Consider the following 56,863-nt stretch of genomic DNA (forward strand, 5'->3'; position numbering starts at 1 on the left):
GTGAGCACCACCACGGACGGACGAAGCGCGCGCTGGGCGGAGCACCGCGAGGAGCGTCGCCGTCAGCTGGTCGAGTCCACGATCCGCACCATCCGGGAACGCGGGGCAGCCGTGGGCATGGATGAGTTCGCCGCTGCCGCAGGCACCTCCAAGACGGTCTTCTACCGGCACTTCACCGACCGGGCAGGCCTGTACCGTGCAGTCGCCGCCCATGTCGACGACCTCATCCTGCGCGACATCCGTGGGGTGCTCGGGGGCCGTACCTCGGAGGAGACCAAGGGCCGCCTCTCTGCCCTGGACGCCGACCCGCGCTCGGTCGTGCGCGCGGCCATCGACGCCTACCTGCGCCTCGTCGAGCGCGACCCGGAGGTCTACCGCTTCGTCATCGCCGCCCCCATCGTCGGCTCGGGGCGCGGCGCCAACGCCGCCGAGGTCGCCGCCTCGGCGACCGGCCACATCGCCACCCAGATCAGCGGCCTCGTCGCCGGCGCCCTCGTCGGCCAGGGCAACGACCCCGCACCGGCCCGGCTGTGGGGGCAGTCCCTCGTCGGCCTCGTGCGCGCCGGCGCCGACGCCTGGCTCGCCGGCCTCACCGGGGAGAACACCCGCGAGGAGGTCACCGAGCACCTCACCGACATGGCGTGGTCCGGGCTGGCCATCGCCTGGACGCGGCAGGCCGACTGACCCCTTCGTCGGGCCTCACGAAGGTCCGCACGTGCTTAGGCTCGGTCCATGAGCGAACCCGCCGACCCGGTCCACGTCCTGCAGCGACTCCTGCGGCTGCCCACCGTCGCCGGGGACGGGGCGGACCCGGCCCCCTTCGTCGAGCTCGCCGACGTGCTGCGCGAGGCCTTCCCCCTCACGCACGCCGCCGGCGAGGTCATCGACGTACCCCCGCACGGGGTGCTCATCCGGGTGCCGGCCGACTCCGACTCCCCCGACGCCGGTGCCGACCCCGTCGTCCTCATGGCGCACATGGACGTCGTCCCGGTCGGGGACGAGAGCCGGTGGACCCACCCGCCGCTCGGCGGGCACGTCGTCGACGGCGTCATCTGGGGGCGAGGGACCCTCGATGACAAGGGGCAGCTCGTCGCGGTGATCGCGGCCGTCGAGTCCCTGCTCGCAGACGGACGCTCCCCGGCCCGGGATGTCTGGCTCTCCTTCGGCAGCGACGAGGAGGTCATGGGCACCGGTGCCCTCGCCGCCGTCGAGGTGCTGCAGGAGCGCGGGATCCACCCGTGGTTCGTGCTGGACGAAGGGGGCGCCGTCGCCGCCGACGCCTTCCCCGGCATCACCCGCCCGCTCGGGGTCGTCGGTGTCTCCGAGAAGGGCGTGCTCTCCCTCCGCCTGACCGCCGCCGGCCGCGGTGGCCACGCGTCCCGCCCGGCGAAGGGTGGCCCCGCCGCGCGCATCGCGGCCGCCATCACCCGTCTGGAGCGCCACCCCTTCCCCGCGCACCTCTCCCCCGCGACGCTGGAGATGTTCCGCCGGCTCGCGCCGCACCTGCCGCGGCCGCTGCGCCCGGTGGTGGAGCGCGCCGACCGGGCGCCGTCCCTGCTGGCGCGCCTGCTCGTCGCCGCCGGGCCGGAGCCGGCCGCCCTCGCCCGCACCACCGTGGCGGTCACGACTCTCACGGGGAGTCCGGCGATCAACGTCAGCCCGACCTCCGTGGAGGCTGGTCTGAACCTGCGCGTCGCCGTCGGGGAGACCACCACCGCGGCCACCGAACGGGTCCGGCACGTCGTGGGGCGCCACGTCGAGGTCCACGTCGACGACGCGCACGAGCCGAGCCCGACCTCGCCGATCGAGGACCCGGCCTTCGCGCTGCTGGAGCAGACGGTGGCGGCCGTCTTCCCGGAGGCGGTGGCCGTCCCCTACGTCATGTACGCCGCAACCGACTCGCGCCACTTCACGGCGATCTGCGAACGGGTCTACCGCTTCGCGCCGTTCCGGATGAGCTCGGAGCAGCGGGAGGCCATCCACAGCTACGACGAGCGGCTCGGAGTCTCCGACTTCCGCGACGGGATCCGTTGGTACCGCACGCTGCTCGACTCCCTCGGGGGCCAGGGAACGCAGGCCGGCCGGTGAGTCCGGCGATCTGGCGGCTCGTCGGCTTCCTCGCGGCCGTCGAGATCGCCTCGGGCGTCCTGCAGGGCTACTACACGCCCGTCTACAGCGACATCGCCGACCACCTCGTCATCGCCGACGGGGACGTCAACTGGTTCGAGGCGGCTCAGCTCATCGTCGCAGCCCTCGCCGTGCCGGTCCTCTCGCGCCTCGGCGACCTGCACGGGCACCGGCGGGTGCTGGTCCTCGCGACGGTGGTCACGGCGGTCGGCGGCTGGGTCGTCGCCTTCGCGCCGGGCTTCTGGACCTTCCTGGTCGGCTGGGCACTGCAGGGTGCCTACACCGTGTGGTTGCCGATGGAGATCGCCATCCTCCACGAGCGTGCCCGCGACCGGCCCGACCCCGATGCCCTGGTGCGAAGAGGGGCGGCACTGCTCGTCATGGCCCTCGAGGTCGGCGTCATCATCGGCGCCCTCGGTGCCGGCGCGCTGGCGCCGATCATCGGCATGACCGCCCTGCTCGCGGTGCCGGCGGCCGCGACGACCCTCGCCCTCGTCGCCGTCCTCGTGGGCGTGCGCGACGTCTCGGCCAGGGCCCCGGGGGGTCTCGACCTGCCCGGGACCGGCCTGCTGGCGCTCGGTCTGCTGCTCGTGCTCGGTGGTCTCGTCCTCGTGCGGCTGCAGGGCGTGGGCAGCGCCCCGGCCTGGCTGCTCATCGTCCTCGGCGGCCTCGTCCTGTGGGTCTTCGTCCGGGTGGAGCGGGACCACCGTTCGCCGCTCATCGACGTCCGGGCACTGGCGGCTCCGGGGATGTGGCCGGTCCAGCTGGCCTCGGGGCTCTTCGGGATGAGCGTGCTCGGCGCGCAGATCCCGCTGTCGACCTTCGCCCGCACCGATCCCGCCCAGGTGGGGTACGGACTCGGGGTCGGGCCCGGCGCGATCTCGGTGCTCATCGGGCTCTACGTCATCTGCATGGCGATCGGCGCGCTGCTCTCACCGGTCGCGGCGCGGCGGTTCGGCGTGCGGTGGATGCTCGTGCTCTCCGCCGCGGTCGTCGCGCTCGGGTACGCGATCTTCATCCCGCTGCACAGCGAGCTGCTGCACGCGATGACCGCCATGGGGGTCGCCGGCATCGGGTCCGGGGCGCTCGTCGCATCCCTGCCTGCCGCGGCGGCGTCCGTCGCCTCCCACGGCGGCACCGCCGAGGCAGCCGGCCTGACGAACGCGACGAAGACCGTCGGGGGGTGCGTCGCATCCGCGGTCTTCGCGGTCGCGCTCGCCTCGACGGGCAGCATCTCGGACCCGACGGCCGGTCACGCGCCGCTCGAGGGGTACCTCGTCGTCTGGGGTGTCTGCTCGGGATCGGCCCTGCTCGCCGCGCTCGCCCTCTGGCGGCTGCCGGTGGTCCCCGTCCCGCGCCGGGTCCGGGGGTAGGGCCTCACCCCGGTCGGTGGGCCGGGTCGCACCGGACGAGGTCGAGGGCGAAGTCGACGTACCACCGGGCGACCTGCTCCGGTGTCGAGGCGCCCCCGTGCCGGTACCACTGGGGGATCGCCGTGCACATCGTCACCACCGCCCGGGCCGCCTCGTGCGGTCGCGGGGTGCCGAATGCCCCCGCCCCGCAGGCCGCGAGCACCTCGAGGTCGATGCGCTCCTGTTCCTCGCGGCGCACCCGGGCGATCCGGTCCCGGGCCGGGCGGGCGAGGCTGCGCATCTCGGTGGCGCCGATGAATCCCAGCTCGCGGCGGTGGCTGTGGAAGAGCGCCTGGCACTCGACGAGCAGCGCGAACCGGCCCCAGGGGTCCACTCCCTCGGCGCTCGCGGCGGTCGTGCGCCCCTGCAGCTCGGACATCGTGTGCTCGAGCAACGTCACGAGCAGCTGCTGCTTGCTCGCGTAGTAGTGGTAGAGACCGGCGACGGAGAGGTCGGCACGCTCGGCGATGCCCCTCATCGTCGAGCCGTGGTAACCGAACTCGAGGAAGCTGGCCAGCGCTCCGCGCAGGGCGGGGTCGAGGTCGAGCGGGGCGTAGTGGCGCCAGTCCCCGACCCCGGGTGCCCCCCGGGTCCCGGCCGCGTCCGCCCACCGCACGTCGCGGATCGGCTCGGCGACCCCGTGCATGAGCAGCCCCGGCCCCACACCGAGGGCGTCCGCGAGGTGGACGACCCGCTCCGAGGACACCCCGACGAGGGCGTTCTCGATCGCACTCACCGTCCCGATGCTCACCCCGAGCTGCCCGGCCAGGGCGCGCACGGTCATGCCGCGGTGCTCCCGGAGTCGACGGACGGTCCGCCCCAGCTCCACCCGGTGCAGGGAGGGCTGCCCAGGGGTGCTCACGCCGGCCCACCTCCCGTCGTCGGATGTTCGGAGTCACTGAACATGATTTTCGTTGACAACGTTACGCCCCCGTACCACGGTGGGGTTCTCACCTCGGCTACCGAGTGATTGTTCTGGTTGACAGTGCTCAAGGAGGAGCCATGACCGACACCGCACCCGACCTGACCGACCTGCTGCGCGATGCCCCGAGCAACTGGGGCAAGTGGGGCCCTGACGACGAGGTGGGCAGCCTGAACTACCTCGGCCCGGAGCAGGTGATCGCCGCCGCAGGGCTGATCCGCAAGGGCTCGGTCTTCCCCATCCAGCGGCTCATCGGCGACCCGAAGGGCGATCCGGTCTGGCCCAGTCGCGAGCCGGCCGTGCGCACCCAGATCTTCGACGAGTCCTCGTGGGACGGTGACGACGCACCGGCCTTCCCCGGTGGCCTGCACTACGCCGACGACAAGATCCTCGCCTTCCTCCAGGGCTCGACGCAGTACGACGCCCTCGGCCACGTCTGGTACGACGGCAAGCTGTGGAACGGCTTCGACGCCCGGACCACCGTCGGCGGCATGAAGAAGGCCAGCGTGCAGCCGATCGCCGATCGTGGTGTCGTCGGGCGTGCCGTGCTGCTGGACATGGCCCGCCACCGCGGCAAGGACAGCCTGGACTCGGCCGAGACCTACACCCACGAGGACCTCGTGGCGTGCGCGAAGCAGCAGGGCGTCGAGCTGCGCAAACGGGACATCATCCTCATCCGCACCAACTACCTCGCCCGCTTCCACGAGCTCGGTGACGCCTTCTACGACGACTTCTGCGAACCGGGCCTGATCTACAGCCCGGAGCTCGTGCAGTGGTTCGCCGACATGGAGATCCCGAACCTCGTCACGGACACGATCGCCAACGAGGTCACCACCGACCCCGAGACCGGTGTCGCGCTCACCCTGCACAACGCCCTCATGCGCAACCTCGGCATCGCCTTCACCGAGATCGTCGACCTCGAGGAGCTCGCCGCCGACTGCGCCGAGGACGGGACCTACGAGGTCTTCTACGCCGCCGCCCCGCTCAAGGTCGCGGAGGGCAGCGGTGCCCCGGTGAACCCGATCGTCATCAAGTGATCCGGCGATGAGCGTCTACGACGACAAGCCGTGGCTGGGCCTCTACGGGGACCAGCCGGCGGAGATCGAACCCGAGTTCGTCTCCGCGCTGGAGATGTTCCGGGCGGGGGTGGATGCCGATCCCGACGGCGACGCCATCCGCTACTTCGACGGGACCCTCACCCGGCGCGAGCTCGACGAGCTCAGCGATGCCCTCGCCGTGGGGCTGCTGGCCGAGGGCTTCGTCGCCGGGGACCGGCTCGCGGTCTACCTGCAGAACGTCCCGCAGTTCGTCATCGCGATGCTCGGCGCGTGGAAGGCCGGCGGGATGCTCGTCTCGATCAACCCGATGAGCCGGGAGCGGGAGCTGCGCTACCTCCTCGAGGACTCCGGCGCCAGCGTCCTGCTGTCCCAGGAGGGTCTGCACGAGGAGGTCGCCCGTCACGTCCTGCCCGACTCGGACGTGCGCCTGGTCCTCACCACGAGCGAGCTGGAGTACCAGAGCCGGATGGACGAGCGCCTCTTCGCCGGGACCGAACGGTCCCGGCGCGAGGGCACGACCGACATGGCCGAGCTCATGGGCCGTCACCGGGGCCAGACCCCGCCACCGGTCTCCCCCGGGGCCGAGGACATCGCCTTCCTCACCTACACCTCGGGCACCACCGGTCAGCCGAAGGGGGCGATGAACACCCACGGGAACGTCGTCTTCACCGCGATGGTCTACCGCGACTGCGCCCGCTTCGGGCCCGGTGGGTCGGTTCTGGCCATCGCGCCGCTCTTCCACATCACCGGGCTCATCGGGCACATCGCCGTGAGCATGCTCGACCCGATCCCGATGGTGCTCGCCTACCGCTTCGAGCCCGGGGTCGTGCTCGATGCGCTGACCGAGCACCGACCGACGTGCACCATCGGGGCGATCACCGCCTTCAACGCGCTGCTGGACCACCCCGACGCCACCCCGGAGCACTTCTCCTCCCTGGAGGCCGTCTACTCCGGCGGGGCACCGATCTCTCCCACCGCCGAACGACGATTCAAGGAGATCACCGGTCGGCAGGTGCACAACGCCTACGGGCTGACCGAGACCACGAGTCCGATGACGCTGACCCCCTTCGGCACCGACTCGCCGGTCGACCCGGACTCCGGGGCGCTGTCCGTGGGTGCCCCGGCGCCCTCGACCATCGTGCGGATCCGGGACGACGACGGGCAGGACCTGCCCCTCGGGGAGGTCGGTGAGATCGTCGCCGAGGGCCCGCAGGTCGTGGCCGGGTACTGGCGCAAGCCCGAGGAGACCGAGGCCTCGCTGCCCGCTGGGGCGCTGCACAGCGGCGACGTCGGTTTCATGAACGACCAGGGCTGGATCTTCATCGTCGACCGCAAGAAGGACATGATCAACGCCTCCGGCTACAAGGTGTGGCCGAGGGAGGTCGAGGACGTCCTGGCCGAGCACCCGGCGGTCCGCGAGGCCGCGGTCGTCGGCGTCCCGGACGAGAAGCGTGGCGAGACCGTCAAGGCCTTCGTCAGCCTGCGCGCCGACCGGACCGCCACCGCGGAGCAGATCATCGACTTCTGCCGGGAACGGATGTCGGCGTACAAGTACCCCCGACAGGTCGAGGTCATCGACGAGCTGCCCAAGACGGTGACGGGCAAGATCCTGCGCCGCCAGCTGCGGGAGTGAGCCGGTGCCGGATCCTGCCGAGGAGGATCTGCCCGGCCTCCCCCTTCGCCGGCTGCACCCGTACCTGGCCGAGCAGGTGCCCGAGATCGGCGACGCCCCGCTCCGGGCGTCGCTGATCTCGGGGGGCCGCTCCAACCTCACCTATCTCCTGACCGACGGCGCCCGCCGCTGGGTGCTGCGCCGCCCGCCGCTCGGGGGCGTGCTCTCGACCGCCCACGACATGGGCCGGGAGTACCGGATGCTCGAGGCGCTGCACCCCGGCGCGGTTCCCGTCCCCCGGCCGATCCACCTGGCGGACGGCGAGGGCGAGGACCTGCTCGGCGCGCCCTTCTTCCTCATGGGCTTCGCCGATGGATCGGTCCTGCGCGAGCCGGAGGAGCTCGCCGCGGTCACCGACCCGGAGGCACTCGGCCGGCGCCTCATGGAGCCGCTGGCCGCGCTGCACGGCACGCCACCCGAGGAGGTCGGGCTCGCCGAGCTCGGGCGTCCCGAGGGGTACCTCGAGCGCCAGCTCGACCGGTGGCTGCGCCAGGTGGCCGCCGTGGACTCCCCGCTGCTCCCCCGCTTCCAGCAGGTCGCCGCCGCACTGGGCGCCGACCGACCGGTGACCCAGCGCGCCTGCCTCGTCCACGGTGACTACCGCCTGGACAACGTGGTCGTGGGGCCGGGACAGGAGATCGTGGCCGTCCTCGACTGGGAGATGGCCACCCGGGGGGACCCGCTCGCCGATGTCGCCTCCACACTCGTGTGGTGGGACGGCATGCGCGGTCTGGACTCCCCCGTCGCCGCCCACCCCGGCGATGTGCCCGGCTACCCCGCGGGTTCGGTGCTCCTCGAGACCTACGCGGCGGGCAGTGACCTCGACCTGGACCAGATCGACTGGTACCTGGGCTTCGCGCTGTACAAGATCGCCGCCATCTTCGAGGGCATCCGGGCCCGTCACGACGCGGGCAAGACCGTCGGCGAGGGCTTCGAGCGACTCGGCCCCCTCGTCCCCCAGCTGCTCGACTCCGCCCGGGCAGCCCACTCCGGACACCCACAGTGAGGAATCGATGAGCACCACCGAACCACTCTCCGCACCCTCCGCCCGAGCCGAGGAGCTGCGCCTCGCGATGCGCGACTTCATGCGCGAGGAGGTCCTGCCCGCGGAGGAGACGTATGCCCGGCAGCGTGCGGAGGGCGGCCGGCACGACCCGCCCCCGGTGATCGAGGAGCTCAAGGAGAGCGCCCGGGCGCGCGGGCTGTGGAACCTCTTCCTCCCGGCGGAGTCCGGTCTGACCCAGCTGGAGTATGCCCACATCGCCGAGCTGTCCGGATGGAGCCTCGAGCTCGGGCCCGAGGCGACGAACTGCGCCGCGCCCGACACCGGGAACATGGAGCTGCTCCACCTCGTCGGCACGCAGGAGCAGCAGGACCGGTGGCTCCGACCGCTCCTGGAGGGGCGGATCCGCTCCGCCTTCGCGATGACCGAGCCGGCCGTGGCCAGCAGCGACGCGACCAACATCCGGACCCGCATCGAGCGCGACGGGGACGGCTACGTCATCAACGGACGCAAGTGGTGGACCAGCGGCGCGATGGATCCGCGCTGCGAGCTGCTCGTCCTCATGGGCCGCACCGACCCCGAGGCGCCGACCCACCGGCAGCAGTCGATGATCCTCGTCCCCGTCGACACCCCCGGCGTACGGGTGGTGCGCGATCTGCCGGTGATGGGCCACCACGACCAGCACGGGCACGCCGTCGTCGAGCTCACCGACGTGCGGGTCCCGGCGGAGAACCTCCTCGGGGACGAAGGGGGTGGCTTCGCCGCGGCGCAGATGCGCCTCGGGCCCGGCCGCATCCACCACTGCATGCGCGCCCTGGGCGCCTCCGAGCGGGCGTTGGCCCTCATGGTCGCCCGCGCCAAGGAACGGGTCGCCTTCGGCGGGCCGCTCAGCGACCAGGGCGTGGTCCAGCAGCAGATCGCCGAGTCCAGGATGGAGATCACCCAGGCACGGCTGATCTGCCACCAGGCCTGCCAGCTGATCGACACCGAGGGGAACCGTGCGGCGAGGCACCTCGTGGCCATGGCCAAGGTCGCCGTGCCCCGGGCAGCCACGCGGGTGATCGACCGCGCGATCCAGGTCCACGGGGGCGCAGGCATCACCGACGTGACCCCCCTGGCCGCGATGTACGCGTGGCACCGCGCCATGCGCCTCTTCGACGGTCCCGACGAGGTCCACCTGCGCTCCTTGGCCCGAGCCGAGCTGGGTGCCGACCCCGAACTGCCGCCGGGGTCTGCCACGATGCCTGTATGAGCGACTCTCCCCGCACCACCGACCCGAGCGCCGAGCAGATCAGGACCGTCCTGGACGGCAGGTGGGGTGAGGTCCGCCAGCAGATGCGGGCCGATCCGGACTTCCCGGTGGCCGTCCCGAACCTCGAGCTCGGGCTGGAGGAGCACCGGGCCCGGACCCTCGAGCTCTGCCGCACCCTGGCCCACGGTGACTTCGTCCTCGGGGCGGTGCCACCCGAGCAGGGCGGCACCGGTGAGCTCGGCCGGGCCATCACCGGTCTGGAGATGCTCGGCCACGGTGATCTCTCGGTGATGGTCAAGGCCGGCGTCCAGTTCGGACTCTTCGGCGGCGCCCTCTCCAACCTCGGCACCACGCGCCACCACGAGACGTACCTGCACGACGCGCTGCGACTCGAGCTGCCCGGCGCCTACGCCATGACCGAGACCGGCCACGGCTCGGACGTGCAGACCCTCCTCACGACGGCGACCTACGACCCGGAGACCGACGAGCTCGTCGTCCACTCCCCCTCCCCGGCCGCCCGCAAGGACTACATCGGAGGGGCCGCCCGGGACGCGCGGATGGCTGCCGTCTTCGCCCAGCTCGTCGTCGGCGACGAGCACCACGGGGTGCACTGCGTGCTCGTGCCGCTGCGCGACGACGGCGGCGACGCGCTCCCCGGGGTGACCATCACCGACTGCGGCCCGAAGATGGGCCTGCGCGGCGTGGACAACGGGCGGCTGCTCTTCGACCACGTCCGGGTGCCGCGGGAGAACCTGCTCGACCGTTTCGGGAGCATCGACGACGCCGGCCACTACTCCTCGTCCATCGAGAGCGTGAACCGTCGCTTCTTCACCATGGTCGGGACCCTCGTCCGCGGCCGCATCACGGTCGGCGCCGCTGCCGGCGCGGCCGCCCGCAACGCCTTGACCATCGCGGTCCGCTACGGGCTCGCGCGCACCCAGTTCCACTACCCCGACGGCGTGCACGAGGTCGCGATCTTGGACTACCGCGGCCACCAGCGCAAGCTCCTCCCCCGCCTGGCGCGCTCCTACGCCCTCGCGCTGGCGCAGAACGCCCTCACCGCACGGCTGCACGACATCACCGTGGGCGAGGAGACCGGGGAGAACGCCCAGCGCGAGCTCGAGGCCCGCGCCGCCGGGCTGAAGGCCGTGACGACCTGGCACGCGACCGACACCATCCAGGCGGCGCGCGAGGCCTGTGGCGGCGCCGGCTACATGAGCGCCAACCGGTTCACCGACCTCAAGGCCGACACCGACGTCTTCGCCACCTTCGAGGGCGACAACACGGTCCTCCTGCAGCTGGTGGCCAAGGGCATGCTCACCGACTACAAGCAGGACTTCGCCGACCTGGACACCACCGGCGCGATCATGTTCGGCGCGCGGCAGCTGACCACCTCGGTCATCGAGCACACGATCGGCGGGTCGATCATCCAGCGCCTGCTCTCCGGTGCCCCGGGACGTGACGGTGACGAGGCGCTGCGGGACCGCGGCGGTCAGCTGGCCCTCTTCGAGGACCGGGAGGCCCACCTGACCGAGTCCCTCGCGATGCGGCTGCGTCGGGCCGGCGATGACGAGACCGACTCCTTCACGGTCTTCAACGACGCCCAGGACCACCTGCTCGAGGCCGCCCGGGCACACATGGACCGGGTGGTCCTCGAGGCCTTCGTCACCGCTGTCGACGAGGCCGCCCAGGGGCCGGGCCGGGACCTGCTGGAGAAGGTCTGCGACCTCTACGTCCTCAGCACCGTCGAGGAGAACCGGGCCTGGTACCTCGAGCACGGCCGCCTGAGCGCCGGCCAGGCGAAGGGCGTCATCGCGCGGGTGGGCGAGCTGTGCGACGAGCTCCGCCCGCACGCGGCCACGCTCGTGGACGCCTTCGCGATCCCGCACGAGTGGCTCACCACCGAGATGATGGCGGACCTGGCCGAGTTCTAAGCGGCGCCGGCCCGCTCACCTGGCGCGGGCCACGCGCCCTTCGTCCCAGACCGGCTCCTCGCTCTCCCGGACCCGGCCGTCCTCGCCGAAGACGAGGAAGCGCTCGAAGCCGCGGGCGAACCACCGGTCATGGGTCACGGCGAGCACCGTGCCGGCAAAGGCCGCGAGTCCTTCCTCGAGCGCCTCGGCCGACTCCACGTCGAGGTTGTCCGTCGGCTCGTCGAGCAGCAGCAGCGTGGCGCCGGAGAGCTCGAGCAGCAGGATCTGGAAGCGGGCCTGCTGGCCGCCGGAGAGCGACTCGAAGGACTGCTCGCCGGAGTGGGCCAGCTCGTAACGGTCGAGCGCCCGACTCGCCGCCTCCCGGCCCATGCCGTCACGGTGGTCGTCCCCGCGATGGAGGACCTGCAGCAGGGTGCGCCCGGTGAGCTCGGGGTGGTCGTGGGTCTGGACGAACCAGCCGGGCCGCACGCGAGCACCGAGCCTGGCCCGACCCGTGTGCTGCACGGGCTCGATGACGGCCTCCCCGACGGGACGGTTCTCCGGCTCCGGGTCGCTGCCGCCACCCGCGAGCAGCCGCAGGAAGTGGGACTTCCCCGAACCATTCGACCCCAGGACCGCGATGCGCTCTCCGTACCAGACCTCCAGGTCGAAGGAGCGCATGAGACCGGTCAGCTCCAGCCGCTCGCAGACGACGGCCCGCTTGCCGGTACGGGCACCACGCAGTCGCATCGTGACCCGCTGCTCGCGCGGCTGCTCGGTCGGCGGGCCCTCCGCCTCGAAGCGCTCCAGCCGGGTGCGGGCCGCCTGGTAGCGGGTGGACATGTCCGAGTTGTAGGCCGCCTTCTGCTTGTACATGAGCATGAGCGAGCGCAGCTTGGCGTGCTCCTCGTCCCACCGCCGGCGCAGCTCCTCGAACCGGGCGAAACGCTCCCTTCGTGCCTCGTGGTAGCTCGCGAAGCCACCCGGGTGGGTCCACACGCGGTTCCCGGCCCGTCCGAGCTCGACGGTGACCACCCGGGTCGCGGTGTTGGCGAGCAGCTCGCGGTCGTGGCTGACGAAGAGGACCGTCTTCTCCGAGGCCCGCAGCGACTCCTCCATCCAGATCTTGCCCGGCACGTCGAGATAGTTGTCCGGCTCGTCCAGGAGGAGCACCTCGTCGGGGCCACGGAGGAGGTACTCCAGGACGAGGCGCTTCTGCTCGCCGCCGGAGAGCGTACTGATCTGCCGGTACCTGCACCGCTCGAAGGGGACACCGAGGGCCGCGGTCGTGCACACGTCCCAGAGGACCTCCTGGTCGTAACCGCCGGCATCGGCGTAGTCGGCCAGGGCGCTCGCGTAGCGCATCTGGGTCCGCTCGTCATCGCTCTCCATCAGGCGCAGCTCGAGGGCGTCGATCTCCCTCGCGGTGGCCCGCACCGCCTCCGGCGTCACGGACAGGAGCAGGTCGGTGACCGTGGGGTCCGCGCCGAGGCCGGCCGCGACGTGCTGTCGCATGACGCCGAGTCCACCGGAGCACACGATGGTGCCCGAGTGGGGTGTCAGCTCCCCGGTCACGAGGCGCAGCAGCGTGGTCTTGCCCGCACCGTTGGCACCGACGAGGGCGACCTTGGCGCCGTCCCCGACCCGGAAGGCCACCTCGTCGAGGAGCACCCGGCCGTCGGAGAGCTCGTACCGCACGCCTGCCACGTCCACATGTCCCACGAATCGGGATGCTCCCAGATCCGCATGTCCGGGGCCACGAATTATCAAGGGAATACCCCTCTGGGGTATAGCATTGACGTGGGGTGAGGCCAGACGCACGGACGCTACCGAGAAGGATGCCGATGACGACCCACCACGACCACGACGACCACGGTGGACACGCGGGGCACGACGACCACGTCGCGATGTTCCGCCGGCTCTTCTGGATCATGCTCGTCCTCGCCGTCCCCGTCGTCGGCTTCTCGCCCGGTTTCGGCATGCTCCTCGGCTACGAGCCGCCGACCTGGGGTGTCTGGGTCGCCGCTGTCCTCGGCACGGTCATGTACCTCTGGGGCGGCAAGCCCTTCCTCACCGGCGGCACCGACGAGATCCGCGACCGAGCCCCGGGCATGATGCTCCTCATCGGGCTGGCGATCACCGTCGCCTTCCTCGCCTCCTGGGGTTCCACCACCGGGCTGCTCGACGAACAGCTGGAGTTCTGGTGGGAGCTGGCCCTGCTGGTGGTCATCATGCTGCTCGGGCACTGGATCGAGATGCGCTCCCTCGCCCGGACCACCTCCGCCCTGGACTCCCTCGCCGAGCTGCTCCCGGACGAGGCCGAGCGGGTCGTCGGCGAGGACGTGGAGATCGTCTCCCCGATGGCGCTGGCCGTCGACGACGTCGTCATCGTCCGCCCCGGTGGGCGCGTCCCGGCCGATGGCGTCGTGGTCGTCGGGGCAGCGAGCGTCGACGAGTCGATGATCACCGGTGAGTCCGCCGCGGTCCGGCGCGAGGAGGGCGACCGGGTCGTGGCAGGCACGATTGCCACCGATTCCGGTCTGCGCGTGGCGATCACGGCCGTGGGTGACGACACCGCCCTGGCCGGCATCAGCCGGCTCGTCGAGGACGCCCAGGCCTCATCCTCGCGGGCGCAGCGCCTCGCGGACCGTGCTGCGGGGTGGCTCTTCTGGTTCGCACTCGGGGCAGCGGTGCTCACCGCGCTGGTGTGGGGACTGCTCGGGCTGCCCGACTCCGCGGTCGTGCGCACGATCACCGTGCTCGTCATCGCCTGCCCGCACGCGCTCGGCCTGGCGATCCCGCTCGTCGTCTCGATCGCGACCGAGCGCGCCGCCCGGGGTGGCGTCCTCATCAAGGACCGGCTGGCGCTGGAGAGCATGCGCACCGTGGACACGGTGCTCTTCGACAAGACCGGCACCCTGACGAAGGGCTCCCCCGCCGTGACCGCGGCCGCACCCGTCGCCGACGTCGCGGAGGACGAGCTCATCGCCCTGGCCGCTGCGGCAGAGTCGGATTCGGAGCACCCGCTGGCTCGCGCGATCGTCGCCGCGGCGGAGCAGCGCGGCCTGTCCGTGCCGGCGGCGCACGACTTCGCCTCCTCCCCCGCCGTCGGGGTCACCGCGACCGTCTCCGGAAGCACCGTGCGCGTCGGCGGTCCCTACCTGCTCGAGGAGGAGGGCGCCGAGGCCGTGGGCGTGGCCGAGGAGTGGGGCCACCAGGGGGCCACCGTCCTGCACGTCCTGGTCGACGGGCAGGTGCGCGGCGCCCTGCGCGTGGCCGACGAGATCCGCCCGGAGTCCCGGGCGACCATCGATGCGCTCCACGCGAAGGGGGTCCAGGTCGCCATGATCACCGGCGACGCCGAGCCGGTGGCCGCCTCCGTCGCGGCGGAGCTGGGGATCGACCGCTACTTCTCCCAGGTCCGTCCGGAGGACAAGGCGGCCAAGGTCGCCGAGCTGCAGTCCGAGGGACGCACGGTCGCCATGGTCGGGGACGGCGTCAACGACGCCCCCGCGCTGGCCGGGGCGGACGTCGGCATCGCGATCGGTGCGGGCACCGACGTGGCCATCGGCTCCGCCGGCGTCGTCCTGGCCTCCGACGACCCGCGGGCCGTGCTCTCGGTTCGGGAGCTCTCCCGGGCCGGGTACGCGAAGATGCAGCAGAACCTGTGGTGGGCCGCCGGCTACAACATCATCGCGGTCCCGCTGGCCGCCGGTGTCCTGGCGCCCATCGGCTTCGTCATGCCGATGTCGGTCGGCGCGATCCTGATGTCGCTCTCCGCGATCATCGTCGCGCTCAACGCCCAGCTCCTGCGGGGGCTCGACCTGCGGCCGGAGGTTATGGTGGCAGGCGGAGCCCGGCCGTAGGGCTCGCGGACGAGGGAGCAGTACCCGCACCACGACAAGACTGACTCACGAAGGAGTCGTCATGGCGTGGTTCGTGCTCGTCGTCTCGGGGATGATGGAGGCGGTCTGGGCCGTCGCCCTGGCCCGGTCCGAGGGCTTCCACCGGGTGGTCCCCAGCGTGCTCTTCGTGGTCTTCCTCGCCGGCAGCCTCGGTGGTCTCGCATGGGCGATGACCTCGCTGCCGACGGGGACGGCGTACGCGGTGTGGACCGGCATCGGCGCGACCCTGACGGCCGTCTGGTCGATGGCCAGCGGCGCCGAGCGTGCCACCACCGCCCGGGTGGGCCTGCTCGTCCTCCTCGTCGGCTGCGTCGTCGGCCTGAAGGCGGTGGCCTGAGATGCCCTGGGTCGTCCTGCTCCTCAGCGCGGTCCTCGAAGCCGTCTGGGCCACCGCGCTCGGGCACTCCGAGGGCTTCTCCCGGCCGGTGGCGACGGTGGTCTTCCTCATCGCCCTGGCGCTCAGTCAGACCGGGCTCGGCTGGGCGGTGAAGACCATCCCCATCGGTACCGGCTACGCCGTCTGGGTGGGCGTGGGAGCGGCCCTGACGGTCGCCTGGGCCATGGCCACGGGTGAGGAGAGCGCCTCGCCGGCGAAGGTGGTCTTCCTCGCCGGGATCATCGCCTCCGTCGTGGGCCTGCGGCTGGTCCCCTCCGGGCCCTCGGAGCGCTGACGAAGGGGGTCAGCGCACCGAGACGATCCGGTGCTCCTTGATGGACATCACGAGCGCGATGATCCACCCGATCACCGTCCAGCCGAGGAGCAGGTTCACCCAGAAGACCGACCAGGCGTTGGCGTTGCCGCGCACGGCCGCGATCGCCCACGGCAGCATGTAGCCGGCGGTGAGGATCGCGACGAGGATGGCGACCGGCGCGCTGACGACGCGTGTCTTCTGGTCCGTGACGATTCTTGCCATGCCCCCAGCCTAGGCTGATGCGGCGACCCGCCAGCACTTCGCACGGCAGTTCGGCCATGGCCCCGGCGGGCGCGCCCGGAATGCCGCGGCTGCGGAGCGCCGAGGGAGGCGAACTGCCGTGCGACATGCCGTGCCCCTCGTCCCGCTAGTCGCTCGGCGGGTCGAGTGAGGGGAAGCGGCGCGGCACCAGGGCCAGTGAGAGCAGGACCGCGACGCCGGCGATGAGCAGCCCGACGAACACCGCATGGGTCGAGGAGTGCAGCGCGGAGCGCATGAACTCCGCCGCCGCTGCCGAGGGACTGCCCAGGAGCGCACCGGTGATGCCGTCGACCGTCTCCGGGACGCTGCCGCGCAGACGGGCCGGCGCGTGATCGAGCTCGCGCAGCAGCACGTGGTTCGTCACCGCGCCGAAGATCGCCGCACCCAGGCTCTGCCCGAGGTACCGGGCGAACATCGCTCCCCCGGTCACCACGCCGCGCTCGGACCAGGTCACCGTCGACTGTAGGCCGACGATCAGGGGGGTCGTGATCAGGCCCATGCCGGCCCCGAGCAAGAGACTGCCCAGCACCGCGACCGCGGTCGTGGTGGTCTCGTCCAGGCTGACGAAGACACCTCCGGCCACGATGAGGAAGAGGGCCCCCACCGCCGCGGTGTCACGAAAGCCGATGCGCAGGTAGAGCCTGCTGGAAAGCGAGGAGGCCACTGGCCACCCGATCGACATGACGGCCAGCACGAAGCCTGCGCCGACCGGGCTGAGACCGCCGACGAACTGGGCCCAGGTGGGAAGGAAGGTGGACAGGCCGATCATCGCCATCCCGGACAGCGCGGTGGCCAGGTACGAACCCGCGGTCAGCCCTCGGGTCCACAGCCAGGGCGGCATGATCGGGTCGCTCGCCCGGTGCTCGACGAGCACCGCGGCCACGGCGCACACGAGGGTCAGGGCGAAGATGGTCACGCTCGGCGTGGACAGCCAGGGCCAGGCCGTCCCGCCCTGGAGCAGGCCGAGGACCCCGAGACCCCCGGTTGCGAAGAGCAGCGCCGCCCCGAGCCAGTCGATGCGGTGCTCGTGCCGTTCGACGTCCTCGTGCAGACGCACGATGATCGTGGCCACGGCCGCGACACCGATCGGGATGTTGACGAAGAAGATCCACCGCCAGCTGGCGTACTGCGCGAAGAGGCCACCCAGCGCCGGCGCCACGACCGCGGAGATGCCCCACACGCTGGACAGGTATCCCTGGATCCGGCCGCGCTCGGCGACGGTGTACATGTCCCCGGCCAGGGTCTGCACGGTGGCGCCGATCGCACCGGCCCCCAGTCCCTGCAGGCCGCGGAAGGCGATGAGACTGATCATGTCCCAGGCAGCGCCGGACAGGACCGACCCGAGCAGGAAGACGATCGCCCCGACGACGAGGACCGGCTTGCGTCCGTAGATGTCGGCGAACTTGCCGTAGACCGGGATGGTGACGGTCTGGGCGAGCAGGTAGATCGAGAAGACCCACCCGACGAGGGCGAACCCGCCCAGGTCACCGACGACCTGCGGGACGGCCGTCGCGACGATCGTCGTGTCCATCGCGATCAGGGCCATCGCGAGGACGAGTGCGACCAGGACCGGTGTCCGTGGGTCGCTCAGGCGGGATGTCACCAGAGGATCGCCGCAGACGCCGACGTGCGCTCCTCCGGCGACGTCGATGGTGGACGTGAAGGGACTCGAACCCCTGACCTCTCGCGTGTGAAGCGAACGCTCTAACCAGCTGAGCTACACGTCCGTGGTGCTCCCCGCACCGGCGTCCCGGTCGGGCAACGGGATGAGAGTACCCGGTCCCCTCCCCCGGGGACGAATCGCCCCCGGGCGCGGTGGGTGCCGGGCTTCACGCGCGGTGCAGGCCAGGCACCATGAGCAGCAGGTCCTCGACCTGGTCGGGCGTCCAGCCGGGCACGCCGGTGAGCAGGAGTGCGACGTAGAAGCACAACCATCCGAAGGCCGCCGAGAGCATGAGCATCGGCGCCTTCGCCTTCCACGGCAGCGCCATCGCGTACTGCTCGAAGGCCTTCACCTCGGCCTTGACGAACTGGGTCACCCGGCGGGCCCAGATGAACTCCGTGCTCCACAGGAAGAGCCCGACGAAGATGGTCGCCCAGCCGGGACCGACGAGCGGCACCATCGGGATGCCGACGATGATCAGCGCCAGGCCGAGCAGACCGATGACGACCCGGTAGAGCGGAGCCGCGACGGGATGGCATCGCACGGCGCGGCGCCACCGGACGGGGTCCTCGCTCGCGTCGATGCGCCCGTCGTCACCGAACCGCTCGCGCAGCTCGGCACGCACGATCGCGTGGTGGTCCCGCCGCACGTCGCGGTAGGGCCGCCGGTTCCCCTCGCCGTCCCGGCCGCGGCCTGACCACGGTGGGGGCCCGCCCCCTTCGTCCACGTCCACCTGCTCGCCCACGACCATCCCCTCGTGGTTCACGGATTCATGTCCTGGACGGATCGCCGGGCGAAGGCCGCACGCACCCGCTCCGTCACCGGCCCGGGCGCGGCGAGCTCCCGGTCGTCGATGCGGTGGATCGGGTGCACGTCGCGGGTGGTGCCGGTGAGGAAGGCCTCGTCGGCGCTCTCGAGAACGCCCATCGGCAACGCCTCCTCGCGGACCTCGAGCCCGGCCTCCCTGGCCCACTCGATGGTCAGCTCACGAGTGATCCCCGCCAGGGGCCCGCTCTCCAGCGGTGGGGTCAGGACGATCCCGTCGACGACGACGAAGATGTTGCTCCCGGTCGCCTCGCACAGCTCGTCCCGGGTGTTGCCGAAGATGGCCTCGGTGGCCCCCTTCGCCTTGGCGGCGGCGAGCGCGATGACGTTGTCGGCGTAGGAGGTCGTCTTCAGACCGGCCGTCGCGGCGCGCTCGTTGCGCGTCCACGGGACGGTGGCCACCGCGACCGTCTCCGGGGGCGGGGGCACCTCCGTCGCGGCGACGATGTAGGTGAGCCCCTCCTGCAGCCGGTCCGACCCGAGCGGACCCGCCCCGCCGGTGACCGTGTAGCGCAGCCGACCGAAGGCGATCGTCTCCCCCGCCGCCAGGACGGCCTTGACACCCTCCTCGATACGGGCGTGGTCCGCCGGCTGCAGGCCGAGGCCGGCGAGGGTGCGGTCCAGCCGGGCGAGGTGGCGGTCCGCGGCGAAGACCTCGCCGCCGACGATCTTGCAGGTCTCGAAGGCCCCGTCACCGACCGTGATCCCGTGGTCGAGTGCCGCCAGCGCCGGTTCGTCCCCCGCGACGAGCCGCCCGTCGACCCATACCCGCACGTCCTCGCTCATGTCCCCACTCTTCCAGATCCCCGCCGTCTGCCGAAGTGGTACCCCTCGAGCGGCAATCCTCCGGCAACCTGCCAGCGCAGTCTGGCCCAGTTGACAGCCCGCCATTTATCGTGAGGGCGCTATCGCTCCGGGGGAAGGATGGTGAAGGGCCGTTCCTCGGCAGGGAACGGCCCTTCACCGCACGATCAGGTGCGGTAGCACGTGTCAGGACCCCTCGTGGGGCATCGTGGAGGTATGAGCAAGTCATCGCGGGGGGCAGCGGTGCTCAGGGCTGCCCGTGCCGACGCGAAGCTCACCCAGGCCGAGCTCGGCCACCGCTCAGGGGTGAGCGTCCGCACGATCCGTGGTCTCGAGCGCGGGGAGATCCTGCGGCCCCAGATCGCCACGCTGCAGCAGCTCGCCCTGGGCCTCGACCTGGGTCCGCGGGCACAGACGGAGTTCATGCACGGCTGGGCCACCGAGGGACCGGCCAGCTTCGACGGGCTGCTCGTCGACCCGAGCATGAGCGAGATGGAGCAGATCGACTCCCTCACTCGCGCCGGTCTCGGGAACTACCGCGTCATCAGCCAGATCTGGCGGACCCATGTCTCCGCGGACCGGCGGCTGAGCCGCACCGCGTGCCACTCCAGCATCTGCGCCGTGGAAGACGGCCTGGACCGCGTCTTCAACGTGCAGGTCGGCGACCAGTCCTCCTCCGCGAAGGACCTGGAATTCACGCCCCTCCTCGGCTGCCATCTCATCAGCCGCCGGTTCTTCCCCGAGAGCGACGTCGTCGTCTTCGAGGTGGGGCTGCCCGAGGCGCTGCCGAAGGGGGCGAACCACGCCTATGCCTACGAGGTGTGCGACACCGGCCACGGTCGCCGGGGGCCCGGCTCCGACGGCTTCGTCTGGGGGCCGACGCACACCGCGCGCTCCATCGTCGTCTCGGTGGAGTTCGAGGTGTGCCCCGGCCGGATCACCCACGTGGAGAAGGCGCCCGGCGAGGACTTCCGCTTCCTCGAGGAGGCCCGCCTCGATGCCGAGAACCGCACCACACTCGTCCTCGAGGACGTCGGCCCGGGGGCGTTCGGTTTCAGCTGGGAGTGGTGATCAGCGCCGCCGCGGCTCCATGGGCGGGAACTCGCCGTCGTCGCTGCCGTCGTCGCCGCCGAAGAGCAGGTTCTGCAGCATCACCTGCACCTCCTCCACGTGCGGCACGTCGTACAGCTCCATCCCCGCCTTCTCGGTGGCATCGGAGACCACGAGGGTGCCGCAGCCGAGGATCCGGTCCAGGACCCCCTTCTCCATCGCCACGTCGTTGATCCGGTAGAGGGGGATGTCGCGGCCCTTCTTCGTCAGGAGTCCGTACCGGTGGCTGATCCGACGGTTGGTGAAGACGTAGTGGGTCGAGCTCCAGCGCCACACCGGAAGAACGGTCGCGAGCCAGACGAGGACCACGGCGAGGACGGCGACGACGAGCAGCGCCCACCGGCCCCACGAGGTGCCCTCACCGAAGGCCGCGACGCCGATGAGGGCCACCACGGCGACGACGAGCACGATGATCGGGCCGACGAGGGCCTTCCAGTGCGTGCGCAGGTCGGCCTGGATCTCCTCGCCGTCGGCGAGCTGACTGGGCTTCATGGCCTCATCCCACCACGACGCGCAGGAGGCTGGCCACCGCTGGGGTGGAGAAGGCCGACCGCCGTCACTCGCCGCCTCTGCCGCGCGCGAGGTTCCGGCGAGCCGCGTCGAGCGAGCACGCGTGGCCGGCGATGCCCTGCCACGGGTCCGCCTTCTGCGACAGGCGCCGGAGGACGGACGTCATGTCGTACCCGTCAGGCGCGACCTGCCCGACCTCGGACCAGTCGACGGGCGTCGCCACGGGGGCTCCCGGACGGGCCCGGACCCCGTAGGCCGGGATCGCGTTCTGGCCGTATGCGTTGCGCAGGTAGTCCAGGAACACCCGGTCGCCACGCTCGTCCTTGCGCTGCTTCGTCGTCATGAGATCCGGGTCCTCATCGGCCAGTGTCTCCGCAAGCGATCTCGCGAACTCCCGGACGGTGTCGAAGTCCTCGCCACGGTCGAGTTGGACGTGTACGTGGTAGCCCCGTGACCCCGTGGTCTTGACGAAGGGGGTCAGGCCCAGGTTCTCGAGCCGGTTCCCCACCGCCCGGGTCGCAGCACGCAGTCGCCGCAGGTCCTCCACCGACGGGTCCAGGTCGATGATCAGCTGGTCCGGATGGTCGAGGTCGTCCTCCCGCGAGAGCCAGACGTGCGGTTCCACGCACGCCTGGTCGGCGAGGTAGGCCAGCGTCGCCTCCTCGTTGCACACGACGTGTCGTTGGCTCCCCTCCCGCGTCTGCACCTGCACCCGATCGATCCAGTCCGGGAAGTGTTCCGGGGCCTTCTTCTCGAAGAAGCCCCCTTCGCCGATCCCGTCGGGGAAGCGCCGCATGGCCACCGGTCTGCCCCGGACGTGCGGGAGCATCGTCTCGCCGACGGCGATGGAGTAGTCGACCAGATCCGCCTTGGTCAGGCCGTCCGCGGGGAAGAGGACCTTCTCCGGCCTCGAGACCTCGACGGTGCGCCCGCCCACCCGGCGTCCGAGACGGCTGCTCATGTCTGCTCCCGCACGACGTCACGTGCGTCCTTGTCCCGTCGCAGCCCCTGGTAGCGCGGATGGCGCAGGCGGCCTGCCTCGGTCCACTCGGTGAACCCGATCTGGGCGACGGTCCGGGGCCGGACCCAGTGCACGCCGCGACGCGGCACGTCCTGGGCATCGGTGAACGGGGAGGCGTCGGTGGAGATACGGCTCAACTCGTCGTGCAGCTGTGCGAGCACCTTCGCGGTGAACCCGGTTCCCACCTTGCAGGCATAGCGCAGGCCGCCGTGGTCGTGGTACCCGACGAGCAGCGCGCCCAGACCGTGCCGGCTCCCCTGCGGCTCCGTGTATCCACCGATCACCAGCTCCTGGTCGCGTACGCACTTGAACTTCAGCCAGTCCGTCGAACGGCCGTGGTGATAGGAGCCGTCACCACGCTTGGCGATGGCTCCCTCCCAGCCCTTGCGACAGGCCTCCCGGTACATCGCCTCCCCGTGCTCGACCCGGTGGACCGAGAATCGGAGCGGGTCGGTGAAGCGAAGGGTGTGCCGCAACACGTTCTTTCGGGTGCGCAGGCCCAGACCGGTGAGGTCGTACCCGTCACGGTGCAGCAGGTCGAACACGTAGTAGAAGACCTCGATCCCGCTGGCTCGGGCCCGTTTCGGGTCGCTGAGCTGGAGTCGGCCCTGCAGCCGGGCGAAACTGGTCTGCCGCCCCTCGAAGGCGACCACCTCGCCGTCGAGGACGACGTCCGCCACGTCCTGAGCCGCCAGCGCGTCCACGAGCTCCGGATACGTGTCCGAGACGTCCTTGCGGTTGCGGGTCAGGAAGCGGACCGAGTCGCCGTCGCGGAAGGCAAGGCAGCGCTCGCCGTCGAGCTTGCGCTCGTAGAGCCACGCGGGGTCGGAGAAGTGGTCATGGGTCAGCGTGGCGAGAGTGGGCTGGACCCAACTCGGGTGGGACCGGGGGCGCACGTGCTCGAGGTCCTCGGTCGACAGCAGCTCCGACAGGTCCGTCATGCTTGGCCTTCCCGCGCCACCTCGTCGAGGCCACGTCCGGACGTCACCGACAGCTGCTCGGTGCTGACGGGATTGCGGCGCGCGTCCGCCTCGTGATCACGCTGCTTGACCAGCAGCCACCGCTCGCCCCGGCCGACCCTGGTGAGGGCATACCCGCCGGTGAGCTTCTCGCCCTCCAGCCACACGGTCACGTGGCCCTGCTCCACCGCGTCCGCCACCGGGACCTCGTGTCCGTCCTTCTCGGTGAGGTTCCGGTAGCTGCCCGTGTCCCACACGATCACGCTGCCGGCCCCGTACTCACCCTGCGGGATGGTGCCCTCGAAGTCGCCGTAGTCCAAGGGGTGGTCCTCGGTCGGCACCGCACGACGAACACGGGTGCCCTGCCGGGTCGACCGGTCGTCTCCCGTGGTTCCGGTGTCTCCCGGAAGTCACGCTTGCGCCGGTACTCCCGCAGCGGACGCTCTTCGCTCATCAGCTCACGCCTCAGCTTCCAGTTGGCTTCTCCGGTCTCCTCTCGTCGGTACCCGTCCGTCGGCACTTCAACCGGCACCCGTCCGCACCTGCAGCAGGCGTCGACGGCGCATGACCGCAGGGGCGGCGGGTACCACGGCAGCGCGTTGCGGGAGGTGGCGCACGAAACCATGGGAGGTGCTCTGGTGCGACCCACGAAGGGGGGACGGCGGACCCTGGTCCTCAACGCCGGGTCGTCGAGCCTGAAGGTCTCGCTCGTCGACCCCGACGACACCATCGTCCAGGCGGAGACGATCGAGGACTGGGACGGCGACTACGCGGGCCTGGACCTGCCGGACTGGGACCACGACGTCATCGGTCACCGGGTCGTCCACGGGGGCTCCCGCTTCACCGGCCCGGCGTGGATCGACGACCGCGTCCGGGCCGACCTGGCCGAGCTGGCGCCCTTCGCCCCGCTGCACCAGCCCCGCTCGTGCGCCGGTATCGACGCAGCGGCCAGGGCCTACCCCGACAGCCCCGCCTTCGCGGCATTCGACACCTCCTTCCACGCCGGCCTCCCGGCGGTCAGCAGGATCTATGCGGTGCCGCAGGAGTGGCCGGTGCGACGGTACGGCGCGCACGGGCTCTCGCACGCGTACACGGCCCGCCGTGCCGCCGAGTTGCTCGACCGCGACCCCAGGGGCCTCCGGGTGGTCACCTGCCATCTGGGATCCGGCGCCTCGCTGTGCTCGGTCGACGGAGGGCGCAGCATCGACACGACGATGGGCCTGACCCCACTGGAGGGGCTGGTCATGTCCTCCCGGTCCGGGACGGTGGACCCGGGCATGATCCTCTGGTTGCAGCGCCACCACGGCATGGGGGCCGCGGAGGTCCAGGAGGCGTTGGAGCAGGAGTCCGGCCTGCTGGCACTGGCCGGCACCGGAGACATGGAGACGGTGGTCCGCGCCGCCGAGGCCGCCGACGAGCAGGCCACGTTCGCCCTGGATGTCTACGTCCACCGTCTCGCCAAGGAGGCCGTCGGCATGATGGCCGCGACGCGTGGAACCGACGCGATCGTGTTCACCGGCGGGGTCGGTGAGCACTCGCCGCTGGTGCGTTCACGGGTCGCACGGGCCCTCTCGTGGGTGGGGGTCCACATCGACGAGGACCGCAACGACCGGTGCAGGGGCGATGGGGTGCTCAGCGCCCACCCGGGTGACGTCGGGGCCCTCGTCGTCAGCACGCACGAGGACGTCGAGGTGGCCCGGCACGGCCGTGCCCTCGAGGGGACGAGCCGTGAAGGCGGCGGGGCGGCCCGATGATCCACGACGGGGTGGGCGGGCTCTCCGCCGACGAAGGCGAGCCGTGCAGCCGCCTCGACGACGGCTGCTTCCCCGGCGGGACGGACGACCTGCAGGCGCGCCTGGTGCGGGAGCACGCGCCGGTCCGGCTGCTCCGACTGCTCTCCCACCTGCCCCACGACGGCCGCTACGACGACCTGGAGTCACTCATCACGGCACTGCACGACGATCGGCGGCGGTGAGGCCTGCGTGCGCCACCGCCGCCGATCGTGCCCGGCCGTTCAGCCTCGGGGGCTCCCGCTGCCCGCGGTCGCGTCCTCGCCCTCGATCCTCGTGCGCAGGCGCGCGTACACCGAGGTCAGGATCCGCGAGACCTGCATCTGGCTGACCCCGATCCGCTCACCGATCTCGCGCTGGGTGAGGTCCTTGACGAAGCGCAGACGCAGCACCCGCTGCTCCCGGGTGTCCAGCGTTCCCATCGCCTCCCGCAGCGAGACCAGCGTGACGGTCTTGTCATTCGGGTCCTCTTCCTCCGCGGCGATCGTCTCGATCAGCGGCTGCTCGGAGGACTCCCGGGCAGGGGTGTCGAGGGAGCTGGAGCGGTACTGGTCCCCGACGAGCCCGGCAGTACGCACCTGCTCGACCGAGAGGTCCATCTCTGCTGCCACCTCGGCCTCGGTGGGCTTCCGTTGGTTTTCCTGCTCCATCCGGGCCGCCGTGTCGCGCACGTCGTGGTGCAGCTCCTGCAGGCCACGGGGCGGGCGGACGGCCCACCCGTGGTCACGGAAGTACCGCTTCAGCTCGCCGATGATGGTGGGCGCGGCGAAGGCACTGAAGCCGTGCCCTCGATCGGGACGGTACCGTCGGGCCGCCTGGACGAGCCCGAGCATCGCCACCTGGACGAGGTCGTCGCGCTCGATGCCTCGTCCCCCGAAGCGCCTCGCGAGTCCGATCGCGAGCCCGCGGTTGGCGATCACGACCTCCTCGCGGATGCGCGCCGCGCGGGTGGGGTCGGTCTCTTGGCAGGCCCGCCCGAGCTCGAGCGCGGCGTGACGATCGCGCTCACGGTGGTCGCTGGTCTGATCACGGACGACACTGGTCATGGATACTCCTCGTACGAGGTTCCAATATCAGCCGCGGTCTCGAGCCGACGTCGTGGTGACCACCGAACCACCTCTCACGCTCCCTCGCAACCATCGGTGATCGTTCAACGTGATCCGTGCCTCGGGCGCACGCACGATTCCGGGACCACGCTCCCGGGTAACTGTCCAGTAATGTCTGGAACTCTTCCGCCACACGATGCATCAACACCCGCTCTGGGAGGTAGATGCGCAATGAGCACTCGCGAGGGTGAGACGTGCCCGGGTGCCGACACGGACGGAGTGAGGGACGTGCGAGGTGACCGGACCGCACCCGAGACGTGGTTGGCCTGCCGCGTGCTCTGCCGCGACGACCGCGTGGTCGGCACTGTCGACGACGTCCTGCTCGACTCCGACAGCGCCACCGCCGAGTGGGTGGTCGTGCGGCTTCGAGGTCCGCACCTGCGCCACCACCGAGCCGTTCCCGTCGCCATGCTGCGTGACCTCGGCGACGACCTGCGTGTGGCGACGTCCAGGCCCCACCTCGTGGCATCCCCCCGCGTGCGACCGAGGCAGCCCATGACGTCGGCGGACGAGCTGGCCCTCTACCGGTACTGGCACGGCTGACCGGGGTGTGAGTTCGCCGGCGCCGGGGAAGAGAAGAGGCATGACTGCCACCACTCCCCTGTCCGAGCGCGAGGCCGGCGACCTCGACGCGTGGTTCCGGGCGGCCAACTACCTCTCGGCCGGCCAGATCTACCTGCTGGACAACCCGCTGCTGCGCCGTGACCTGACGCCCGAGGACGTCAAGCCCCGGCTGCTGGGGCACTGGGGCACCGCGCCCGGCCTGAACCTCGTGCACACCCACCTCAACCGGCTCATCCGCGAGCGGGACGTGGATGCGATCATGCTCGCCGGCCCGGGCCACGGAGGACCGGCCGAAGTGGCGGAGGCCTACCTCGACGGCCGGTGGTCCGAGGTGTACCCGCAGATGGGTCAGGACGAGGACGGACTGCGTGAGCTCATGCGCCAGTTCTCCTTCCCCGGCGGCATCCCGAGTCACGCGGCCGCCGACGTGCCGGGGTCGATGCACGAAGGGGGAGAGCTCGGCTACGTCCTGTCCCACGCCCACGGCGCGGCGATGGACAACCCGGACCTGCTCGTGGTCGCCGTCGTCGGCGACGGCGAGTTCGAGACCGGCCCGCTGGCCGGCTCCTGGCAGTCGACCGCGTTCGTCGACCCCGTCCACGACGGAGCCGTCCTGCCGGTGCTGCACCTGAACGGCTACAAGATCGCGGGCCCCACGGTCCCGGGGCGCATGCCCAGGGAGAGTCTGGTCGCGCTGCTGCGCGCGCACGGGCACCACGTGCTCACCGTCCAGGGCGAGGACCCGGCGGAGGTGCACCAGCAGATGGCCGCCGCCATGGACGAGGCGCACACCCGTATCCGGGAGATCCAGGAGGCCGCACGAGGTGGCGCCGGGGCCGGGGAGCGCCCGTCGTGGCCCCTGGTGCTCCTGGCGACCCCGAAGGGGTGGACCGGTCCGGAGTCCGCCCACGGTCTGCCCGTGGAGGGCACGTGGCGGGCGCACCAGGTGCCGCTGACCGGCGTCCGGGACGATCCCGAGCAGCTGGCCCTGCTCCAGGACTGGTTGTCCTCCTACGACCCGGGCTCCCTCTTCAACGAGCACGGACGGGTCGTCGAGCGGATCCGCGCCCTCGCCCCGAGGGGGGACCGTCGCACCAGCGCCAACCCCCACGCCAACGGTGGGCTGCTCCGCCGCCCGTTGCAGGTGCCGGACCCGCGTCGCTTCTCGGTCGACGTCCCGACGCCGGGTGCCTCCGCCCACGAGGCGACGAAGGTGCTGGGCGACCTGCTGACAGAGGTGATCCGTGCCAACCCGGACGACTTCCGGCTCTTCGGCCCCGACGAGACCGCTTCCAACCGGCTGGACGGCGTCTACGAGGTGACCGACAAGGTCTTCGCCGAGCAGATCCTGCCGGTCGACGAGCACCTGGCCCCACAGGGCCGGGTCATGGAGGTCCTCTCCGAGCACCTGTGCCAGGGCTGGCTGGAGGGCTACCTGCTCAGCGGCCGGCACGGGCTCTTCTCCTGCTACGAGGCCTTCGCGCACATCGTGGACTCGATGGTCAACCAGTACGCCAAGTGGTTGAAGGTCTCCGCCCAGCTGGACTGGCGCCCGCCCCTCTCCTCGCTGAACTACCTGCTGACCTCGCACGTGTGGCGCCAGGACCACAACGGCTTCTCCCACCAGGACCCGGGCTTCATCGACCACGTCGTCAACAAGAAGCCCGAGTTCGTCCGGGTGTACCTGCCTCCGGACACCAACACCCTGCTGGCGACGATGGCCCACTGCCTCTCCAGCCGACACCACGTCAACGTCGTCGTGGCCGGCAAACAACCGCAGTTCGACTGGCTCGATGCCGACCGGGCCGCGCTGCACTGCACTCGCGGCCTGGGTATCTGGGAGTGGGCCTCGACCGACGACGGCGACCCGGACGTCGTGCTCGCCTGCGCCGGCGACGTGCCCACGCTCGAGGCACTCGCGGCGGCCGACCTGCTGCGTCGCCACCTGCCCGAGCTGGCCGTGCGCTTCGTCAACGTCGTGGACCTGATGCGGCTGATGGACGAGGACCAGCACCCCCACGGGCTGAACGCACGGGACTTCGACGCGGTCTTCACGCGGGACCGGCCGGTGGTCTTCGCCTACCACGGCTACCCGTCCCTGATCCACCGTCTGACGTACCGCCGGGCCAACCACGCGAACCTGCACGTGCACGGGTTCCGCGAGGAGGGGACGACGACGACCCCCTTCGACATGGTGATGATGAACGAGCTCGACCGTTACCAGCTGGTCATCGACGTCATCGACCGGGTGCCCGGACTCGGCCCGCGGGCTGCCCTCGTGCGGCAGGACATGCTGGACGCCAGGAGCGAGGCGCGCGCCTGGACACGGGTGCACGGCGACGACATCCCGGCGGTTCGCGACTGGGCCTGGAGCAGCGACCAGCGGACCCGACCCGGGGAGTAGCCCCGGCCCCTGCAGAACGACGGGTGGAAGGAGCTCTCCGGGGTACCTCCCCGTCATCATGAAGATCGCCGTGATCGCGGAGCACGCGAACCCCTTCGCCGGACCGGCGCGCGTCGAGGCCGACGGGCAGAACGTGCACGTGGAGGCGCTGGCACGAGGACTGGCCCGCCGAGGACACACCGTCGAGGTCCTCACCCGGCGGGACGGCGCTCGGGACGCCCCGGTCGAGCCCGTACCGGGCGTCACCGTGGTCCACGTCCCGGTGGGAGGGCCCGGGCCGGTCGCGAACGGCGACCTGCCGGGCCTCATGGACGACTTCGGCGACCGGGTGGAGGAGCGCTGGCGCCGCCGGGGCGACCCGGACGTGGTCCACGCCCACTTCTGGACGTCCGGGCTGGCGGCACTGCGTGCCGGTCGTCGACGGCGGGTCCCGGTGGCACAGACCTTCCACGCGCTCGGGAGCGTGCAGCGTCGACTGCGGGGAACGGCCGACACCAGCCCTCCCGGGCGACAGCGGCTCGAACACGCGGTGGCACAGGAGGTCGACCTCATCATCGCCACGTGCAGGAACGAGGTGGAGGAGTTGCGGCACATGGGTGTCGACGGCACCCGCATGACCATCGTCCCCGGCGGCGTCGACATCGCTCGCTTCACCCCGGGACCTCGCCCACGGTCGCCGCGCCGACGGGTGCTGCTCGTCGGGCACGGGCTGGTGGGCTGCGGCATCCCGATCCGGGCGCTCGCGCAGCTGCCGGAGGACGTCGAGCTGGTCATCGCCGGTGGCCCGGTCGGGTCCGTCCTCGCCGAGGAGCTGGGGGTCGGCTCTCGGGTGCGCCTGGTCGGGTCCCTACCGCACGAGGACATGCCGGGCCTCTACCGCTCCGCGGACGTCGTGCTGCCCCTCCCGGGGCCCGAGACCTTCGAGACCGCACCGCTCGAGGCCGCGGCTTGCGGACGACCAGTGGTCGGTGCCGCCGTGGACGGCCTGCTGGACTCGGTCGTCGACGGGGTGACCGGCCGGTTGGTCCCGCCCGGGGACGTGCCTGCGCTCACCGGGGCACTTCGGGACCTGCTGGACCAGCCGCGGATCGGGCGCCGTATGGGGCACGCAGGCCGCGTCCGGGCCGTCGCACACCACGACTGGCGGGTCGTCACCCGATCCACGGAGCAGGCTCTCGAGGAGATCAGGTCTCCCCGACCGGTGTCGGCACGCCTCCCTTCGCCCCCTTCGCGCCCCGGTGGTGGGCACGCCGAGGCGCATGCGCCTCCGACGCCCGGGTAGGCCCGGCGAGAGCCCGTTCCGCACCATCGGAGGAGAACCATGACGACGGCGACGCTCCGGTTCATCGGCACGGAAACGTCGCGGGTCCGGCTGGCCGGCGTGGGGCACGGGTCATCCGCCCCGCACGTCCGCGGGCTCCGGGCCGGCGGAGTCACTCATCGGGGCGCCCGTCCCCGAACCGGGCCCACGCCCGGTGGGTCTCCAGCAGGTCGATGAGCTCCCGGGCGAGCGCCACCGGATCCTCACCGCGGGTGACGCCCACGGCTCCGGCCGAGCCGGTCACCTCCAGGACCTCGACGCCGTGTCCGCTCGCTGCCAGCGCCTTGCCGTGCCGGAAGGCCTCCTGCACGAGCAGCTGCAGGCGCGGGTCGACCGCCGCGCCGGACGAGGCTGCCGTCGGGTCCATCGCCCGGGCGTCCGTCCCGGCCAGGGGGTCGGCACTGCCCCGTGGTGCGCCGAGGACGAGCAGCGCGTCGACCTCGACCGAGCGGGCCGTCAGCAGGGTCCGCTGGACGGGGATCGGCGTGCCGTCGTCCGGCCTGAGCACCCCACCGGTCGGGGCGATGACGAGCGGGACCATGTCCGCCTCGTCGGTGGCCCGGCGGACCCGCTCCACCTGCGCCAGATCGGCCTCCTCGTCGACGACGATCCCGAGGACCCGGCCGTCCACCGGCCAGTGCCCACCGACCTGGGAGAGCGCGGGGCTGGTGTCGAAGGGGGTCTCGACCTCCTCCCCGACGGGGGCCGGAAGCCCCAGCCCCTCGGCGACGCGGGTGGCCAGGGTGGTGTCGATCCGGGCGAGCACCTCCAGCTGCCGCTCGCGGATGGCCTGCTCGTAGCAGCGCCCCAGCTCGAAGGTGTACGCGGCGACGACGTGATCCTGCTCCACGGCGCTCAGGCTCCGCCAGAAGAGGCGTGGTTGACTGAAGTGGTCGTCGAAGGACGCCGCGGCCTCGCGGGTCTTGGGCCCGGCGACGGCCTGCGGGACGTCGATGAGCGCGGACACGTCCCCTCCCGCCGTGAAGGGGCACCCACCGTCGAGGGAGTTGGGACGGTAGGGAGCGACACCGGCGTGGTCGGCGCTCTGGTGCGCGCCGTCGCGCAGCATGTCGTTGACCGGTGCGTGCGGACGGTTGATCGGGATCTGAGGGAAGTTCGGCCCGCCCAGCCGGGAGATCTGGGTGTCCAGGTAGGAGAAGAGCCGTCCCTGGAGCAGCGGGTCGTCGGTCACGTCGATCCCGGGCACGAGGTGGCCCGGGTGGAAGGCCACCTGCTCGGTCTCGTCGAAGTAGTTGGCAGGGTTGGCCTCGAGACGCATCCGGCCGATCGGCTGCACCGGGACGATCTCCTCGGGGACGATCTTCGTCGGGTCCAGCAGGTCGATCCCCTCGAAGGTCTGGTCCTCACTGTCGGGCATCACCTGGATCCCGAGCTCCCACTCCGGGTAGGCCCCCGCCTCGATCGCATCGGCCAGGTCGCGGCGGTGGAAGTCGGGGTCCGCACCGTTGATGAGCTGCGCCTCGTCCCAGACCACCGAGTGCACCCCCAGCCTCGGCTTCCAGTGGAACTTCACCAGGCTGGTCTCGCCCGCCTCGTTGACGAGCCGGAAGGTGTGCACCCCGAAGCCCTCCATCATCCGGAACGAGCGCGGGATCGCCCGGTCCGACATCTGCCAGATCGTGTGGTGCTGTGCCTCGGTGTGCAGGGACACGAAGTCCCAGAAGGTGTCGTGCGCGCTCTGTGCCTGCGGGATCTCGCGGTCCGGGTGCGGCTTGGCCGCGTGGACGACGTCGGGGAACTTGATCGCGTCCTGGATGAAGAACACCGGGAAGTTGTTGCCCACCAGATCGAAGACACCCTCACTGGTGTAGAACTTCGTCGCGAAGCCGCGGGTGTCGCGCACCACGTCCGCGGAGCCCCGCGACCCGACGACGGTGGAGAAGCGGACGAAGACCGGCGTCTGCTCCCCTTCGCCCAGGAAGGCGGCCCGGCACACCCCTGCGGCCGTGCCGTACGCGGTGAAGGTGCCGTGTGCGCCCGCACCGCGGGCGTGGACGACACGCTCCGGGATCCGCTCGTGGTCGAAGTGCATCACCTTCTCCCGCAGATGGTGGTCCTGGAGCAGCACCGGCCCCCGCTCCCCCGCCTTGAGCGAGTGGTCGGTGTCCCGCACCCGCGCGCCCTGGGCGGTCGTCAGCCACGCCCCGCTCTGGTGACGGTCCTCCTCTTCGCCGCTGGGCCGCCCGGTGGGCGAGACGGCCGCTGCCGGCTGCTCGTCCGGTGCCGGCGGGACCGGATCGACCGGGTGGGTCGGCTCCTCCCGGGACGGGGACACCCGGCTGGGCGCGCCGGGGATCGTGATCTCGTCATGGGGCGACTGCTCGTCAGCGCTCATCGCTGCCTCCTCGATGGGGTGGGCCCATGTGTGGCTACCCCCGTGCCGGACACACATGCACCCACCGGGCATGGGCAGCGAGTCCGCGGGTACGGGGCGGGAAGAGCGATCCGTACCCGACCGAGGGAGAGCAGGCAATGGCCGACTACCGCACCGAGAACCCGACGACCGGCACGATCGAGCGCACCTTCGACGAGATCGACGAAGGGGGCGTGACCGCCGCCATCGACCGCGCCGACGAGGCGTTCCGGTCCTGGCGGACCACATCCGCGCAGGACCGCGCGGCGGTGCTGCGCCGGACCGCCGACATCTACGACGAGCGCGCCGCCGAGCTCGCCCGGGCGATCGCGGTCGAGATGGGCAAACCGATCAAGCAGGCGAAGGAGGAGGTGGGCCTCGCCGGGGCCATCTACCGCTGGTACGCCGACAACGGTCCGGACCTCCTCGAGGAGGAGCACCTCGACGCCCAGGGGGCACGCCGCAGCGTCGTGCGCAAGGACCCCGTGGGTGTCCTGCTGGGGATCATGCCGTGGAACTACCCCTACTACCAGGTGGCCCGCTTCGTCGCGCCGAACCTGATGCTGGGCAACACGATCCTGCTCAAGCACGCGAGCATCTGCGCCGGGTCCGCGGCGCTGATGGAGGAGGCGCTCCGCGACGCCGGGCTCCCCGACGGCGCCTACACCAACCTCTACGTCTCGAGCCGCCTCGCGCCCGACATCATCGCCGATCCGCGCGTGCAGGGGGTCTCCCTCACCGGTAGCGAGGGGGCCGGGGCGTCGGTCGCCGAGGCGGCCGGGCGGAACCTGACCAAGTCGGTCCTGGAGCTCGGTGGCTCGGACCCGATGCTCGTCCTCGACACCCAGGACGTGGACGGCATGGCGAAGATCGCCGCCAGGGCCCGGCTCTCCAACGCCGGGCAGGCGTGCAACTCCCCCAAGCGGATGTACGTCGCCGACGCGATCCACGACGAGTTCGTCGAGGCGCTGACCCGAGAGGTGGAGGCGGCCACCGTGGGCGACCCGACCGATGAGTCGACCACGGTGGGTCCGATGTCCTCCGCCCAGGCCCGTGACGACATCGACGAGCAGGTGCGGGACGCGATCGACAAGGGCGCGAAGGTCCACACCGGCGGTGAGCCCCTGGACGGCGACGGGTACTTCTACGCCCCGACGGTCCTGACCGGCATCACCGCGGACATGCGCGCCTGGTCCGAGGAGCTCTTCGGTCCGGTGGCGATGGTCCACCGGATGCGTGACGTGGATGAGGCCGTGCAGGCGGCCAACGACTCCGGATTCGGCCTGTCGGGCTCGGTCTGGAGCGACGACCCGGAGCAGGCAGCCGCCGTGGCCACCCGACTCGAGGTGGGGATGGCCTACGTCAACGAGCACGGGACCACCCTGCCGGGGCTGCCCTTCGGCGGGGTGAAGCGTTCCGGCTACGGACGTGAGCTCGCCGAGGACGGGATGAACGAGTTCGTCAACCGCAAGCTGGTGCGGGTCGCCGCACAGAAGGGATGAGGACGTGAAGCTGCAGAGCATCCGTGCGACATACGACGCCGAGGGGCCCCTGGCGACGGTCTACCTCGAGGCGCGCTCCCCCGGCGAGGACGCGGAGAAGCAGGTGCGCCTGCGCTGGGACGCGCTTCGCCGGGGGCTCGACGGGGCCGGCGCCGACGAGGGCCTCCTCACGGCCCTCGACGAGGCCGTGCTCGTCGAGGACATCGGCGAGGTCCAAGCCGACGGCCGGGTCCTCGTGGCCGCCCGCGACGGCGTGCTGCTCGACGAGCCGTGGGACGCGGCCGTCGGCGCCGGTGACGCTGCCCACCTCGCAGGTCAGCCACGGCTGGGGCCCTACGTCAGGGAGCGGGCCCGGTCGGTCCGCCTCCTCGTGGCGATCGTCGACCAGGAGGGAGCCGTGGTCCGCCGCGAGATCGCGGTCGAGGACCGTGAACACCCCGTGGGCCCCGACGAGACCGTGGACCCCGACACGGTGGAGTCGGTGCACAAGCCGCGCGGACAGTCCCTCTCCCACAAGCAGATCCAGCGTCGGGCCGCTGACACCGTCCAGCAGAACGCACGCGGCGTGGCGGAGCACCTGGAGTCCGTCGCCAAGCAGTGGCAGCCGGACGCCCTCGTCCTGGCGGGCGAGGTCCAGGGCCGGACCGCGGTACGTGACGAGCTGCCCAGCGCGCTGGCCGACATCTGCCACGAGACCGAGAGTGGCGGGACCGGTGACGACCGTGCCGAGGAGGTGCTCACCGGGAGCCTGCGCGACATCGCCAGCGGGGTCGCCGACGACCGGGACAGACGGCACCGGGACAGGTTCGAGGAGGCCAGGGCCCGGGACCGCGTCGCCGAGGGCCCGCGAGCGGTCGGGCACGCCGCGAACCTCGGCGCGGTCGACACCGTCTTCTTCGGCACCGGGCCGGCCCCGGAGAACGAGTCCGTGATCCTCGCGGCCTGTGCCCGGATCGACGCCGACGCCGAGACCCTCGCCGGTCCGGTCTCCGACGGGGTGGCCGCCGTGCTGCGCTTCGAGGCGCCGGACGAGACGGCCCGGGGCGGCTGATCAGTCTCGTACCCGGCACCTGACAACGGCCCCTGACCTTGCGTTTGCGCAGGTCAGGGCCCCCTTCGTGCTTGGGCTTCCCGCCCATGGGGGCGGCCCCCGGCTCACCCCAAGGCGATGTAGTTCTCCACCGCCAGGTGCCGGGCGCTCTGCCGTGGGGGCACCCGGTCGTTGGTCCACTTGCTCAGCAGGTACTCGACCTTGCCCTGCATGTGCTCCCGGAGCCGGGAGAACGAGTCGTCGGCGTCGGCGCCGACGGAGCCTTGCAGGACCCACCACGTCCACGCGGCGGCTCCTGCGTTGGCGATGAAGTCGGGGATCACCGGGATGCTGCGAGCAGCCAGCCGCTCCTCGGCCTCGGGCGTGGTCGGGGAGTTCGATCACGGCGTGAGCAGTGATCTGCGCCGCGATCTCCTCTGTGATGGCGTAGGAATACGCCGCCGGGATGAGGAGGTCGACACCCAGAGTCAGGACCCGCTCGGAGGGCAGCTGCTCGACATGGTCCGGTACTCGGGACCGGTCGATCTCGTCGTGGGAGTCACGCAACGCCAGCAGGGCCGGGACATCGAGGCCATCAGGGTCGTACACCGTGCCGGACGCATCAGCCAGCGCCACGACCGAGATTCCGGCCTGGTGCGCGTACATCGCCGTGGCGCCGCCGATCGTGCCGATCCCCTGGATCGCAGCAGTGGTCGCTGACAGGCTCCAGCCGGAGGAGCGCGCGTACGCCACAGCTGCCTGGGCCACGCCGTAGCCACCGATGACCGTGGCCAGCGGGAAGGGCATCCGATCGTTGCCGAGGCTGGTACGTGACGGGGTGCCGGCACGTGACAAAGGCCCCTGACCGTGCGTTTCCGCAGGTCAGGGGCCTTTTCGTGCTGGTGGGCGATACTGGGTTCGAACCAGTGACCTCTTCCGTGTCAAGGAAGCGCGCTACCGCTGCGCCAATCGCCCGAGGTGTACAGATTCCGGCTCGAGGTGGAGACGGGATTTGAACCCGTGTAGACGGCTTTGCAGGCCGTTGCCTCGCCTCTCGGCCACTCCACCATTGAAGGCGGTGAACCTTCCGAGCGGATGACCGGGTTCGAACCGGCGACCTCAACCTTGGCAAGGTTGCGCTCTACCAACTGAGCTACATCCGCATCCACGCTCTCGAAGCGGTGCTTCTTTGTGCGTGCGGAGAGACAGTAGCCCACACGTCCCCCAGATTCCAAACCCGGGGTGCGACGGAGCCCGCGGGCACGCCTCCGGCGCCCTTCCGGCGGGCCCGAGCCCCCTCGTAGGCTGCCGGCATGCCCACGCACGAGGTCACCAACCAGCCCCCTCCCTTCGTCGACCACGACACCTACGGCAGCGATCCGGTGCTCGTCGAGGGGATCGCCCGCTGGGTCCCGCAGGAGCACCGTGAGGAGGCCGGCACGGAGCTCGGGGACCTCGGCCGGCTGGCCGGGTCCGCGCGCGCCGCGGAGTGGGCAGAGCGGGCCCAACGCAACACCCCGCGCCTGATCACCCATGACCGGTGGGGCCACCGGATCGACGAGGTGGACTTCGACCCCGCCTGGCACGAGCTGATGAGCACGGCCACCGGCACCGGCCTCACCGGCACCCCCTGGGTCGGGCCCGAAGGGGGTGCCGGCCACCTGCGCCGGGCAGCCGGCCTCATCACGTGGAGCCAGGTCGAGCCCGGGCACATCTGCCCGATCACGATGACCAACGCCGCGGTGCCCGTCCTGCGCCACTCCCCCGAGCTGGCGGCCCGTTGGGAGCCGCTGCTCGCCTCCCGGACCTACGACTTCGGCCTGCGCGAGGCGAGCACGAAGGCCGGCGCCATCGCCGGGATGGGGATGACCGAGAAGCAGGGCGGCTCGGACGTGCGGGCGGGCTCCACCCGCGCCGTCCTCACCCCCGGAGGCCCGCTCACCGGTGAGACCTACCGGCTGACGGGGCACAAGTGGTTCTGCTCCGCGCCGATGAGCGACGTCTTCCTCGTTCTGGCCGGGACGGCCGAGGGCGCGGCGCCCAGCTGCTTCCTCGTCCCCCGCGTCCTCGAGGACGGGACACGGAACCCCTTCGCCCTGCAGCGGTTGAAGGACAAGCTCGGTGACCGGTCCAACGCCTCCTCGGAGGTCGAGTTCGACGGCACCTGGGGCGCCCTCGTCGGCGAGGAGGGCCGCGGGGTGCGCACGATCATCGAGATGGTGGCCAGCACGCGGCTGGACTGCATCCTCGGTTCGGCCGCGACGATGCGGGCCGCGCTGACACGCGCGGTCCACCACACCCGGCACCGCCGCGCCTTCGGCGCCGAGCTGGTCGACCAGCCGCTGATGCGCAACGTCCTCACCGACCTCGCCCTCGAGTCCGAGGCCGCAACGCTCCTCGGGCTGCGCATGGCGCACGCCCTCGACGAAGGGGACACCGAGCTGACCCGGTTGGGCGTCGCCGTCTGCAAGTACTGGGTGTGCAAGCGCACCGCCCCCGTCGTCGCGGAGGCGCTGGAGTGCCTCGGTGGCAACGGATACGTCGAGGAGCACGGCATGGCGCTGCTGTACCGACAGGCGCCGCTGAACTCGATCTGGGAGGGCTCTGGCAATGTCAACGCCCTCGACGTGCTGCGCGCCATCGGCAAGGAGCCGGGCTCGCTCATGGCGCTGCTGAAGGTGACCGGCGAGGCCCGCGGTCAGCTGACCGAGCTGGATCGTGCCCTCGACGAGCTGGAGCGTGACGTGGCCGGGCTCGCCGGCGCGGACGCCACCGAGCTCGCGGTCGGAGCCAGGCGGCTCGTCGAGCGCCTGGCGCTGACGCTGCAGGCCTCCCTCATGGTGCTGCACTCCCCCGCCCCGATGGCCGAGGCCTTCGTCGCCTCACGGCTCGGGGGCGGTCACGGTGAGACCTTCGGGACCCTGGACCCCACCGACGTGGCCGGGGCCGCCGGCGTCGCCATCGAGCGGGCGGGCGTGTCGCTCTAGGGGTCGCGCAGCCTCGCCGGTGCGGCACACTCGCCCCATGCGCGCCCTCATCACCACCCCGGACCTCGCCGACCTCACCACCGCCGAGCAGGTGACCGAGACCGACCTGGACCGCCTGTACACCAGGGAGCGGATACTCCGGCTGAACTTCGTCGCCACGCTCGACGGGGCCGCCACCGGCCCCGACGGGCGCTCCGGAACCATCAACTCCACAGCCGACCACCGTGGCTTCGCCGCGATGCGCCGGGCAGCCGACGTCATCCTCATCGGTGCGGGCACCGTGCGCGCCGAGCAGTACGGTCCTTCGCGCACGCCGGTGGTCGTCGTCTCCCACCGCCCGGAGCTGCCCCCTTCGATCCGGGACTCCGACAGGGTGGTCCTGGCCACCAGTCACGCCTCCGGCGCGCAGGAGAGCCCCACCACGTGGATCTGCGGGCAGGAGAGCGTCGACCTGGGGGCCGTCGTGGAGCGGGCGCGGCAGACCTTCGGACCGCACGTCCTCAGCGAAGGGGGCCCCCACCTGGCCGGGGAGCTGATCGCCGCCGATCTCGTGGACGAGCTGGCCCTGTCCTGGACCCCGCGACTGGTGGGTGGCACGCGGGTGGACCACCCACGGATCCTCGAGGGCTCGGACGTCGAGGTCGAGCTGAGCTGCCGTCACCTCCTCGAGGAGTGCGGCACCCTGCTCGGGCTGTGGCGCATCGAGCGGTGACGGCTCACTGCGCCACGAAGTCCCGCACGACGCGTTCCCAGCGCCGCGGGTCGACGTTCCACTCCTTGCAGTGCCGCGCCAGCGACCAGGGCTCGAAGGTCACCAGGTCCGGCCGGGCCACGGCCAGGGCCTCGCTCGGCCCCACGGGGACGAACTCGTCGTCACGGGAGTGGATGAGCAGCAGCCGGTGGTCCAGCTCCTCGGCCCGCTGGACCCAGTTCGTGCGTGCCACGTCGACACTCTCGGAGACGCCGACGAGGTACCTCGCCCAGTGCTTGCCCATGAGGGAGGTCGAGAGGTAGGCGACCGGCGAGGGCACCCGGTGCAGCATCGCGTGGTGCCGGAGCACGTCCCCCCAGTCCACGACCGGCCCGTCGAGCACCGCCCGGGAGACCACCCTCGACAGCGGCGAACGGTCGAGGAACTGCAGGACGATCGCCCCGCCCATCGACCAGCCGACGAGGACGACCTCCTTGGCGCCGCGGGCGAGCGCCATCCGCACGGCGTCCTCGATGTCGCGCCACTCGGACAGCCCGAGGTTGTAGCGCCCGTCCGGCCCGAGCGGGGCCTCCCCGTCGTTGCGGTAGCTCGGCACGAGACAGGTCAGGCCCTCCGCGTGCAGGGCGGGTATCGCGCGCAGCGTCTCGATGCGGCGGGCTCCCCGGCCGTGGACCAGCACCGCCCACCGGCTGCCGTCGCCGTGCTCGCTCGGGACGATCCACGCGGGCATCGGGCCGAGGACCGCGGGGACGGTGACGTCCTCCGTCGCCAGCCCGAGGTCCCGTCGCGGGTCCTGGCCCCAGTAGTAGCCGTTGAAGCGCGCCGGGCCCGGCACCAGGTGGCCCGAGTCGACCCCGAGCAGCTCCCGCCGCACCCGCCCGCGCCGGTGGTCCACCGCGAGCACCCCACCGGTGCGGGCGTGCCCGCTACCGCCGTCCAGCCAGAGGCCGTACCGGCCGGGCACGGTGGTGTCGGGGGTGGCGGAGAGGGTGACGCTGTCGGAGTGCACCACGTGCACGACGGCGTCGTCGGGCCGCGAGGGCTCCGGGGTGAGCACCCGGCGGGCGAAATAGGCTGCCGACCCCACCCAGACCGACCCCGCCCCGGCCAGTGCCGAGGCGAGGGCAACGGCCGCATAGATCGCGACACGGCGGGCGCCCTTGCTGATGATCACCTACCGATTCTCTCAAATCCGTTGCGGCGCGGGCAGAATGTGACGAGTGACACCGAGCCCAGCACCCGTCATCAGCCCGATGCTCGCCAAGGCCGTCACGTCCGTCCCGGAGGCGGACGCGGTCGAGGGCGGCTACGCCTACGAGCCGAAGTGGGACGGCTTCCGCTGCATCGTGGTCAAGGACGGTGCGGACGTCGAGCTCACCAGCCGCGGGAAGAAGCCGCTCACCCGGTACTTCCCCGAGGTGGTCCGGGCGTGCCGGGAGCACCTGCCGGAGCGCGTCGTCCTGGACGGGGAGATCGTCGTGCGCGGCGGTGATCCCGGGGCGGAGCGTCTGGAGTGGGAGGCCCTCGGGCAGCGGATCCACCCCGCGGAGTCCCGCATCACGAAGCTCTCCGCGGAGACACCCGCCGAGATCATCGCCTTCGACCTGCTGGCCGTCGACGGTGAGGAGCTGGTGGCGGCCCCCTTCGCCCGACGTCGGGAGCGATTGGAGGCCGTCTTCGCCGACATCGCGAAGGGAGCCCCGCTGCACCTGACGAGGGTGACCCGGGATCCCGCCGAGGCCCGGGAGTGGTTCACCCGCTTCGAGGGGGCGGGCCTGGACGGTGTCGTCGCCAAGGCGCTGGAGTCCCCCTACACCCCCGGCAAGCGCACGATGCTCAAGATCAAGCACAAGCGGACCGCGGAGGCCGTCGTCACCGGGTACCGCGTGCACAAGTCCGGGCAGGGCGTCGGCTCGCTGCTCCTCGGGCTGTACCACGAGGGGAGGCTCTTCAATGTCGGCGGGATCGCCGCCTTCACCGCGAAGCGCCGGCTCGAGCTCGTCGAGGAGCTGGAGCCGTTGGTGCGCAGGGATGCCCACGGCGAGGTCGAGCACGCGGAGACCGACCGGTCGCGCTTCTCCTCGAGCAAGGACGTCAGCTACGTCCCGCTGCGACCCGAACGCGTCGTCGAGGTCGCCTTCGACCAGCTGGAGGGGCACCGCTTCCGGCACACCGTGCAGTTCCTGCGCTGGCGCCCCGACCGGGACCCGGAGTCGTGCACCCTCGAGCAGATCGACCGGGCGAAGGCCTACGACCTGGGCCGGGTCCTCGCGAACTGAGGACCCGGCCCGGGCGCGATGAGAAGCTGCCCCCCTCGATCAGAACGAGTCGTTGATGGTGATCTTGTCGTAGTCGTCGGGGAGCTTGTCAGCGGATGTGCAGTCCACGGTCACCGTCTCCCCCGGCTGGATCTCGTCAGTCATGCAGTCCAGGGTGGCCAGGACCTCCGAGCCCTTCTTGAGCTTGACGTCCGCCCACAGGCTGTCGCGCGAATCCCGGTCGTTGGTCACCTTCAGGCCAGTGATGGCCGCGCTGCCGAACTCCCTCGTGACCTTCCAGCCTGCCGCGTACTTGAAGCCGTCGACCTCGAAGGCCTCCCCCTCGGTGATGGTCATCGGGTTGTCGACACCGCCTGACTTGGATGCGTCCGAGTCCATCGACTTGCTGACCTCGTCCGCCGTCCCGATCACGCCGGCGGTGCAGGCAGCGAAGCCACCGCAGCACACGAGCAGCACGATGGCCACGACGATGACGACCCACTTCCAGGGAAAGCCCTTCTTCTGCGGCGGCGGGGGCGTCTGCCCGTAGGCCGGCGGCGGGGGCTGGGTCCCCTGCTGGGCGGGCCGATAGTCATCGGTCCACTGCTCCCCGTCGTAGTAGCGTTCCTACCCATCCGGCTGGGGAAACCATCCTGCACTGCTCATGAGCGTGTGTTACCTCCGTGGCGTTTGTGATCGGTGATGAAAGATTTATCACCACGTCACGAGGCTCGGTCCGAACGTTCCGCGTGGTCTTCGTGACAGTTATCGCACTGTTGCTGTGACGGCGGCTCGCTACGGCTCGACCCGGTTGCCGTCGGCGTCCCAGTTGCCGGCGACCTTCTTGCTCGGCTGCACCCGGGGCGGCTCGCCGGGCATCTTCGGGTGGTCCGGGGGGAAGTTCAGCTCGCCGAGGCCACGCTCGCGCACATCGGTGTCCCACAACGCGATCGCGGCATCCACATCACCGGCGGTGGCGTCCATGTCTGCCCAGGGATTCGCCCCCTTCGCCCGCTCCGGCGCGGAGTGCACCGTCCACTCCCCCGGCGCCAGGCCGTCCAGCTCGGACCAGGCGACGGGCATCGAGACCGGGGCGCCGGGCAGCGCGCGCGGGCTCCAGGCGGAGGCGATGGTGCGGTCGCGGTTGGCCTGGTTGAAGTCGACGAAGATCCGTCGGCCGCGCTCCTCCTTCCACCACGCGGTGGTCACGAGGTCCGGCAGCCGTCGCTCGAGCTCACGGGCGATCCCGATGACCCCGTGCCGCACGTCGAGGAACTCCCGTGTCGGCGCGATGCGGGAGTACACGTGCAGTCCACGGCTGCCGGAGGTCTTGACGAAGGGAGTCAGCCCGATCCCCTCCATCACCTCCTTGAGACCGCGGGCGGCCTCCACGACGTCGGCGAAGTCGCGACCGGGCTGGGGGTCCAGGTCGATCCGCAGCTCGTCGGGATGGTCGTTGTCCCCGGAGCGCACCGGCCACGGGTGCCACGTGGTCGTCGACATCTGCACGCACCACACCGCCGTCGCGATCTCGTCGATCACCAGCTGCGGGTGGCGCCGCCCGCTCGGGTAGGTGCACATCGTGGTGCGGGCCCACTCCGGTGCGCCCTTGGGCGGGTTCTTGGAGTAGAACTCCTCGCCGGTGATGCCCTCGCGGAACCGCTGCAGCGTCACCGGCCGATCTCCCACCGCGGCGAGCAGCTGTCCACCGATCGCGAGCACGTAGTCCGCGAGGTCGCGCTTGGTCACCGCGGGTCCGGCGTCGGTGGCCGGCCACATCACACGATCGGGGCTGGACAGGCGCACGCTTCGCTCCTGCCCGTCGGGGCCGGGGATCCGAAGCTGCTGCACGCCCGCCACAGTCGCGAGCGTAGCCGCAGAGCTGTGCGGGCCGCACCCCCTTGCCGAGGGCAGGAACCGGGTGTGCATGATAGATAGACCAGTTGCGGCGCCCTTTCCGGGCTGCCGACTTGTCAACTCAACACTGTTTTGTCTGAATCCGGCTTGTTTCGAGCCGCTGATTGAGGGAAAGGGATCTTCGTGAAGATCGTGGAAACTCAAACTGCCTCTCGACCCGTCGACGTCTATCGCACGCGTCTTGCCACCCGCAGCCAGATCGAGCCGCGACCGCACCCCGTGGTGTGGGGCACCAACCCGAGCGGACCGCTCACCCCGGAGCAGGTCCGCACCTATGACCGGCGCGGGTACCACACCGCCGAAGGGGTCCTCAGCGATGGCGACATCGCCACCTGCCTCTCCGAGGTCGAGACCGTGACCGAGCGCCTGGGCGAGGACCCCCGCGTCATCCGGGAGTCCTCCAACGGGGAGGTGCGCTCCCTCTTCGCCGTCCACGAGCTGAGCGAGGCCATCGCCCGCATCTGCTCCCGCCCCGACATCGTCGGCGTCGCCGAGCAGATCCTCGGCGACGAGGTCTACGTGCACCAGAGCCGGATCAACCTCAAGCCGGGCTTCGGCGGCGGCCCCTTCTACTGGCACAGCGACTTCGAGACCTGGCACGCCGAGGACGGCATGCCGACGCCGCGGGCGCTGAGCGTCTCCCTGGCCCTGACCCCGAACCTGACGACCAACGGTGCCCTGATGATCATCCCCGGCTCGCACCGACAGTTCGTCAGCTGCGTCGGTGAGACCCCGGAGGGGTACCACGAGGAGTCACTCTCCTCCTACCGGCCGCCTTTCGGCACCCCCGACGAGGCGGACGTCGCGCGGCTCTCCGAGGAGCACGGGATCGACATGATCACCGGAGGTGCGGGCTCGGCGCTGTACTTCGACAGCAACTGCATGCACGCCTCCGCCGGGAACATCTCCCCGGACCCGCGCAGCAACCTCTTCGTGGTCTTCAACGCCCGCTCCAACTCGTTGGGCGCCCCCTTCGCCGCCAGCAGCGCCCGACCGGAGCACCTCGCCCACCGCAAGGTGGCCTGAGCCTCGGGACGACCCATCGGTGCCCCCGGGATGATGCCCGGGGGCACCGGCGTTGCACGATGGAGCCCCCCGATGAAGGAGCAATCGATGTTGGAGCCGACCGGACGCACCTACAAGGTGGAGAAGACCGAGGAGCAGTGGCGGGAGGAGCTCGCCCCGGAGGAGTACTCGGTCCTGCGCAACGCCGGCACAGAACGTCCCTTCACCGGTGAGTACAACGAGACCACCACCGAGGGTGTCTACGCCTGCCGCGCCTGCGGATCCGAGCTCTTCACCTCCGAGACGAAGTTCACCAGCCACTGCGGCTGGCCCTCCTTCTACACCCCGCTCGCCGAGGACCGGGTCGAGTACATCGAGGACGACTCGCTGCCCGGCCGTCCCCGTGTCGAGGTCCGCTGCGCCAACTGCGGCAGCCACATGGGCCACGTCTTCGAGGGCGAGGGGTATGACACCCCCACCGACCAGCGGTACTGCATCAACTCGATCTCGATGACCCTGCGGCCGGCTCAGGCCTGACGACCGATTCTCGGGTCACCCGAGAAACTGCCCCCTGGCAAGAGTTTGGAACCCATGCCAAGGGGCAGTTTCTCTTGCAGGGTCAGGCGGCTTCGGCCAACGCCTCACGGATGGCCCGCACGATCAGCTCGGGATGGAACAGGTCCGCCCACGTCACCCGGACCACCACGAATCCACGCGCACGGATCCGGTCCTCGCGCTTCTTCTCCCTGAAGAGGGCATCGGCGCCACCGTCCGCGTACTTCACCTTGCCGTCGAACTCGACCAGCACCCGGGTCCCCACGATCCCGAGGTCCGCGTAGGCAAAAACCTCCCCGTCACGGTCCGCGACGGGCACCTGCGACTCCACGTCGAACCCGGCCCCGAGGAGGGTTGCGCGGGTCACGCTCTCTCCCGGGGACTCCGACCTGCCATCGGCCCACGCCAGAGCGCACCGGAACCTGGAGGCGTACGGCCAACCGGCCACGCGGTCCATGGTCGCCCGCATCTCCGCCTCGGTCACGAGGCCCCCGTGCATGGCGGCGTCGACGGACACGATTCCGGTGATGACCCCGTGGTCCATGGTCAGCTGTACGAGCGAGCCCGGCAGCTCGTTCGCCGGCCCCCAGCCCGTGCTCACCACCGCATGGCGAAGGGGGCGGATGCGCAGCTCCGCGGTGCGTGCCTCACGCTCCACGGGGCGCGCGATGTCGCCCGGCAGCACCGGGACCCGGTAGAGCGGCAACCCGTGGGCGGCCACGGCACTCGCCCCCACGAGCACGGCGTCCTCGTAGGCACGCAGCGCCGCCAGGGCCAGGATCCGCCGGTGCTCCTCGACCGTCCACGGTCCGGGGGCCGCGTAGGTGCCGCGGCAGACCCGGGTGATGAGCCCGCGTCGTAGCGCCGCAGAGATCACCCGGTCGCGCAGGCCGGCCCGGAGCGCGTCGCGGCGGGTGAAGATCCCGTCGGGCAGTGCAAGCAGGTCGCCGAAGAGGTCCTTCGAGACGTCGATCATGTCCTGAGGGTGGCCGCGCAGAATTCGCCGAGGGTCCCCCTTCGCACGCCTGTGGACGAAGGCGAATGGTGACGTGGGGCTGGGGACGGTGGCTTGGCAAGAGAAACAGCCCCTTCGCAAGAGTTTGAAACTCTTGCGAAGGGGCTGTTTCTCGGGTCACCCGAGAATCGCGGGACCCGGGGGTGGCGGCCGCGCGCCTCAGCGCAGCCCGGCCACCACGTCGGCCACGCCCACCCGGGGCCCGGTGAAGAAGGGGATCTCCTCGCGCACGTGCAGCCGGGCGCGCGAGGCGCGCAGCTCACGCATGAGGTCGACGATCCGGTGCAGCTCGTCGCCCTCGAAGGCGAGGATCCACTCGTAGTCCCCCAGGGCGAAGGCGGGGATCGTGTTCGCCCGCACGTCCGGGTAGTCCCGGGCCATCGCGCCGTGCTCGGCGAGCATCCGGCGGCGGTCCTCGTCCTCGAGGACGTACCAGTCGTAGGAGCGCACGAAGGGGTAGACGCACACGTAGTTCCGCGGCGGCTCCCCGGCCATGAAGGCCGGTATGTGGCTGCGGTTGAACTCGGCCTGACGGTGGCAGGCGACGTTGGACCACACCGGCTCGAGGTGGCTGCCGAGCTCGGTGCGCAACAACCGCTTGTACGCGTCCTGGAGCAGCTCGACCCGGTCGGCGTGCCACCAGATGAGCAGGTCGGCGTCCGCCCGCATGCCGCCGACGTCGTAGACGCCGCGGACCGTGACGCCCCCCTCGGTGACCGCCGCCAGCAGCTCCTCGACCTCCGCGGTGAGGGCGTCCCGGTCGGCGTCCCCGAGCGGAATGGCCAGGGCGAAGGCGGAGAACATCGCGTAGTGCACCGAGGAGTTGATCTCCTCCAGCTCCTCGCGGTTGGGCTTCCTGGGACGCTCGGTCATCGGGACTCCTTCGTGGTGGATGGTGCGACAGGTCGTGGTGAGTGGTCGAGCCGGGTCAGGACGGCCCTCGCGGTGTCCCGAGCACCGGCGAGCACGGCCGCGATGCCCACGCCGTCGTAGGCGGCCCCGGTCACCTCGAGGCCCGGCAGCTCGTCGACGGCGTCGCGCACCCGGCGCACCCGGTCGACGTGCCCGACGGCGTACTGGGGCAACCCTCCACCCCAGCGTTGCACATGGGTCTGCACGGGGTCCGGCAGGTCCGTCGCCAGCGCACGGGACACCTCTGCGTGGGCGATCGCGGTGAGCTCGTCGTCGCCGCGCTGCAGGGCGCGAGCCTCTCCGGCACGGCCGGCCGAGGCGCGCAGCACGGCCAGGTCGCCGGCGGCCTCCCGGACCCACGCCCATTTCGTCGTGGAGAAGGTGCTCGCCTTGATCGGACCGCCGTCGACGGCGGGGGCGAGGAAGCCGCTGCCCTCGAGGTCGGCCATCCGCGCCCGCGGCAGCGCCATCGTGATGACGACCATCGAGGCGTACTCGATGCCGGCGAGGGCATCGGCGGCGGCCGGGGTGTGCGGTCGGAGCAGCCGGCCCGTGGGGGCGGCGGGCGTGGCGAGCACGACGGTGTCCGCCCCGTGCTCGCGGGGCGCGATCGTCGGCCCTGTCACCACGCTCCACCCCGTCGGGGTGCGGTGGATCTCCCGGGCGAGGGTTCCCGTCTCGATGCGGCCCCCGGCACCGGTGACGCGCGCGGAGAGCCCCTCCGCAAGGCTCGCGATGCCGCCCCGCAACCCCATGACCCGGGGCGCGGGCGGACGCCCGGTCGGTGCCGGGACCAGCGAGGAGACCGCTTCGGGCAGGCTCGCACCGTCCGCCATCGCCGACCACAGGGCCGGCATCGTGGCCTCCAACGAGAGCTCGTCGACCCGTCCGGCGTAGACGCCGCCGAGGAGCGGTTCGACGATCCGCTCGACCACGGCCCGGCCGTAGACCGTGGCGACGGCCTCACCCACGGAGACGTCTCCCTCCGGGGCGAAGGGTGCCGGCTGCCCGGCCCGCGCTGCCTCCCCTTCGTCGAGGAGACCGGTGGGGTCGCACGCGGGGCCGGGGATGCCCATGTAGGTGCCCACCGGCACGCGGTGGCGCGTGCCCCGGGACCAGATGGTGGCCGGGACGGGCTCGGGGTGGACGACCCGACCAGTCAGGCCCAACTCCTCGAAGAGGTCGCGAGCCGCCTCGCTGCGGGCGAGCACCGACTCCGCTCCGACGTCGAGATCCACTCCGGCGACCTGCTCCAGGCGGGTCTTGCCGCCGACCCGCTCGCTGCCCTCGAGGACGAGCACGTCCAGGTCCGGACGGGCCGCCAGCAGGTGGTGAGCACTCGCCAGACCGGCGAGGCCACCACCGACGACCACGACCCGATGCGCCATGGTCCCAGTCTCCCACCGCTTCCGGCCACATCCGACACCGGCCGCTGGAACCAAATCCGCCCGCGGAGCGTCTAACCTGTCACGCCGGGAGGGGCCCGGCGATCAGCAGGGGGTTGATGATCATGAGGCGGTACACGTCACTGCGATGGGCGGCACTGGTGGCCGCGGCCGGCGTGGCACTGGCCGGATGTGCCGGTGGCGCGGACAGCGGAGGGAGCAGCGGGGCGCCCGCCTCCTCGGCCGACAGCGGCCCGAGCGGGGTCGGGTCGAGGGAGGCAGGGTCGGAGGCCGACTCCGCCGCGCCGGAATCGGCCGGCGGCGCCGACCAGGACCTCACGAGCGAGCACATCGCCCGCGAGGCCGGGCTCGACATCACGGTCAAGGACCTCGACAAGAGCGTCGAGCGGGTGCGCTCGGTGGCCGAGGACGCCGACGGGCGGATCTCCTCGGAGCAGACTCGCACCGATCCCGACCGGCAGTGGTCCAGCACCCGGATCGAGGTGACCGTCCCGGCCGAGGAGCTCGACGCGACGCTGGCGGAGCTGGAGGACCTTGGCGAGGTCACCGAACGCACCAGCGAGACCACGGACCTCAGCTCGACCTACACCGACACCGATGCCCGGGTCCGCACGATGAAGAAGAGCATCTCCCGGCTGGAGAAGCTCCTCGACGGTGCCGAGGACCTGGGTCAGGTCATCAAGATCGAGGACGAGCTGACCGACCGGGAGGCGGACCTGGAGTCCCTCACCCGCCGGCTGAAGGCGCTGGAGAAGCGCACGACCACGGCACCGATCACGCTGGATCTCAGCACCGAGTCCGCGCCGGTGAATGACGAGGAGGAGACCGGCTTCGTCGCCGGGCTGCAGCACGGCTGGTCGGCCTTCACCTCGAGCGTGGCGGTGCTCGTGACGGTCCTCGGTGCCGTGCTGCCCTTCGCCGTCGTGGCCGCGCTGGTGCTCGGGCCGCTGTGGTGGTGGATCCGGCGGCGCCGGTCGGGGGTCAGCGAGCCGTGAGCTCGTGCACGAGCTGGACGACCCGGGTGAGCACGACGGGGTCGGTGTCCGGCAGCACCCCGTGACCAAGGTTGAAGATGTGCCCGCGGGCGGCACTCCCCTCGCCCAGGATCCGGCGGACCTCCTGCTCGATCACGTCCCACGGGGCGAAGAGGAGGGCCGGGTCGAGGTTGCCCTGCACCGACACTCCCTGACCGACGCGCTCGATGGCGTCGGTCAGGGAGACGCGGTAGTCCACGCCGAGGACCTCGCAGCCGGCGCCGGCCATGTCGGTGAGCAGCTCGCCCGTGCCGACCCCGAAGTGGATGCGGGGGACCTGCAGGTCGGCGACGTCGGCCAGGACCGCCTCGCTGTGCGGGAGCACGTGTCGCACGTAGTCGGCGCGGGAGAGGAAGCCGGCCCAGGAGTCGAAGAGCTGCACGGCGCTCGCACCGGCCTCGACCTGCACCCGCAGGAAGGCCGCCGAGATCACCGCCAGCCGGGAGCACAGGTCGTGCCACAGCTGCGGGTCGCCGTGCATGAGGGCCTTCGTCTCCTCGTGGTTGCGACTCGGGCCGCCCTCGACGAGGTAGGAGGCGAGGGTGAAGGGGGCACCGGCGAAGCCGACGAGCGGCGTGGCACCCAGCTCGAGGACGATGCGCCGCACCGACTCCGCGATGTCCGGGACCATGTCGGGGGTCAGCTCGGGGAGCCGCTCGAGGTCCTCGCGCCCCCGGAAGGGGCGGTCCATGACCGGCCCCACCCCGGGCTCGATGTCCACGTCGACGCCGACGGCCTGCAGCGGCACGACGATGTCGGAGAAGAAGACGGCGGCGTCGACCCGGTGGCGGCGCACCGGTTGCAGCGTGATCTCGGTGACGAGATCCGGTGTGCGACAGGCCTGGAGCATGTTCGTGCCCGCGCGCAGCTCGCGGTACTCGGGCAGTGATCGCCCGGCCTGGCGCATGAACCAGACGGGGGTGTGCTCCACGGGGAGGCCCCGGGCGGCACGGACGAGTGGAGAGTCGGCGGGATCGGCGTCGGCTGTCACGCGGCCGATCATCCCATGCGCGCCGGACGGCGTGGCATCCCCGTCGCCCGCCCCCACCCGACCTAGGGTCGACGGGTGGCAACCCGACGGATCTCCGAGACGCGCGCGGCGCAGTTCGCCGAGGCCCTGCGCAGCCTGCACGAGGCCCGACTGCGCCCCGAGGTGCGCCTCACCGAGGTCCCTGCGCCGACGCGACTGGCCCCGCACGCCGTGGCCATGACGGTCGACATCGTCGACCCCGACGACGGCGAGCTGGACCTGGCGACGGGCCGGTTCGTGCTGCTGCACGACCCCGCCGAGCCCGAGCCCTGGGGCGGCGCCTGGCGGGTCGTCACCTTCGCCCGGGCCGAGCTGGAGGGCGAGCTCGCCGGCGACCCGGTGCTCGGCGCCGTGGGCTGGTCCTGGCTCACCGACGCGCTGGAGGCGCACGAGCTGCCCGCGGACAACATCGCCGGGACCGTGACGCGCGTGGTCTCCGAGTCCTTCGGCGACCTCGAGGACACCGCCGTCGACGTCGAGATGGAGATCCGCGCGTCGTGGAGCCCTCGTGACGCCCACGCGGGCGAGCACCTGGCCGCCTGGGCGGAGATGCTCGGCACGGTCGGTGGGCTGCCCCCGCTGCCGGAGGGCGTGGTGGCGCTGCCGGGGCGGCGCCGTTGAGCCGGGAGGGCGCGAAGGGAGCGGCCGGGACCTTCGAGGACGAGGGCCTGCCGGTCCTCACCGAACCCACCGAGGGGGTCCCCCCGGTGACCTCCACGGAGCACGGACTGACCGAGCTTGCCGACGCGGTCCGCGACGGTTACGGCCCCATCGCCCTGGACGCCGAGCGCGCCTCGGGTTACCGCTACGGGCAGCACGCCTACCTGGTGCAGGTGCGCCGGGAGGGCGCCGGCTCCTTCCTCATCGATCCCGTCGCCCTGCCCGACCTCGATCCCCTCGACCAGGCCATCGGCACCGGCGAGTGGATCCTGCACGCCGCGACCCAGGACCTGGAGTGCCTGCGCGAGTTGGGCCTGGCGCCCCGTCAGCTCTTCGACACCGAGCTCGCCGGCCGTCTCCTCGGGTTGCCCCGGGTCGGCCTCGCCTCGGTCGTCGAGCACTACCTCGGCATCACGCTCGCGAAGGAGCACTCCGCCGTCGACTGGTCGACCCGTCCGCTCCCGGAGCCCTGGCTGCGCTATGCCGCCCTGGACGTGGAGGTGCTCACCGAGGTCCGCAACCTCATGGGCGTGGACCTGGCGACACAGGGGAAGCAGGAATGGGCCCGGCAGGAGTTCGAGTACCTGCTGCACTGGCGCCCGCACGTCAAGCGGGACCCGTGGCGACGCACCTCGGGTCTGCACCGCATCCGCAAGCCGCGGGTCCTGGCGACGGTGCGGGAGCTGTGGTGGGAGCGTGACCGGATCGCCCGGCAGCGCGACGTCTCCCCCGGTCGCGTCATCCCCGACACCGCTCTCGTGGAGATCGCCACCGCCGCGCCGAGGTCCGCTGCCGACCTGCCGCGCGGGCACCGCTCGATCCAGCGCAACCAGCGCGCGTGGCTCGAGGCCGTGGACAGGGCCGCGGCGCTCACGGACGAGGAGCTGCCCCCGTCCTCGGTGAAGCCCGACGGGCCGCCGCCGCAGCGCTCCTGGCGCAACCGCGACCCGCTCGCCGCCGACCGGCTCACCGAGTCCCGCGCGTCGCTGACCGCCTTCGCCGAGGAGCACGGACTGCCGGTGGAGAACCTCTGCTCCCCGGACCCGCTGCGTCGCGTCGTGTGGGACCCCCCGGTGCAGCGCGACCCCGAGACCTTCGCCGCGGCTCTCGCCGAGCACGGGGTCCGACCCTGGCAACGCGAGATCGTCGCGCCGATGATCGCGTCGGCCTTCGCCTCCCACCCGGACCCGTAACGCCCTCAAGCGCCGACACACCGCCCGGCCAGTTCGAGGCCAACTCATATATGAGTTAACGTGGCACTCATGTCGGATGACTACTTGGCCCGTATCGGTACCACCATCAAGGAGGCCCGGACGAGCAGCGGACTCTCCCAGTCCGAGCTCGCGACCCGACTGGACACCAGTCAGGGTGCCGTGGCCCGCATCGAGGCCGGGGGCCAGAACCTGACGCTGGACAACCTCGCCCGCATCAGCGAGGCGCTGGACACCGAGCTGGTCGCCCTGACCCGCACCCCGACGAGCGGCGCGGTACACCTGAAGATCGAGGGCGGCCGCCGCCTCTCCGGGGCGATCGACGTCAAGACGAGCAAGAACGCCGCGGTCGCGCTGCTGTGCGCCTCGCTGCTGAACAAGGGGCGCACCACGCTGCGTGGCCTCGCCCGCATCGAGGAGGTCAACCGCATCCTCGAGGTGCTCAACTCCATCGGTGTGCAGACCCGCTGGCTGGGCGACTCCTCGGACCTGGAGATCATCCCGCCGCCGAAGCTCAGCCTGGAGGACATGGACGAGGAGGCGGCCCGCCGCACCCGTTCGGTCATCATGTTCCTCGGGCCGCTGCTGCACGAGTTCGACGACTTCCGCCTCCCGTACGCCGGAGGCTGCGACCTGGGCACCCGGACCGTCGAGCCGCACATGACCTCGCTGATCCACTTCGGTCTCGACGTGACCGCGACGCACGGCTGGTACGAGGCGAAGGTCGCCGACACCCACGACGGGCAGGCCCGCGCGATCATCCTCACCGAGCGCGGCGACACCGTCACCGAGAACGCGCTCATGGCCGCCGCCCGGCACCCGGGCCGGACGATCATCCGCAACGCCTCCCCGAACTACATGGTCCAGGACCTGTGCTTCTTCCTCGAGCGTCTCGGCGTCACCGTCCGTGGCATCGGGACGACGACCCTGGAGGTCATCGGCCTCGAGGAGATCGACGTCGACGTCGAGTACTCCCCCAGCGAGGACCCGATCGAGGCGATGAGCCTCATCGCTGCCGCGATCGTCACCGACTCGGAGATCACCATCCGGCGCTGCCCGATCGAGTTCCTCGAGATCGAGCTGGCGACCCTGGCGACGATGGGCATGAAGTACACGCTCTCCCGCGAGTACGAGGCCGCCAACGGGCGCACCCGCCTCGTGGACATCACGACGCACCCGGGCCCGCTCAAGGCGCCCATCGACAAGATCCACCCGATGCCCTTCCCGGGCCTGAACATCGACAACCTGCCCTTCTTCGCGCTCATCGCCGCCTGCGCGGAGGGCACGACGACGATCCACGACTGGGTCTACGACAACCGGGCGATCTACCTGACCGAGCTGAACAAGATCGGCGGCCGGGTCACCCTCATGGACCCCCACCGGGTGCTCGTCGACGGCCCGAACCGGTGGCGTGCCAACGAGGTCACCTGCCCGCCGGCGCTGCGCCCCGGTGTCGTCATCCTCCTCGGGATGCTCGCCGCCCCGGGCACCTCCTACCTGCGCAACGTCTACGTCATCAACCGCGGCTACGAGGACCTCGCCGAGCGGCTCAACGCCCTCGGCGCCAGCGTGCACCCCTTCCGCGACATCGGCTGACCTCCGCCGCGGGTGTCGGCCTCGCCCGTCAGAGGTGGTGGCGCAGCCGCTCCACGATCGGCTCGGGCACCAGACCGACCGACTCCAGGATCTGGGCGCGGGAGGCGTGGTCGATGAACTCCTTCGGCAGCCCGAAGCGGTGCACCGGCGTGGCCACCCCGGCGTCGTCGAGCACCCGGGAGACCTCGGCGCCGACCCCGCCGGCGACGTTGTTGTCCTCGATGACCCCGACCTGACCGGCGCGGGCGGCGAGGCCCACGAGGGCCTCCGGTACGGGCAGCACCCAACGTGGGTCGACGACCAGGGCCCGGTGCCCCTCGGCGGCGAGCTTCTCACCGACCGTGATCGCGGTGCCCGCCATGGCGCCCACGGCGATCAGGAGGACCTCGGGATCCTCCGTCGGGTCACCGACGAGCACGTCCATGCCCTCGAAGGTCTCCACCGCCTCCAGCGACTCACCGACGCTGCCCTTCGGGAAGCGGACCACGGTGGGCCCGTCCGAGACCTCCGACGCCTCGCGCAGGGCGCGCCGGATCTGGCCCCCGTCACGGGGGGCCGCCAACCGCACGCCGGGCACGAGGGCCACGAGCGACATGTCCCACATGCCGTGGTGGCTCGCCCCGTCCGGTCCCGTGATGCCGGAGCGGTCCAGGACGAAGGTCACCCCGGCCCGGTGCATCGCGCAGTCCATGAGCAGCTGGTCGAAGGCCCGGTTGAGGAAGGTGGCGTAGATCGCCACGACCGGGTGCATCCCGGCGAAGGCGAGCCCGGCCGCCATCGTCGTCCCGTGCTGCTCGGCGATCCCTACGTCGAAGGTGCGCTCCGGATACCGCTCGGCGAAGGGCTTGAGCCCGACCGGGATCATCATGGCCGCCGTGACCGCGACGATGTCCTCCCGCTCGGCCCCGAGCCGGAGGAGCTCGTCGCTGAACTCGTCGGTCCACGAGCGACCCTTGATCTCCAGCGGCAGCCCGGTCTCGGGGTTGATCTTGCCGACGGTGTGGAACTGGTCGGCCACGTCGCCCACCGCGTGGTCGTAGCCCCGCCCCTTCTGGGTGATGACGTGCACGAGGACGGGACCGCCGAAGTCGCGTGCCCGCCGCAGCGCCTGCTCGACGCTCGCCTCGTCGTGCCCGTCGACGGGACCGAGGTACTTGATGCCGAGGTCCTCGAACATCCCCTGCGGTGCGAAGAAGTCCTTCGCGCCCTTCTTCATCGAGTGGAAGGCCTGGTAGGCGGTCCGGCCGACGACGGGGGTGTCGTGCAGCTTGCGCTTGCCCCAGTCCAGGACCTGCTCGTACTGCCGGTGGGTGCGCAGCATCGCCAGGTGGTCGGCGAGGCCACCGATGGTCGGGGCGTAGGAGCGCTCGTTGTCGTTGACGACGATGACCAGCGGCAGGTCCTTGTCGGCGGCGATGTTGTTCAGCGCCTCCCACGCCATGCCTCCGGTGAGCGCCCCGTCACCGATGACGGCCACGGCGTGACGGTCCTGGCCGCGCAGGTGGTAGGCCTTGGCGATGCCGTGCCCCCACGACAACGAGGTGGAGGCGTGGCTGTTGCCGACGACGTCGTGCTCGGACTCCTCACGGCTCGGGTACCCCGAGAGCCCGCCACGACCGCGCAGCCCGTCGAAGTCCTGTCGCCCGGTGAGCATCTTGTGCACGTAGGACTGGTGGCCGGTGTCGAAGACGACGGTGTCGCGCGGCGAGTCGAAAACCCGGTGGATCGCCATGGTCAGCTCGACGACGCCGAGGTTGGGCCCCAGGTGCCCTCCGGTGCGCGAGACCCGCGAGACGAGGAAAGCGCGGATCTCCTCCGCGAGGGTGCCGAGCTGCTCGCTGGTGAGCCGCTTGAGGTCAGCGGGAGAGGTGATCGTCTCGAGGACTGCCACGCTGGCGTTCCTTCCGGTGGGGGTGACCGATCGATTCTACGCGAGGTCGGTCGCGGACCCACCTCGGAGCCGGGGCACGAAGATCTGCCCCTCGAGGGCGTCCCGCACCAGGGCGATTCCCCGCTGGGCGGCCCGCAGCCGCAGCCCCTCCTGCTCGAGGCAGACGAGGAGCGCATCGACCGTGCCGGTCGGCAGCCGCTCGGCGAGGTCGACCCGTACCCGGCGGTAGGCCCGGCGCATCGCCTGCACCTGGGCCTCCACGTGGTGCTCGGCCAGCCAGGCCAGCGCCACCGGGTGGCGCCGTAGCACCGCGTGGCCCCGGTAGTCCGGCGGGCACAGGTCGAGCAGCCACGGGACCACCGCGGCCTCCCACCCGCGCGCCCCGGGTGGTGGCACCCCGTCCGGCCAGCCGGGCGGTCCCCCCTTCGCCCGTGCCTGCGCCGTCGCCGCGCCCGGTGAGCCGGGGGCCGCCACACGCATCGGAGGCTCGTCGTAGAACACGTGTTCGATTCTATGCCCATCGGGCGACATGACGAAGGCGCCGCCCTGAGGAGGTCGCGATGCGACCGTCACGAAGGGGGTGTCCGCCGGGTCGGCGGACACCCCCTTCGCTCGGGCCGATCGAGGTCAGCCGGCGATCTGGCGCAGGACGTACTGCAGGATCCCGCCGTTGCGGAAGTAGTCCGCCTCACCGGGGGTGTCGATGCGCACGACCGCGTCGAAGTCCACCGTCTCGCCGGACTCCTTGGTCGCGGTCACCTTCACCGTCTCCGGCATGGCGCCGTCGTTGCAGGCCGCGAGACCGACGATGTCGAAGGTCTCGGTCCCGTCGAGGCCGAGCGACTCCGCGCTCTGCCCCTCCGGGAACTGCAGCGGGGCGACGCCCATGCCGATGAGGTTGCTGCGGTGGATCCGCTCGTAGGACTGCGCGATGACCGCGTGCACACCGAGCAGGCCGGTGCCCTTGGCGGCCCAGTCGCGCGAGGAGCCGGAGCCGTACTCCTTGCCCGCGAGGACGACGAGCGGGATGTTCGCCGCCTGGTAGTTCTGGCTGGCCTCGAAGATCGTCGTCTGCTCCCCACCGCGGGTGAAGTCCCGGGTGAAGCCACCCTCGACGCCGTCCAGCAGCTGGTTCTTCAGCCGGATGTTGGCGAAGGTGCCGCGGACCATGACCTCGTGGTTGCCACGGCGCGAGCCGTAGGAGTTGAAGTCCTTGCGGTCGACGCCGTGCTCCTTGAGGTAGACGCCGGCCGGGCTGTCGGCCTTGATCGCGCCGGCCGGGCTGATGTGGTCGGTCGTGACCGAGTCACCCAGCAGCGCCAGCACGCGCGCACCGGAGATGTCCTCGACCGGGTCCAGCTCCTTGCCCATCCCCTCGAAGAAGGGAGCCTTGCGCACGTAGGTGGAGTCCTGGTCCCACTCGAAGGTCTTGCCCTCCGGGGTGGGCAGCGAGGTCCAGTGCTCGTCACCGGCG

General features: G+C 71.5%; 50 protein-coding genes, 4 tRNA genes, 1 pseudogene and 1 riboswitch (1 of these 56 cut by a window edge). Of the genes and pseudogenes, 28 read left to right on the forward strand and 27 right to left on the reverse strand.

What is annotated here, in order from left to right; all coding sequences use genetic code 11:
- The 3 genes from JCO01S_RS06985 to JCO01S_RS06995 all read left to right on the forward strand — a co-directional run.
- Positions 1–684 (forward strand): TetR/AcrR family transcriptional regulator (locus JCO01S_RS06985; protein WP_369407284.1); only part of this gene is annotated, 684 nt, incomplete at its 5' end.
- Between the two features lie 48 nt (positions 685–732).
- Positions 733–2,088 (forward strand): M20/M25/M40 family metallo-hydrolase, encoded by a 1,356-nt coding sequence (locus tag JCO01S_RS06990; RefSeq protein WP_068252887.1) that lies wholly within the window; start codon positions 733–735, stop codon positions 2,086–2,088.
- Positions 2,085–3,500 (forward strand): MFS transporter, encoded by a 1,416-nt coding sequence (locus JCO01S_RS06995; RefSeq protein ID WP_068252890.1) that lies wholly within the window; start codon positions 2,085–2,087, stop codon positions 3,498–3,500. The genes JCO01S_RS06990 and JCO01S_RS06995 overlap by 4 nt, the downstream gene beginning before the upstream one ends.
- A gap of 4 nt (positions 3,501–3,504) precedes the next feature.
- On the opposite strand, the gene JCO01S_RS07000 is transcribed toward JCO01S_RS06995, so the two are convergent.
- On the reverse strand, positions 3,505–4,401 hold the full coding sequence (locus JCO01S_RS07000; RefSeq protein WP_068252892.1) for a TetR-type transcription factor C-terminal domain-containing protein: 897 nt from the start codon (positions 4,399–4,401) through the stop codon (positions 3,505–3,507).
- 140 nt (positions 4,402–4,541) lie between these two features.
- Between JCO01S_RS07000 and JCO01S_RS07005 the strand changes: the two genes are divergently transcribed.
- The 5 genes from JCO01S_RS07005 to JCO01S_RS07025 are packed head-to-tail and all read left to right on the forward strand — an operon-like array spanning position 4,542 to position 11,380.
- Positions 4,542–5,498, forward strand: coding sequence for a cyclase family protein (locus JCO01S_RS07005; protein WP_068252895.1), 957 nt, complete (start codon positions 4,542–4,544; stop codon positions 5,496–5,498).
- Positions 5,499–5,505: 7 nt separating this feature from the next.
- Positions 5,506–7,152, forward strand: a complete 1,647-nt coding sequence (locus JCO01S_RS07010) for a class I adenylate-forming enzyme family protein (protein WP_068252898.1) — start codon at positions 5,506–5,508, stop codon at positions 7,150–7,152.
- A 4-nt stretch (positions 7,153–7,156) separates the two neighbouring features.
- Complete coding sequence (locus JCO01S_RS16080; RefSeq protein ID WP_068252901.1) at positions 7,157–8,197, forward strand: phosphotransferase family protein; 1,041 nt, start codon at positions 7,157–7,159, stop codon at positions 8,195–8,197.
- A gap of 7 nt (positions 8,198–8,204) precedes the next feature.
- Entirely contained in the window at positions 8,205–9,446 is a 1,242-nt protein-coding gene (locus JCO01S_RS07020; RefSeq protein ID WP_068252903.1) for an acyl-CoA dehydrogenase family protein, read from the forward strand.
- Complete coding sequence (locus JCO01S_RS07025) at positions 9,443–11,380, forward strand: acyl-CoA dehydrogenase family protein (RefSeq protein WP_068252906.1); 1,938 nt, start codon at positions 9,443–9,445, stop codon at positions 11,378–11,380. Before JCO01S_RS07020 ends, JCO01S_RS07025 begins: the two co-directional genes overlap by 4 nt.
- 15 nt (positions 11,381–11,395) lie before the next feature.
- Here JCO01S_RS07025 and JCO01S_RS07030 read toward each other — a convergent pair whose 3' ends face one another.
- Positions 11,396–13,081, reverse strand: coding sequence for an ABC-F family ATP-binding cassette domain-containing protein (locus JCO01S_RS07030; protein ID WP_068252909.1), 1,686 nt, complete (start codon positions 13,079–13,081; stop codon positions 11,396–11,398).
- Positions 13,082–13,203: 122 nt separating this feature from the next.
- Here JCO01S_RS07030 and JCO01S_RS07035 point away from each other — a divergent pair, with 122 nt between their 5' ends.
- The 3 genes from JCO01S_RS07035 to JCO01S_RS07045 all read left to right on the forward strand — a co-directional run bounded on the left by JCO01S_RS07035 (position 13,204) and on the right by JCO01S_RS07045 (position 15,935).
- A complete protein-coding gene (locus JCO01S_RS07035) occupies positions 13,204–15,225 on the forward strand; it encodes a heavy metal translocating P-type ATPase (RefSeq protein ID WP_245634354.1) in 2,022 nt (673 codons plus the stop codon).
- A riboswitch (guanidine-III (ykkC-III) riboswitch) is annotated at positions 15,209–15,275 on the forward strand. It overlaps the preceding gene by 17 nt.
- Positions 15,276–15,286: 11 nt before the next feature.
- Positions 15,287–15,601, forward strand: coding sequence for a DMT family transporter (locus tag JCO01S_RS07040; protein ID WP_068252915.1), 315 nt, complete (start codon positions 15,287–15,289; stop codon positions 15,599–15,601).
- 1 nt (position 15,602) lies between these two features.
- The gene (locus JCO01S_RS07045; RefSeq protein ID WP_068252918.1) at positions 15,603–15,935 is read left to right on the forward strand and encodes a DMT family transporter; all 333 of its coding nucleotides are present in this window, start codon (positions 15,603–15,605) and stop codon (positions 15,933–15,935) included.
- A 9-nt stretch (positions 15,936–15,944) separates the two neighbouring features.
- On the opposite strand, the gene JCO01S_RS07050 is transcribed toward JCO01S_RS07045, so the two are convergent.
- From JCO01S_RS07050 to JCO01S_RS07070, 5 genes are all read right to left on the reverse strand, one after another.
- The gene (locus tag JCO01S_RS07050; protein ID WP_068252921.1) at positions 15,945–16,178 is read right to left on the reverse strand and encodes a superinfection immunity protein; all 234 of its coding nucleotides are present in this window, start codon (positions 16,176–16,178) and stop codon (positions 15,945–15,947) included.
- A gap of 145 nt (positions 16,179–16,323) precedes the next feature.
- Positions 16,324–17,820 carry an MDR family MFS transporter gene (locus tag JCO01S_RS07055; protein WP_218002241.1) on the reverse strand — a complete coding sequence of 499 codons (1,497 nt, stop codon included), beginning with the start codon at positions 17,818–17,820 and terminating at the stop codon, positions 16,324–16,326.
- A 47-nt stretch (positions 17,821–17,867) separates the two neighbouring features.
- Positions 17,868–17,944 (reverse strand) — tRNA-Val (locus tag JCO01S_RS07060).
- Positions 17,945–18,046: 102 nt separating this feature from the next.
- Positions 18,047–18,646, reverse strand: coding sequence for a PGPGW domain-containing protein (locus JCO01S_RS07065; RefSeq protein ID WP_068252926.1), 600 nt, complete (start codon positions 18,644–18,646; stop codon positions 18,047–18,049).
- A complete protein-coding gene (locus JCO01S_RS07070; RefSeq protein ID WP_218002242.1) occupies positions 18,643–19,491 on the reverse strand; it encodes an aminotransferase class IV in 849 nt (282 codons plus the stop codon). The genes JCO01S_RS07065 and JCO01S_RS07070 overlap by 4 nt, the downstream gene beginning before the upstream one ends.
- Positions 19,492–19,725: 234 nt before the next feature.
- Between JCO01S_RS07070 and JCO01S_RS16085 the strand changes: the two genes are divergently transcribed.
- Positions 19,726–20,580: a helix-turn-helix domain-containing protein gene (locus JCO01S_RS16085; RefSeq protein WP_084342714.1), complete on the forward strand. Its 855-nt coding sequence runs from the start codon at positions 19,726–19,728 to the stop codon at positions 20,578–20,580.
- Here JCO01S_RS16085 and JCO01S_RS07080 read toward each other — a convergent pair whose 3' ends face one another.
- The 4 genes from JCO01S_RS07080 to JCO01S_RS07095 form a co-directional block, all read right to left on the reverse strand.
- A complete protein-coding gene (locus tag JCO01S_RS07080) occupies positions 20,581–21,111 on the reverse strand; it encodes a PH domain-containing protein (RefSeq protein WP_068252932.1) in 531 nt (176 codons plus the stop codon).
- Between the two features lie 64 nt (positions 21,112–21,175).
- Positions 21,176–22,090: a non-homologous end-joining DNA ligase gene (gene ligD / locus JCO01S_RS07085; protein ID WP_068252935.1), complete on the reverse strand. Its 915-nt coding sequence runs from the start codon at positions 22,088–22,090 to the stop codon at positions 21,176–21,178.
- Positions 22,087–23,091, reverse strand: a complete 1,005-nt coding sequence (gene ligD, locus JCO01S_RS07090; protein ID WP_068252938.1) for a non-homologous end-joining DNA ligase — start codon at positions 23,089–23,091, stop codon at positions 22,087–22,089. The genes ligD (JCO01S_RS07085) and ligD (JCO01S_RS07090) overlap by 4 nt, the downstream gene beginning before the upstream one ends.
- Positions 23,088–23,450: a DNA polymerase ligase N-terminal domain-containing protein gene (locus JCO01S_RS07095; protein WP_068252941.1), complete on the reverse strand. Its 363-nt coding sequence runs from the start codon at positions 23,448–23,450 to the stop codon at positions 23,088–23,090. The genes ligD (JCO01S_RS07090) and JCO01S_RS07095 overlap by 4 nt, the downstream gene beginning before the upstream one ends.
- Positions 23,451–23,747: 297 nt before the next feature.
- On the opposite strand from JCO01S_RS07095, the gene JCO01S_RS07100 reads away from it, so the two are divergent.
- Complete coding sequence (locus JCO01S_RS07100; RefSeq protein ID WP_218002243.1) at positions 23,748–24,863, forward strand: acetate/propionate family kinase; 1,116 nt, start codon at positions 23,748–23,750, stop codon at positions 24,861–24,863.
- Entirely contained in the window at positions 24,860–25,084 is a 225-nt protein-coding gene (locus tag JCO01S_RS07105) for a DUF2795 domain-containing protein (protein ID WP_068252947.1), read from the forward strand. The genes JCO01S_RS07100 and JCO01S_RS07105 overlap by 4 nt, the downstream gene beginning before the upstream one ends.
- Before the next feature lie 39 nt (positions 25,085–25,123).
- Here JCO01S_RS07105 and JCO01S_RS07110 read toward each other — a convergent pair whose 3' ends face one another.
- Positions 25,124–25,945, reverse strand: coding sequence for a sigma-70 family RNA polymerase sigma factor (locus JCO01S_RS07110; protein WP_068252950.1), 822 nt, complete (start codon positions 25,943–25,945; stop codon positions 25,124–25,126).
- A 288-nt stretch (positions 25,946–26,233) separates the two neighbouring features.
- Here JCO01S_RS07110 and JCO01S_RS07115 point away from each other — a divergent pair, with 288 nt between their 5' ends.
- From JCO01S_RS07115 to JCO01S_RS07125, 3 genes are read left to right on the forward strand one after another with little or no spacing between them, the layout of a single operon-like run.
- On the forward strand, positions 26,234–26,548 hold the full coding sequence (locus JCO01S_RS07115) for a PRC-barrel domain-containing protein (RefSeq protein WP_157074513.1): 315 nt from the start codon (positions 26,234–26,236) through the stop codon (positions 26,546–26,548).
- A 40-nt stretch (positions 26,549–26,588) separates the two neighbouring features.
- Entirely contained in the window at positions 26,589–28,973 is a 2,385-nt protein-coding gene (locus JCO01S_RS07120) for a phosphoketolase family protein (RefSeq protein ID WP_068252958.1), read from the forward strand.
- A 58-nt stretch (positions 28,974–29,031) separates the two neighbouring features.
- Positions 29,032–30,255 (forward strand): glycosyltransferase, encoded by a 1,224-nt coding sequence (locus tag JCO01S_RS07125; protein ID WP_068252961.1) that lies wholly within the window; start codon positions 29,032–29,034, stop codon positions 30,253–30,255.
- 151 nt (positions 30,256–30,406) lie between these two features.
- Here JCO01S_RS07125 and JCO01S_RS07130 read toward each other — a convergent pair whose 3' ends face one another.
- Positions 30,407–32,650, reverse strand: coding sequence for a catalase (locus JCO01S_RS07130; RefSeq protein ID WP_068252964.1), 2,244 nt, complete (start codon positions 32,648–32,650; stop codon positions 30,407–30,409).
- A 137-nt stretch (positions 32,651–32,787) separates the two neighbouring features.
- Here JCO01S_RS07130 and JCO01S_RS07135 point away from each other — a divergent pair, with 137 nt between their 5' ends.
- Entirely contained in the window at positions 32,788–34,170 is a 1,383-nt protein-coding gene (locus tag JCO01S_RS07135; RefSeq protein ID WP_068252967.1) for an NAD-dependent succinate-semialdehyde dehydrogenase, read from the forward strand.
- 4 nt (positions 34,171–34,174) lie between these two features.
- Positions 34,175–35,221 carry a baeRF2 domain-containing protein gene (locus tag JCO01S_RS07140; RefSeq protein WP_068252970.1) on the forward strand — a complete coding sequence of 349 codons (1,047 nt, stop codon included), beginning with the start codon at positions 34,175–34,177 and terminating at the stop codon, positions 35,219–35,221.
- A 104-nt stretch (positions 35,222–35,325) separates the two neighbouring features.
- Here JCO01S_RS07140 and JCO01S_RS16220 read toward each other — a convergent pair.
- From JCO01S_RS16220 to JCO01S_RS07165, 4 genes and pseudogenes are all read right to left on the reverse strand, one after another.
- Positions 35,326–36,007, reverse strand: a pseudogene (locus tag JCO01S_RS16220) (Rossmann-fold NAD(P)-binding domain-containing protein).
- Positions 36,008–36,100: 93 nt separating this feature from the next.
- Positions 36,101–36,175 (reverse strand) — tRNA-Val (locus JCO01S_RS07155).
- 22 nt (positions 36,176–36,197) lie between these two features.
- Positions 36,198–36,268 (reverse strand) — tRNA-Cys (locus JCO01S_RS07160).
- A gap of 22 nt (positions 36,269–36,290) precedes the next feature.
- Positions 36,291–36,363 (reverse strand) — tRNA-Gly (locus tag JCO01S_RS07165).
- A 150-nt stretch (positions 36,364–36,513) separates the two neighbouring features.
- On the opposite strand from JCO01S_RS07165, the gene JCO01S_RS07170 reads away from it, so the two are divergent.
- On the forward strand, positions 36,514–38,187 hold the full coding sequence (locus JCO01S_RS07170; RefSeq protein WP_068252979.1) for an acyl-CoA dehydrogenase family protein: 1,674 nt from the start codon (positions 36,514–36,516) through the stop codon (positions 38,185–38,187).
- 37 nt (positions 38,188–38,224) lie between these two features.
- Positions 38,225–38,899: a dihydrofolate reductase family protein gene (locus tag JCO01S_RS07175; protein WP_068252982.1), complete on the forward strand. Its 675-nt coding sequence runs from the start codon at positions 38,225–38,227 to the stop codon at positions 38,897–38,899.
- 4 nt (positions 38,900–38,903) lie between these two features.
- On the opposite strand, the gene JCO01S_RS07180 is transcribed toward JCO01S_RS07175, so the two are convergent.
- On the reverse strand, positions 38,904–40,073 hold the full coding sequence (locus JCO01S_RS07180; protein ID WP_245634355.1) for an alpha/beta hydrolase family protein: 1,170 nt from the start codon (positions 40,071–40,073) through the stop codon (positions 38,904–38,906).
- Positions 40,074–40,152: 79 nt separating this feature from the next.
- Between JCO01S_RS07180 and JCO01S_RS07185 the strand changes: the two genes are divergently transcribed.
- Complete coding sequence (locus JCO01S_RS07185) at positions 40,153–41,178, forward strand: ATP-dependent DNA ligase (protein WP_068252984.1); 1,026 nt, start codon at positions 40,153–40,155, stop codon at positions 41,176–41,178.
- 39 nt (positions 41,179–41,217) lie between these two features.
- Here JCO01S_RS07185 and JCO01S_RS07190 read toward each other — a convergent pair whose 3' ends face one another.
- Together JCO01S_RS07190 and ligD (JCO01S_RS07195) are read right to left on the reverse strand one after the other, a co-directional pair.
- The gene (locus JCO01S_RS07190) at positions 41,218–41,643 is read right to left on the reverse strand and encodes a hypothetical protein (protein WP_068252987.1); all 426 of its coding nucleotides are present in this window, start codon (positions 41,641–41,643) and stop codon (positions 41,218–41,220) included.
- A gap of 309 nt (positions 41,644–41,952) precedes the next feature.
- Complete coding sequence (ligD, locus tag JCO01S_RS07195; RefSeq protein ID WP_245634356.1) at positions 41,953–43,008, reverse strand: non-homologous end-joining DNA ligase; 1,056 nt, start codon at positions 43,006–43,008, stop codon at positions 41,953–41,955.
- Positions 43,009–43,197: 189 nt separating this feature from the next.
- On the opposite strand from ligD (JCO01S_RS07195), the gene thpD reads away from it, so the two are divergent.
- Positions 43,198–44,100 (forward strand): ectoine hydroxylase, encoded by a 903-nt coding sequence (thpD, locus tag JCO01S_RS07200; protein ID WP_245634357.1) that lies wholly within the window; start codon positions 43,198–43,200, stop codon positions 44,098–44,100.
- Between the two features lie 87 nt (positions 44,101–44,187).
- Positions 44,188–44,616 carry a peptide-methionine (R)-S-oxide reductase MsrB gene (gene msrB / locus JCO01S_RS07205; RefSeq protein ID WP_068252996.1) on the forward strand — a complete coding sequence of 143 codons (429 nt, stop codon included), beginning with the start codon at positions 44,188–44,190 and terminating at the stop codon, positions 44,614–44,616.
- 82 nt (positions 44,617–44,698) lie between these two features.
- On the opposite strand, the gene JCO01S_RS07210 is transcribed toward msrB, so the two are convergent.
- The 3 genes from JCO01S_RS07210 to hemG form a co-directional block, all read right to left on the reverse strand.
- Positions 44,699–45,610 carry a type IV toxin-antitoxin system AbiEi family antitoxin domain-containing protein gene (locus JCO01S_RS07210; protein WP_068252999.1) on the reverse strand — a complete coding sequence of 304 codons (912 nt, stop codon included), beginning with the start codon at positions 45,608–45,610 and terminating at the stop codon, positions 44,699–44,701.
- 198 nt (positions 45,611–45,808) lie between these two features.
- Entirely contained in the window at positions 45,809–46,522 is a 714-nt protein-coding gene (gene hemQ, locus JCO01S_RS07215; protein WP_068253002.1) for a hydrogen peroxide-dependent heme synthase, read from the reverse strand.
- On the reverse strand, positions 46,519–47,949 hold the full coding sequence (gene hemG / locus JCO01S_RS07220) for a protoporphyrinogen oxidase (protein WP_084342717.1): 1,431 nt from the start codon (positions 47,947–47,949) through the stop codon (positions 46,519–46,521). Before hemG ends, hemQ begins: the two co-directional genes overlap by 4 nt.
- Positions 47,950–48,071: 122 nt before the next feature.
- On the opposite strand from hemG, the gene JCO01S_RS07225 reads away from it, so the two are divergent.
- Positions 48,072–48,962, forward strand: a complete 891-nt coding sequence (locus JCO01S_RS07225) for a DUF4349 domain-containing protein (protein ID WP_169796907.1) — start codon at positions 48,072–48,074, stop codon at positions 48,960–48,962.
- Here JCO01S_RS07225 and hemE read toward each other — a convergent pair.
- Positions 48,949–50,004, reverse strand: coding sequence for a uroporphyrinogen decarboxylase (gene hemE, locus JCO01S_RS07230; RefSeq protein WP_068253007.1), 1,056 nt, complete (start codon positions 50,002–50,004; stop codon positions 48,949–48,951). The two genes, JCO01S_RS07225 and hemE, sit on opposite strands and share 14 nt — an antisense overlap.
- Positions 50,005–50,067: 63 nt before the next feature.
- On the opposite strand from hemE, the gene JCO01S_RS07235 reads away from it, so the two are divergent.
- The 3 genes from JCO01S_RS07235 (at position 50,068) to JCO01S_RS07245 (ending at position 53,498) form a co-directional block, all read left to right on the forward strand.
- Complete coding sequence (locus tag JCO01S_RS07235) at positions 50,068–50,652, forward strand: DUF3000 domain-containing protein (RefSeq protein WP_068253010.1); 585 nt, start codon at positions 50,068–50,070, stop codon at positions 50,650–50,652.
- Positions 50,649–51,884, forward strand: coding sequence for an HRDC domain-containing protein (locus JCO01S_RS07240; RefSeq protein ID WP_084342719.1), 1,236 nt, complete (start codon positions 50,649–50,651; stop codon positions 51,882–51,884). Before JCO01S_RS07235 ends, JCO01S_RS07240 begins: the two co-directional genes overlap by 4 nt.
- Positions 51,885–51,953: 69 nt before the next feature.
- Positions 51,954–53,498, forward strand: a complete 1,545-nt coding sequence (locus tag JCO01S_RS07245) for a helix-turn-helix domain-containing protein (RefSeq protein ID WP_068253013.1) — start codon at positions 51,954–51,956, stop codon at positions 53,496–53,498.
- 28 nt (positions 53,499–53,526) lie between these two features.
- Here the strand turns inward: JCO01S_RS07245 and dxs are convergent, their stop codons facing one another.
- From dxs to JCO01S_RS07260, 3 genes are all read right to left on the reverse strand, one after another.
- Entirely contained in the window at positions 53,527–55,389 is a 1,863-nt protein-coding gene (dxs, locus tag JCO01S_RS07250; RefSeq protein ID WP_068253016.1) for a 1-deoxy-D-xylulose-5-phosphate synthase, read from the reverse strand.
- A 36-nt stretch (positions 55,390–55,425) separates the two neighbouring features.
- Positions 55,426–55,890, reverse strand: coding sequence for a hypothetical protein (locus JCO01S_RS07255; protein WP_245634358.1), 465 nt, complete (start codon positions 55,888–55,890; stop codon positions 55,426–55,428).
- Positions 55,891–56,016: 126 nt separating this feature from the next.
- Positions 56,017–56,863, reverse strand: partial view of an aconitate hydratase gene (locus JCO01S_RS07260; protein ID WP_068253019.1) — the final stretch only. Its footprint extends 1,952 nt past the window's final position; only the last 847 of its 2,799 coding nucleotides appear in the window; its start codon lies beyond the right edge, outside the window; its stop codon occupies positions 56,017–56,019.

This window comes from Janibacter corallicola NBRC 107790 (genome assembly GCF_001570965.1).
GTDB lineage: Bacteria > Actinomycetota > Actinomycetes > Actinomycetales > Dermatophilaceae > Janibacter > Janibacter corallicola.

Excerpts from the sequence above, each read along its gene's own strand:
- JCO01S_RS07005 (WP_068252895.1), top strand. The coding sequence starts at position 4,542 with ATGACCGACACCGCACCCGACCTGACCGACCTGCTGCGCGATGCCCCG.
- JCO01S_RS07120 (WP_068252958.1), top strand. The coding sequence starts at position 26,589 with ATGACTGCCACCACTCCCCTGTCCGAGCGCGAGGCCGGCGACCTCGAC.
- JCO01S_RS07010 (WP_068252898.1), top strand. The coding sequence starts at position 5,506 with ATGAGCGTCTACGACGACAAGCCGTGGCTGGGCCTCTACGGGGACCAG.
- ligD (WP_068252938.1), bottom strand. The coding sequence starts at position 23,091 with ATGACGGACCTGTCGGAGCTGCTGTCGACCGAGGACCTCGAGCACGTG.
- JCO01S_RS07110 (WP_068252950.1), bottom strand. The coding sequence starts at position 25,945 with ATGACCAGTGTCGTCCGTGATCAGACCAGCGACCACCGTGAGCGCGAT.
- JCO01S_RS16085 (WP_084342714.1), top strand. The coding sequence starts at position 19,726 with ATGAGCAAGTCATCGCGGGGGGCAGCGGTGCTCAGGGCTGCCCGTGCC.
- JCO01S_RS07105 (WP_068252947.1), top strand. The coding sequence starts at position 24,860 with ATGATCCACGACGGGGTGGGCGGGCTCTCCGCCGACGAAGGCGAGCCG.
- hemG (WP_084342717.1), bottom strand. The coding sequence starts at position 47,949 with ATGGCGCATCGGGTCGTGGTCGTCGGTGGTGGCCTCGCCGGTCTGGCG.
- JCO01S_RS07225 (WP_169796907.1), top strand. The coding sequence starts at position 48,072 with ATGAGGCGGTACACGTCACTGCGATGGGCGGCACTGGTGGCCGCGGCC.
- JCO01S_RS07130 (WP_068252964.1), bottom strand. The coding sequence starts at position 32,650 with ATGAGCGCTGACGAGCAGTCGCCCCATGACGAGATCACGATCCCCGGC.
- hemE (WP_068253007.1), bottom strand. The coding sequence starts at position 50,004 with ATGATCGGCCGCGTGACAGCCGACGCCGATCCCGCCGACTCTCCACTC.
- JCO01S_RS07210 (WP_068252999.1), bottom strand. The coding sequence starts at position 45,610 with ATGATCGACGTCTCGAAGGACCTCTTCGGCGACCTGCTTGCACTGCCC.
- JCO01S_RS06990 (WP_068252887.1), top strand. The coding sequence starts at position 733 with ATGAGCGAACCCGCCGACCCGGTCCACGTCCTGCAGCGACTCCTGCGG.
- JCO01S_RS07025 (WP_068252906.1), top strand. The coding sequence starts at position 9,443 with ATGAGCGACTCTCCCCGCACCACCGACCCGAGCGCCGAGCAGATCAGG.
- JCO01S_RS07125 (WP_068252961.1), top strand. The coding sequence starts at position 29,032 with ATGAAGATCGCCGTGATCGCGGAGCACGCGAACCCCTTCGCCGGACCG.
- JCO01S_RS07185 (WP_068252984.1), top strand. The coding sequence starts at position 40,153 with ATGCTCGCCAAGGCCGTCACGTCCGTCCCGGAGGCGGACGCGGTCGAG.
- JCO01S_RS07170 (WP_068252979.1), top strand. The coding sequence starts at position 36,514 with ATGCCCACGCACGAGGTCACCAACCAGCCCCCTCCCTTCGTCGACCAC.
- JCO01S_RS07080 (WP_068252932.1), bottom strand. The coding sequence starts at position 21,111 with ATGAAGCCCAGTCAGCTCGCCGACGGCGAGGAGATCCAGGCCGACCTG.
- msrB (WP_068252996.1), top strand. The coding sequence starts at position 44,188 with ATGTTGGAGCCGACCGGACGCACCTACAAGGTGGAGAAGACCGAGGAG.
- JCO01S_RS07245 (WP_068253013.1), top strand. The coding sequence starts at position 51,954 with ATGTCGGATGACTACTTGGCCCGTATCGGTACCACCATCAAGGAGGCC.
- JCO01S_RS07045 (WP_068252918.1), top strand. The coding sequence starts at position 15,603 with ATGCCCTGGGTCGTCCTGCTCCTCAGCGCGGTCCTCGAAGCCGTCTGG.
- ligD (WP_068252935.1), bottom strand. The coding sequence starts at position 22,090 with ATGAGCAGCCGTCTCGGACGCCGGGTGGGCGGGCGCACCGTCGAGGTC.
- JCO01S_RS07135 (WP_068252967.1), top strand. The coding sequence starts at position 32,788 with ATGGCCGACTACCGCACCGAGAACCCGACGACCGGCACGATCGAGCGC.
- JCO01S_RS07070 (WP_218002242.1), bottom strand. The coding sequence starts at position 19,491 with ATGAGCGAGGACGTGCGGGTATGGGTCGACGGGCGGCTCGTCGCGGGG.
- JCO01S_RS07050 (WP_068252921.1), bottom strand. The coding sequence starts at position 16,178 with ATGGCAAGAATCGTCACGGACCAGAAGACACGCGTCGTCAGCGCGCCG.
- JCO01S_RS07020 (WP_068252903.1), top strand. The coding sequence starts at position 8,205 with ATGAGCACCACCGAACCACTCTCCGCACCCTCCGCCCGAGCCGAGGAG.
- JCO01S_RS07040 (WP_068252915.1), top strand. The coding sequence starts at position 15,287 with ATGGCGTGGTTCGTGCTCGTCGTCTCGGGGATGATGGAGGCGGTCTGG.
- JCO01S_RS07175 (WP_068252982.1), top strand. The coding sequence starts at position 38,225 with ATGCGCGCCCTCATCACCACCCCGGACCTCGCCGACCTCACCACCGCC.
- hemQ (WP_068253002.1), bottom strand. The coding sequence starts at position 46,522 with ATGACCGAGCGTCCCAGGAAGCCCAACCGCGAGGAGCTGGAGGAGATC.
- JCO01S_RS07035 (WP_245634354.1), top strand. The coding sequence starts at position 13,204 with ATGACGACCCACCACGACCACGACGACCACGGTGGACACGCGGGGCAC.